Origin of the sequence: Paucibacter sp. B2R-40, assembly GCF_025717555.1 — a bacterium.
Taxonomy (GTDB): domain Bacteria; phylum Pseudomonadota; class Gammaproteobacteria; order Burkholderiales; family Burkholderiaceae_C; genus Paucibacter_A.
This window is the reverse complement of sequence record NZ_JAJIRP010000010.1, coordinates 1-56,490: the sequence shown is the minus strand read 5'-3', so window position 1 is coordinate 56,490 and position 56,490 is coordinate 1. Positions and strand designations below refer to the sequence as shown.

The window sequence follows — 56,490 nt, the reverse complement described above, 5'->3', positions numbered from 1 at the left end:
GCGGCCGACTATAGCGCTCGCTCAAGCGTTCAGCCCGATAAAGCAGAATCTGCCCAAGACTGAAGTTGCCCCGTCGCGGCAAGCAGGGGGTGTAGGAGAGGAGCCGGTATCGGCAAGCCGCCGTTGACCCCTCGCTCACGCTGACATACATTACTGACCAGTTGGTCATTAGTGCATTCCTTTTTTGAGTACAAGCCCCCGTCAACGTCGCAAAGAAGCTCGCCCGCAGGAGTTGCTGGCGGCGGCGTTGACGCTGTTTGTTGAGAAAGGCTTTGCGGCGACCCGCACGGAGGAGGTGGCAGCGCTGGCCGGTGTGTCCAAGGGCACGCTCTACCTGTACTACCCGAGCAAGGACGAATTGTTCAAGGCGGTGGTGCGAGAGAACTTGTCTTCGCGCATCGCCGAGGCGGCCGTCTTGGCGGCTCAGCATCAAGGCTCGGTGGCTGATTTGCTCTGCCATGTGATGGGTGAATGGTGGCGGCAGGTGGGCCTGGGCTCGGCCGGCGGCATCAGCAAGATCATGATGGCCGAGGCGCGCAACTTCCCCGAATTGGCACGCTTTTATGTCGACGAGGTGGTGCTGCCGACGCACCAACTGCTGGGCAGCTTGATCACCCGCGGCATCCAGAGCGGCGAATTTCGCCCGGTGCCGGTGGCCGATACCGTGCATGTCCTGGTCGGGCCGATGTTGCACATGATTCTTTACCAACACTCGCTCGGTGCCTGCAAGCTGCACGGCCCCACAATCGACCCGCCCGCCGTTTTGGCGGTGCAAATGGACTTGATGTTGCGTGGCCTTTTGAGCCCGTCTTCGAAAGCAAAAGATCAATGAGAACTTGGGTGAAGATTTCTTTGGTGGCGGCGGCCGTGGCAGTGCTGGCTGCTGTTGGCCTGCGGCAGATGAAGGCGATGAAAGCCGGCAAAGAGGCGCAGGTCCAAGCTCAAACCAAGCCGCCCATGGGCTTGGCGCTGGCCGATATTGACGTCGTGGAACTCAGGCGCGAGCGCTTCTCGGCCAAACTTGATATCTCCGGCAGCCTGCGGGCCTTCGAGACTGCGGTGGTCAAGGCCAAGGTGGCGGCCGAACTGGCCAGCTTGACGGTGCGTGAAGGCGATGGCGTGCGCGCCGGCCAGGTGCTGGGGCAACTCGATCCGCTTGAATTGGACTTGCGTTTGCGCCAGGCCGAGCAAAACGCGCAGGCCGCCAAGGCCCAACTGGATATTGCCAGGCGCACGCTGGAGAACAACCGCGCCTTGGTCGGGCAGGGTTTCATTTCCAGCACCGCTTTGGACAACGCGGTGGCGGGCATGGCCGGCAGCGAGGCGACCTATCAGGCCGCCCGTTCTGCCGTCGATTTGGCCCGCAAGTCCCGCGCCGACGCGACACTGATTGCGCCCATCAATGGCCAGGTTTCGCAGCGCTTGGCCCAGCCGGGCGAGCGGCTTGCTGTCGACGGCCGGGTGCTGGAAATCGTCAATCTGAGTCAGCTGGAGTTGGAGGCGGCGATTCCGCCCGAGATGGCCACCGACTTGAAAATCGGCGCCAAGGCGCTGCTGCAGGTGGACGGTATGGCGGCTGAAGTGCCTGCCACGGTGGTGCGCATCAACCCGGCCGCACAAGCCGGCTCGCGAGCAGTGCTCGTCTATCTGAAGGTGGCCGGTCAAGCGGGTTTGCGCCACGGCATGTTTGCGCGCGGCAGGCTCTTGCTGGACGAGTATGAGGGCTTGGTGGCGCCTGCATCGACGGTGCGTTTCGACAAGGCCCGGCCCTATGTGATGCAGATCGTGGATGGCAAAGCGCGCGCGCGTGAGGTGGAACTGGGTCGCAGCGGCGAGCTGCGCGGCCAGCCCGCGCTGGCCTTGCGCAGCGGTGTGCCCGAGGGGGCGCTGCTCTTGACCGGCACGGCAGGGCAGGTGGCCGATGGGACGCAGTTGACTTTGCCGCCTCGGCTTCGGGCCAGTAACCGAGCGACGGCGGCTTCGGCGTCTGCGACGACTTCGGCGCCTTGAGCAGGAAGGCTCACCATGTGGTTCACCCGCGTTTCGATCAACAACCCCGTGATGGCCGTGATGGTCATGCTGGCCTTGGTGGTCCTGGGCCTGTTCAGTTATCAACGTCTGTCGGTTGATCAGTTCCCGAATATTGATTTCCCCACGGTGGTGGTGCAGATGGACTATCCCGGCGCCTCGCCGGAGATTGTCGAGAGCGAGGTCACCAAGAAGGTCGAGTCGGCGGTCAATACGGTGGCCGGCATCAGCGCCTTGACCTCGCGTTCTTACGAGGGCGTCTCGGTCGTCATCATCGAGTTCAACCTCGATGTCGATGGCCGCAAGGCCGCCGAGGATGTGCGCGAAAAAGTCGCCTTGATGCGCCCGCTGTTGCGCGATGAGGTGAAGGAGCCGCGCATCTCGCGCTTTGATCCGCAAAGCACGCCGATCTTCAGCGTGGCGGTCTTGGCCGACGATAAAAAGCGTGAAACCCAGGAGCTGACCACCTGGGCGACCCAGGTGCTGCAAAAGCGGCTTGAGAACGTACGCGGGGTTGGCTCGGTGTCCGTCGTCGGCGGCCTGCAGCGTCAGATCCAGTTGCAGCTGCGACCCTCGGACATGGAGGCCCTGGGCGTTGGCGTCGATCAGGTGCTGGCCGCCGTCAAGAGCGAAAACCAGGAATTGCCGCTGGGCACGATCCGCTCGAATGAGCAGGAACGGGTGGTGCAGATCAATGCGCGGCTGAAGGTGCCGGCCGACTTCCGCGACATCGTGGTGGCGCGCAAAGGCAATGTGTCGATCAAGCTCTGGAAGGTCGCCGATGTGATCGACGGGCCGCAGGAAGTGGAAAGCCTGGCGCTCTATAACGGCCAGCGCACCGTGCTGCTGAGCGTGCAAAAAAGCCAGGGTGAAAACACCATCGAAGTGGTGGACGGCTTGATGCGAGCCTTGAAGGAATCGGCCAATGTGACGCCCGAAGGCATACGCACCGAGATCAACCGCGACAACTCGCGCGCGATCCGGGTTTCGGTCGCCAATGTGCAGCGCACCTTGTTCGAAGGCGCGGCGCTGACGATTTTGATCGTCTTCCTGTTCCTCAATTCATGGCGCTCCACCGTCATCACCGGGCTGACCCTGCCGATTGCCTTGATCGGCACCTTCTTGTTCATGTATGCCTTTGGCTTCACGATCAACAACATCACCATGATGGCGCTGAGCCTGTGCGTGGGGCTCTTGATCGACGACGCCATCGTCGTGCGCGAGAACATCGTGCGGCATGTGCAGATGGGTGCGTCGCCGAAGCAGGCGGCTTTGGACGGCACAGAGGAAATCGGCCTGGCGGTGCTGGCCACCACGCTGTCCATCGTGGCGGTGTTCCTGCCGATCGGCTTTATGGGCGGCATCGTTGGCAAGTTTTTCCATGAGTTCGGCATCACCATCGTCGCGGCGGTGCTGATCTCGATGTTCGTCAGCTTCACGCTGGATCCGATGCTGTCCAGCATCTGGCATGACCCGCAGGCGCATGGCGTGCACCGGGGGCCGCCGGTGACGCTGTATGACAAGACGCTGGGCCGCCTGACCTTGCAGGTGGACCGTTTCACCGAATGGTTGTCGAGTGCCTATCAGCGGATATTGGGCTGGTCGCTGCGCCACAAGGGCGCCACTTTAGGGATCGCCTTCGGCAGCTTTTTGTTCAGCTTTGTGCTGCTCGGCGGGGTTGGCAAAGAGTTTGTGCCCAAAGCCGATCTGTCCGAGACGCAGATCAATTTCTACACGCCGGTGGGCTCCGCCTTGGAGGTGACCGAGGCGCGGGCGCGCCAAATCGATGCATTGCTGCGCGAGTTGCCCGAGGTGCGCTACACCGTGACGACGATCAACAGCGGCTTCGCGGCCGGCAAGATTTACGGTGCGATTTATGTGCGCCTGGCCAACCGGGCCGAGCGCAGCCCCAGTGTGGCCGATCTGGCCCAGCCCATGCGGGACAAGCTGGCTGCCGTGCCGGCAATCACCATCACCAATATCGGCCCGACCGATTTGGGCGGCGGCAAAAGCCTGCAGTTTTCGATTCAGGGCACCGACCTGGGCGAGTTGGAGCGGCTGTCCAAGCAGATCCAGGCCGAGATCATCCAGATCCCCGGCCTGGTGGATTTGGACAGTTCCTTGAAAGCGAATCGCCCCTTGATTTCAATCGAAGTCAAACGCGACGCCGCCGCCGACGCGGGGCTCAATGTCAACGCCTTGGCCGGTTCGCTGCGTACTCTATTGGCCGGCACCACGGTCGGCAATTGGCGTGCGCTTGACGGCGAAAACTACGATGTGATCGTGCGGCTGGGCCCAGCTGGCCGCAAGGCCTTGGCCGATCTGCAGCAGCTGCCCATCAATGTGGCCACAGCGGCCGATGGCTCGGCCCGCGTGGTGCGCCTGGCGCAAGTGGCCGAGGTGAGCGAGTCGAGCGGCCCCAGCCAGATCAATCGGCGCGATATGAGCCGCGAGATCACCATCGACGCCAATGCCTTGGGCCGCAGCTCGGGCGAGGTTTCAAGTGATATCAAGGCGGTGCTCGAGCGCACCGCTTTCCCGCCCGGCTACCGCTACACCTTCGGCGGCTCGACCAAGAATATGAACGAGTCTTTCCAATACGCGGTCGGCGCGCTGGCGCTGGCAGTTGTGTTCATCTACATGATTCTGGCCAGCCAGTTCAAGAGCTTTTTGCAGCCGCTGGCTTTGATGAGCTCGCTGCCTTTGACCTTGATCGGTGTGGTGTTGGCGCTGCTGATGTTCCGCTCGACGCTGAATATGTTCAGCATCATCGGCATCGTGATGTTGATGGGGCTGGTGACCAAGAACGCGATTTTGTTGGTCGACTTTGCGATCCGCTCGCGCGCCGGCGAGCATGAGCATGGGGTCGATGTCGAACCGATGGGCCGTGAAGAGGCCTTGCTGCATGCGGCCAAGGTGCGTTTGCGGCCCATTTTGATGACGACGATGGCGATGGTCTTTGGCATGGTGCCCTTGGCGTTTGCGCTCAGCGAAGGCTCGGAGCAACGCGCGCCTATGGGGCAGGCCGTGATTGGCGGCGTGATCACCTCGTCGCTGCTGACCCTGGTGGTGGTGCCGGTGATCTATTGCTATCTGGATGACCTCGGTGCCTGGGTCAAACGCAAGTTTGCAGGCCCTAGAATCCCGGGCTGATGGAATACCGCTTTCCCTGAGGACTAGACATGAATATCGAACAAGCCCGCTTCAATATGATCGAGCAGCAGATCCGGCCCTGGGATGTGCTGGACGCCGGCGTGTTGCAACTATTGGCCGTGGTCAAGCGGGAGGACTTTGTGCCGCCGTCTTGCAAGGGCTTGGCATTTGTGGACGTCGAGATCCCTTTGCCGGGTGGCCAGTGCATGTTGGTGCCGCGCGTGGAAGCGCGCTTGCTGCAGGAGTTGAAAGTGGCCCGGCATGAGAAGGTGCTGGAAGTTGGCGCCGGCAGTGGCTTTATGGCGGCACTCTTGGGTCACCGGGCGCAGCGCGTGATTTCGCTTGAAATCAATCCCGAGTTGGCCGCCTTTGCCGCCGCCAATCTCAAGCGCGCCGGCCTGTCCAATGTGACCGTGCGTGAGCAAGACGGCGCCAATGGCTTTGCAGCCGAAGGCCCATTCGATGTGATCTTGCTGTCCGGTTCGGTCGCCGAAGTACCGGCCGCGCTGCTGGCTCAGCTCAAGCTCGGTGGGCGATTGGCGGCAATTGTCGGCGAAGAGCCGGTGATGCGGGCGCAGCTGATTGAGCGGGTCGGCGAGCAGGACTATCGCACCAGCAATTTGTTCGATACCGTCGCCCCTCGGCTTGAGGGCTTTGCACCGGCCAGCGCTTTCAGTTTCTGAACACCGCGATGCGTGAATTGGGTGCCGACGAGTTGATGGCCCTTTGCGCCAGTGCTCAGCCGCCCTTGTTGCTGGACGTGCGCGAGCCTTGGGAGGCGCAACTGGCCAGCATTGCCCTAGATGGCGTGCGCAGCCAATTGATGCCGATGGGGCAGGTGCCCGCGCGCCTGGGCGAGCTCGATCCGACGCAGCCCGTCGTCTGTTATTGCCATCATGGGGTGAGAAGTCTGCAAGTCGTCGCATTTCTGCTGCGCGCAGGCTTCGATTGCGTCTATAACCTCGCCGGTGGTATTGACGCGTGGTCGCTTGCGACCGATCCGTCAGTGCCGAGATATTGAGTCCGTGCTTTGAATCCCCATTTTGGAGCCCGGCGATTGAGTTTGTTTTTTGCAATCAATAATTGCTAACGAGGAAGTTCATGTCAGACCATCGTGCACCTAATTCGCTCCATTCACTGACCAAGATTGGCCTGGCCTTAGCGGTGACTTTCGGCGCAACTGCAGGCGTGCGGGCGCAAAGCCTGCTGGAGCTATACGACGCGACGCGCGCCTTTGATCCGACCTATTTGTCGGCTCGCGCCCAGGCCGATTCGGCCCAGTACCGGGTCGGCCAGATCGAAGCCTTGGAAAAGCCTACGCTGGGTTTAGGCGGCGCGGCCAAGCATGAGCAGATCGATTTGCCCAAGCGCGACTGGGTGGGGGCCAGCACCTTCCAAGCCGGCCTGACCGGCAGGTATTCGCTCTACAACAAGGGCAATCGCCTCACTGTCGAGCAAGCGCGCCTGGGTCTGGACATCGCGGCGGCCGATCTTGAGAGCGCCGAACAAGACTTGATCGTGCGGCTGGCACAAGCCTATTTCGACGTGCTGGGTGCCGAGGACACCTTGGCTACGACACAAGCGGCCAAGGCCGCATTCGCAGAGCAACTGGCCTCTGCCAAGCGCAATTTCGAGGTCGGCACCACGACCATCACCGACACCCGTGAGGCGCAGGCCAAGTTCGACCTGGCCACCGCATCCGAAATCGCTGCGGACAATGATTTGCGCGTCAAGCGTTTGAGGCTCAACCACGTGGTCGGCAAGCAGGTCACGCCCAAAGCGCTGGCATTGCCGGTGGCCTTGCCGGCGATCGCGCCGGCTTCGGTCGAGCCCTGGGTCGAGCGGGCAGAAGAGCAGCATCCGCAGATCCGCAAGGCCCGTGTCGGTGTTGACTCCTCGGTCTTGGAGACCGGCAAAGCCCGCGCCTCCGATGGCCTGACGGCTGACTTGAGCGCCACCGCAGGCGTGCTCAATGCGCGCGGCAACGGCTCTCAAATTTTGGGCACAACCAATAGCGGCAATATTGCCTTGTCGGTCAACCTGCCTTTGTATACCGGCGGCGCCACGCAAAACCGTATCAAAGAGGCCTTGGTGCTGGAAGAAAAGGCCAGGCAGGACTTGGCCAATGCCCGCCGCAGCGTGTCAGAGGGGACGCGGAGCAACTTCTACGGCGCGCTGTCGCAGGCCGCTCAAGTCAAGGCGCTGGAAGCGGCAGAGTCTTCGACCAAATTGGCCTTGGACGCTACGCAGCTGGGTTTCAAGGTCGGCGTGCGGGTCAATCTGGATGTCTTGAACGCGCAGACGCAGCTCTTCACCACCCAGCGTGACTTGGCCAAGGCGCGCTATGACGCGGTGCTCTTGAATCTGAAGCTGCGCCAGGCGGCCGGCGTCTTGAAGCCGGAAGACGTGGCCGCGACCAATCAGTTGCTGGTGAAATAGGCTCGATCGCCCGCTTGACTCAAACTGACCCGCTACGGCGGGTCTTTTTTTGCTTGCTCGCGTTTGGCGAAGGTGCTTCGCCGGGGGCGAGTTCCAGCGGCGGCACTGGACGCAGCGGCGCATGCTCGCGCAAGACCCGGAGGATGATGGCGGTGGAGGTTTCAGCCAGTTGGCAGTAACGCTGCAACACCTGCTCCAGGTGCGCGACATCGCGCACCGCGATCTCCAAAATCCAGCTGTCCTCGCCGGTCACGTTGTAGGCGCTCAGCACCTCGGGGCTGACCTCCAAGGCCCGCAGCACACGCGCCTCATCGCAGCGCCCGACGCGAATGACGGCGCGAATCGCATAACCCAGCTTGCCGCTGTTGACCATCGCTTGATAGCCGCTGATCACGCCCAGGTCCTCCAGCTTGCGTACCCGCTCGGTGACGGCCGGCTGGCTCAGGTGAACCCGCCGCCCTAACTCGGCCATGCTCAGGCGGGCGTCGGCCTGGAGCTCTGCCAATATCCGGTGATCATGTTGATCAAAGGTGTTTTCCATGAGTTTCAAGGTGGCGGAAGTGAATTCCCGTTGATGTTATTTCAATTTTCATTTTTTGCCTTTGAAGTTGTATTCAAGAGTTTTGCTGTTTTGCCTACGATTGCGGCCATGAATACGGCAATCATGGCTCCCAAACAAGCGGGATTGAGCCCCCGCGTCATGGCCTGTCTGGCTGCTACTTGGCTGGTCTGGGGCTCGACCTATCTGGCGATCAAATATGCCTTGATCAGCTTTCCACCGTTTTTTCAGATGGGCAGCCGGTTCCTGGCGGCCGGCGTGTTGCTGGCGGCCTGGATGCGCTGGCGAGGCACTGCCTGGCCGAGTCCACGCCAATGGCTGAATGCCACCGTGATCGGCGCCTTGATGCTGGGTGGCGGCATGGGTTTCACGGCCACTGCCGAGCAAACAGTGGGCTCGGGCTTGGTGGTGGCGTTCATTGCGGTAATTCCCCTGATGACGGCAGCCTTGAACCTGTGCTGGAAGTTGATCCCGAGCCGGCTCGAGATGCTCGGCATGGGCGTCGGTCTGGTCGGCGTCTTGATGCTGATGCAGGGGCAGGGGTTCAGCGCTTCGCCAGCAGGCTTGCTTGCGATCAGCATTGCCTGCCTGAGCTGGTCCTTGGGTAGCGTGTTATCTCAGCGGGTCTTCCCTTTGGCGCCGGGGGCGATGGGATTTGCCAGCGAGATGCTGGCCGGTGGTGTGGTGTTGATGCTGCTCAGCCTGCTGCGTGGCGAGGCGCTGCAATGGCCGCTTCAGCAGGAAGCCCTGGCAGCTTGGGTCTATCTGGTGGTGTTCGGCTCGCTGATCGGTTTCAATGCCTATATGGTCCTGCTGGCCGAAGCACCCTCAGGCCTTGCAACCAGCTACTCCTTCGTCAATCCGGTCATCGCGATGCTGCTGGGCGTGGCGATTGCGGGCGAGCGCATCAGCGGCTTCGAGTGGGCGGCGGCTGGCGTAGTATTGTTGGGCGTGGTCTTGCTGCTCAAAGGCCGTCGGAGCTGAGGGTTTGGCCAAGAGCGGCGACAATCAGGTCCATGCTCTATTTGCTCTCTCCCGCCAAGTCACTCGACTACGAAACCCCGACGCCGCCGAGCCTGCTGGCGCTTGCCAGCCAACCCCAGTTTGTGCCGCAATCCAGCGAGTTGATCAAGCTGTTGCGCGCCAAGACGCCGGCCGATATTGCCAACATGATGGACTTGTCCGAGGCCTTGACCGAGTTGAACGTGGCGCGCTTTGCGGCTTGGAAACCGAGCTTCAACCACACCAACAGCAAGCCGGCGGTGCTGGCCTTCAATGGCGATGTCTATGAGGGCTTGGCGGCCGCCAACTTGAGTACCGTGCAGTTGCAATGGGCGCAAGAGCATGTGGCGATTTTGTCGGGGCTGTACGGCGTGCTGCGGCCCTTGGATTTGATTCGGCCCTATCGGCTGGAGATGGGTAGCCGCCTGGCCAACCCGGCCGGCGCCAATCTGTACAAGTTCTGGGGCGAGCGCTTGGCCCAGCATCTGAATGCTCGTGCGCGCTCCGCCCAAGTACCGGTGATCGTCAATCTGGCCTCGCAGGAGTATTTTCGCGCCGCCAATCGGCCGGGCCTGCTGCCGCGCGTGATTGAATGCGTGTTTGAGGATTGGAAGAACGGCCAGTACAAAATCATCAGCTTTTTTGCCAAACGCGCACGCGGTCTGATGGCCCGTTACGCCATTACCGAGCGCATTGATACGCCCGCCGGCCTGCATGATTTTGCGGCCGAGGGCTATGCGTTTCAGGCGGCGCTGTCGGAGCCTGGGAGGCTGGTTTTCAGGCGCAAACTGGAGTCATCGAGCCTATGAGTTCGCAGCAAAATCAAGCGATCAGTCCCGAGTTGCGGACCTGGATTCAAGAGCAATTGGCGCTGGGGTTCTCGCGCGAGCAACTGCTGGCGTCAATGGTGAGCAGCGGTTGGCAGCAGCGCTTGGCCTTGCAAGCGCTGGACGAGCCTGTGGTCGGCGCCGATGTGAGCCCGGTACCGGCGCTTGATCTGAGCGGCGGTCAGCCAACGCTGTGGATTGATGGGCGCGAGGTCAAGGTTTTGTTGACCATCAGCCAGCCATGTGTGGTGGTGCTTGGAGGCCTGTTGTCGGACGAAGAGTGCGATGCGATGGTGGCGGCGGCGAGCGCGCGTTTGTCGCGCTCAGAGACGGTTGCGACCACGCCGGGCGGCAGCGAGATCAATCCGGCGCGCACCAGTGACGGCATGTTCTTCGAACGCGGCGAGAGCGACTTGATTCGCCAAATTGAGTCGCGCCTGGCCAAGCTGCTGAATTGGCCGATTGACCGTGGCGAAGGTCTGCAAGTGCTGCGTTACCGCCCCGGCGCCGAGTATTTGCCGCACTATGATTACTTCGACCCGGCGATGGACGGCGCGGCGGACATTTTGAAGCGCGGCGGCCAGCGCGTTGCCACGCTGGTGATGTACCTCAATACCCCACAGGCTGGCGGCGCAACCATTTTCCCGGACATTAAACTCGACGTGTCGCCGATCAAAGGCAATGCGGTCTTCTTCAGCTATGACCGGCCGCACCCTCAAACCCAAAGTCTGCACGGCGGCGCGCCGGTGCGCGAGGGCGAAAAATGGGTGGCCACCAAATGGTTGCGCGCGGGTGTCTTTGTCTAGATTCGAATTTGCTGCCCCTGGTTGGCGCCGCGAGTTGTTGAGTGTTCTTTTGTTTCCGTCATTGAAAGTAGTCCCATGAAGAAAATCATTGTCCTGGCTCTGTGCGGTTTGGTGTCCAGTCTGGCTTTGGCGCAAACGCTGCCAAGTCAGACGGGTGTGATGCAGGCGCAGCGCTCTTCTGTGACCGTCGCGAAGGCCTCGACCGCCGGCCATTCGGCATCGGCCAAAAAATCAAAGACCTCCAAACATGCGGCCAAGAGTGGCAAGCATGCGAAGAAGTCCGGCAAAGTGAAAACCAAGAGCGGCCACGCCAAGGTCAAGGCCAAAGGCGCACACAAAGTTCACTGAAGGCCTTCAGCCCATAACGCTTCAGCGGTTCAGCGGTTCAACGCCTGAGCGGCAATTGGCTTTGCTTCAATTGCCGCAACACAAAGCTGGATTTGCTGTGGCGTATGCCGGGAATTTTGTAGAGCCGCTCGCGCAGCAGGCGCTCGTAATCGCGCGTGTCGGCGACGGCAATGCGGACGTAGTAGTCGTAGTCGCCTGATACCAAGAACGCCTCCAAGACCTCGGGGATTTGCTCCAGCGCCTGGCCAAACTCGAACAACGCTTCGTCCGAATGATTGTCCAGTGTCACCTGCACGATCACCGTGTCCGCCAAGCCGATCTTGGCGGCGTTGACGCGCACCGAGTAGCCCTCGATCACGCCGGCTTCCTCCATCCGTTTGATCCGGCTCCAGCAGGGCGAGCTGGTCAGGCCGACTTTTTGGCTGAGTTCGGCCAGGCTGATGCGCGCATCTTGCTGCAGTGCAGCCAGAATCGAAAAATCGAATTTGTCCAGGTTCATGCTGTTGCATTGTAGATTCGCAGCAAGATTTCCTGAATTTTGACGAATAGGATGAAAATCCGGCAGCCTTTGCTGAGCCGGTTTGGGCAAAGTGTTGATATGGACACCTTGCTTGAAACTCCCCCCTCCGCTCAAGGCTGCACTGCAGCGGCCCAGTCAGTCGCTGACCTCAATGGCGCGCAAACCCTGATTGCGACGCTCTTGCGTCTGGGCGTGGACACCGTCTTCGGCTATCCCGGTGGCGCCGTACTGCCGCTCTACGACGCCTTGCATGCCGAGCCGCGCTTGCGCCATGTTTTGGTGCGTCATGAGCAGGCCGCTGTCCATGCTGCCGAAGGCTATGCGCGCAGCAGCGGTCGCGTCGGCGTGGTCTTCGTGACCTCGGGGCCGGGCATGAGCAACACCACCACTGGCTTGCTGGACGCGCTGTGTGACTCGGTGCCGGTGCTGTGCGTTAGCGGGCAGGTGGCCACCGGCTCGATTGGCACCGACGCGTTTCAGGAATGCGACGCGCTGGCCATCTCCAAACCGGTGACCAAATGGAATGTGCAGATCCGCTCGGCCGCCGAGGTGGCGACGGTGGTGGCCAAAGCCCATGCCTGCGCGGCCGGTGGGCGGCCTGGGCCGGTCTTGGTAGATTTTCCAAAAGACCTGCAGTTGGCCAAGAGCGAGGCGCATGGGCAGGCCGTGCAGGCCGTGCAGGCCGGGCAGGGCGCACCGGTCACTCAAACAATGCACGAGGCTGAGCTTGTGGCGTTCAAGCCTGCGTGCAATATTGAACCCCTTAACCGAGCCATTGCCTTGCTGAGCCAAGCCCGGCGGCCGATCTTCTATGGTGGTGGAGGTCTGATCAATGCCGGCGCTTTGGCTTGTGCGTCCTTCAAACGCTTGGTTCATTTGACCGGAGCGCCTTGCACGCTGACCTTGCTGGGTCTGGGTGCCTTGCCGGCGTCGGATGGGCAATTCCTTGGCATGTTGGGCATGCATGGCACTTTGGAGGCGAATCTGGCCATGCATGAGGCTGACCTGATCGTCTGCGTCGGTGCGCGTTTTGATGACCGCGTGACCGGGCGGCTGGATAGTTTTTGCCCGCATGCGCGGGTGATTCACCTGGATATCGATGCCCGCTCAATCGGCAAGGTGGTGCAAACCGAGGTCGGCTTGCTGGGCGACTGCACGGACAGCTTGCTGGCCCTGGAGCGACTGTGGGCCGAACGGGACTGCCGCGCGGTGGACTTGAGCGATTGGTGGCTGCGCATTGGGCGCTGGCGGGCCGAGCGTTCGCTGAGTTTTGAGGACGCGGGCGAGGGTCAGATCTTGCCGCAGGCCTTGATGAGGCAGTTGCAACTGGCACTCACGGATACAGACGCGGTGGTCTCCACCGATGTAGGACAGCATCAGATGTGGGCCGCGCAGCATCTCAAGTTTGAGCGCCCGGGGCGTTGGTTGACATCGGGCGGGGCCGGCACCATGGGCTACGGCCTGCCGGCCGCCATCGGCGCGCAGATCGCGCACCCGGACAAATTGGTCGTCTGCGTCAGCGGCGACGCTTCGGTGCTGATGAATATCCAGGAGTTGTCCACTGCCGTTCAGCACCGTACAGCGGTGAAGCTGGTGCTGTGCAATAACGGCCGCATGGGCATGGTGCGGCAATGGCAGGAACTGATCCATGGCGGGCGTTACAGCCATAGCTATAACGAGGCCTTGCCGGACTTTGTCGCCTTGGCCAAGGCCTTCGGTTGGCGAGCGGCGCGGGTCGAGCGGCGCGAGGATCTCGATGCCGCTTTGCATCAATGCCTGCGGTCGGACGAGCCGTTCTTCCTCGACGTGGTGGTAGCGGCCGAGGAAAACTGCTTTCCGATGATCCCGGCCGGCGCCGGCCATCATGAAGTCTGGCTGGGCAAGGACCGGGCTTATCAAGCCAGCGAGGACTGAAAAAAAAGCAAAAAGGCACCCGAGGGTGCCTTTTTGAACGAGCCGGTCGAGAGCAGCGTTTAGACGCGCTTGCGGTACTCGTGCGTGCGTGTGTCGATTTCGATCTTGTCGCCTTGGGCAACGAAGATGGGCACCGGGATTTCGAAGCCGGTGGCCAACTTGGCAGGCTTCAAGACCTTGCCTGATGTGTCGCCCTTGACGGCTGGCTCGGTCCAAACGACTTCGCGCACCACCGAGGTCGGCACTTCAACCGAAATGGCCTTGCCGTCGTAGAACACCACTTCGACGGGCATCGAATCTTCCAGATACTGGATCGCGTCGCCCATGTTCTCGGCCTCGACCTCGAACTGGTTGTATTCCTCGTCCATGAACACATACATCGGGTCAGCGAAGTAGGTGTAGGTGCAGTCCTTCTTTTCCAGCATCACTTGGTCGAGCTTGTCGTCGGCCTTGAACACGACTTCGGTGCCCGAGCTGTTCAGCAGGCTTTTGAGCTTCATGCGCACAGTGGCTGCATTGCGGCCGCCGCGGCTGTACTCGGTCTTCAGCACGACCATGGGGTCCTTGCCGTGCATGATCACGTTACCGGCGCGAAATTCTTGTGCAATCTTCATGAGTGTTCCGATGTTTGGGAGGAAGTTTTAGAGGCAACCTTACGATTGAAATGCTGGTCTGAGGGCTGGGCCTTCAGGCCGGAGCAGACATTCAATGCAGAGGGTCTGTCCAAATCAACTTGGTTCAAGGTGTCTCGGTGCATGCCCACACCATCAGCAGCCCTCAATGGACGCGAACGGCGCAGCAAAGCCGCTGATTTTAGCTTGATTTGCGCGTCAAGCCGAGAAGCTGGCTGACCAAGTCGGTTTGAGACGTCAAATCTTCACGCCACCGGAGGGCATGTGCGCAGCCTGCGACTTGGCCTAACAGGCCAACTTGCCAGTCTTGCAGGCCGTTCCAGCCGCGCCAAAGAGCGCGGGTTTGCTGGGCGAACTGCGCGTCGCTGCCGGCCAGATACCGGTCCATGAAAGCCTCCAGCTTGGCCGCGTGGGCGCCGTCGTCCTGAAAATAGATTTGCCACACGAAGGGTTTGCCGGCCCATTGGGCGCGCACAAAGGAGTCCTCGCCGCGTACAAAGTTCAAGTCGCAAGTCCAGAGCAGGCGGTCATAGCCGTCCTGACTCAGATAGGGCAGGGCCTGCCAGCGCAAGCCGGCCGTCGGTAAGGCTTGGCTGGCTTGCAATTCAAGCATTTGGGTTCGTGCGGCCCCGGGGCAGACCAAGAGCAAGGTGGGCTCGCTGGCCAGATCCGCCAGCAGCTGCGGCAAGGCGGTGTTTGCATAGGCAAACAGGCTGACGATGCGTTCATTGGGCCGCCGCTCCACGCCCTGGCTCGCCATCCAAGCATCTGCGTCAAAGTCAGCTTGTTCGGCCAGCAGGCCAGGCTCGCGCAGCAGACCGCCGGTGCGCGCGCTGAAGCCGGGGTAGAAAAACTGCTTGTGCAGGCCGCGGCCGGGCCCGCTGAATTGCGGTGAGCTCAGGCCATGGCTGCGTTCGACATACGGCTCGGCGCTCAGGTATTCGAGGTTGATCCACAGCGGCGGTTTGGCGCGCTCCGCCATGCGGCGAACAAAGGCTTCGGGTAGGTCGCAGCCGAAGGTCTCGATGACCACGTCGCCGGCCTCCTTTGCGCTCGAACTTTGCTCCCAAGGCAGCACGTTGATGCCGGGCGGTATGCCGCCAGCGGCCATCCATTGCAGGGCGCTGGCATCGTCCAGCCAAAGCCTGACCGACTGAGCGCGCGCGGCCAAGTCGCGTGCCAGCCGCCAGCTGACGCCGATGTCGCCGTAGTTGTCGATGACGCGGCAGAAAATGTCCCAGTGCTGTCCCATTGGGGAATTATCGGCTGCGGCACAATCGCGCCCCATGCAAGCCCCCGATCCCATCCAGCCTGAATTGACGCAGTCCGACCTTGAAAAGGCGAGCGCCGCCGAACTCGGCGCCCAGCAGCAGGCCCAGTGGACGGCCGAGCGCAAACTGGTCGAGGCGGCCGAAGCGCAGCAGGTCAGCATCGCGGAGCAGGCCGCGAGCGATGGGCGCGCGCGGCTGCTGCTGGAGGTGGCGGCCTTGCCGGGTTTGCCGGGCGTCTACCGCTACTTCGATGTGCAGAATCAGGTGCTTTATGTTGGCAAGGCCAAGCACCTGAAAAAACGCGTTTCCAGCTACTTCCAGAAGGACCACGGCGGCACCCGCATCGGCTTGATGGTCGGCCGTATTGCAAGGCTCGAAACGACGGTGGTGCGCACCGAGTCGGAAGCCTTGCTGCTGGAAAACAATCTGATCAAGACCTTGAACCCCAAGTTCAATATCTTGTTCCGGGATGACAAAAGCTACCCCTATCTGAAGCTCAGTGCGCATGAGTTCCCTCGGCTCAGCTATTACCGCGGCGCGGTCGACCGGCGCCATCGCTATTTCGGCCCCTTCCCGAGTGCTTGGGCGGTCAAGGAGTCGATTCAGCTGATTCAAAAGGTCTTCAAGCTGCGCACCTGCGAAGACACCGTCTTCAACAACCGTAGCCGGCCATGCCTGCTGTATCAAATCCGCCGCTGCTCGGGGCCTTGCGTGCCTGATCTGACCAGTGGGGCCGAAGGTGGGGACTACGCCCGCAACGTCAGCAATGCCGAACGCTTCTTATTGGGCGAAACCGAAGAAGTGATGGACGGCTTGCAGGCCCAGATGATGGCTTTTGCCGAACGCTTGCAGTTTGAGTCTGCGGCCGAGGTACGCAATCAGATCTCGGCTTTGGCGCGGGTGTTGCAGCAGCAGTCGGTGGATGAGAACAGCGCCACCGGGCGTGACCGCGATGTCGATATCTTGGCGGCCAAGGTCCACGGCGGCCGGGCTTGCGTGAATCTGGCCATGGTGCGCGGTGGACGCCATCTTGGCGACCGGGCCTTTTTTCCGAAGCATGTCGAAGAAGCTACCGCCGTTTTGCTGTCCGATGAAGAACAGGCCGAGAGCGTATCGGCCGAACGCTTGGTGCTGGAGGCCTTTATGGCCCAGCATTATCTGGACGCTCATGTGCCGTCTTTGATCATCGTGAGCGAAGCGGTCGATGAGTCGCTCTGCGCGATCTTGAGTGAGCAGGCCGGCTACAAGGTGACGACGCAGGCGCAGCCCAGGGCGCAGCGACGGATCTGGCAGGAGATGTGCATCAAGGGCGCGGAATTGGCGCTCGCCCGTTTGCTCTCGGAAGAGGGCTCGCAGCAGGCGCGCACGAGCGCTTTGGTGGAGGCCTTGGACCTGCCGGCGCAGGAACTGGAGAATTTCCGCATCGAGTGCTTCGACATCAGTCACACTGCGGGCGAGGCCACGGTGGCGTCCTGCGTCGTGTTTGAAGGGCATCAAATGCAGAGCTCTCAATACCGGCGCTACAACATCGACGGCATTACCGGCGGCGATGACTATGCGGCGATGCGTCAGGTCTTGACGAGGCGCTACAGCAAAATGGCCGAGGCAGCGCAGATGGGTAATGCGCGCTTGCCGGATCTGGTGTTGGTGGACGGCGGGCGCGGCCAGGTGTCTATGGCGCGCGAGGTGTTCGAGGAGCTGGGCTTGGATCTGAGCCTGATCGTAGGCGTGGAGAAGGGAGAGGGTCGCAAAGTGGGGCTCGAAGAGCTGGTGTTTGCCGATGGCCGGACCAAGGTCTATCTGGGGCGAGATTCGGCGGCGCTGATGTTGGTGGCGCAGATTCGCGACGAGGCGCATCGGTTTGCCATCACCGGCATGCGCGCCAAGCGCGCAGCAGTGCGCACGGGTGGCTCACGCTTGGAAGATATAGACGGCATTGGTCCGAAGAAGCGCGCACAGTTGCTGCAAAGATTTGGCGGCGTGCGGGGTGTGACCGAGGCCAGCGTGGACGAAATTGCCACCGTCAAGGGCATTTCGAAGGAATTGGCAGAGGAAATCTATCGTGTCTTGCATTGATAAACCCAACTTCACTCCGCCTGCAACCGGGGCTTGGGGCGCCTGGGCTGGCCGAAGTGGGGCGTTGGCACGGCCGTTGATGGCAAGCGCCGGCCTCGGCTTGATCGTGCTGATGGCGGGTTGCTCGGACAGCCCGCGCGCCCTCGGTTCTGCGACATCAGCGGCCAGTGCCAACGCGCCGGCAAATACAGCTGCCGAGCCGACTTCAACGCCCGCAGGTCCCGGCTCGCGAGCGCCGAACACCGCCCAAAAGCCGGCGGTTTCCTTGGCGCCTCCGAAGCCGCCGCGCAACCATGATGAACTGCGCCTGCAGGCGGCGCATCGCTTGGTGGAGGCCAATCCTCAGCACAGCTACATCGGCAAAGTGCCGGAAATTTTGCTGGCGATCCCGGTCCTCGAAGTCACTTTGAACCGTGACGGTTCGATCAAGCGCATCGTGGTGCTGCGCAAGCCGCATGAAGAGCCAGACACCATACAGCTGGCAATAGACGCGCTGCACCGTGCCGCACCCTATGGCGACCTGTCGCGCCTGCCTTCGCCGTGGAAATTCACCGAGACTTTTTTGTTCAACGATGAGCGGCGTTTCAAGCCCCGGACGCTGGACTGAGGGCAGGACTGCCCCGCTTGCGACATTCACGCCACATTGTTCTTGAGCGGGCGCTGGTGCCCCCACTTTGACGTGCACAATCGCCGCATGTTCCTGACATTGCCAACACTCTTTACTTGGGCTCGCATCGTAGCCATACCCTTGATCGTCGGGGTGTTCTACCTGGACTTGACGCCCCCGACCCAAAACCTGTTCGCAACGGTTTTGTTTGTGCTGGTGGCGCTGACCGATTGGCTTGATGGCTATCTGGCGCGCAAGCTCAACCAGACTTCGGCCTTCGGGGCTTTTTTGGACCCCGTCGCGGACAAAATTCTGGTGTGTGCGGCTTTGCTGGTCCTGCTTGAACTAGGCCGTGTGAACGCGCTGGTGGCCTTGGTCATCATTGGCCGGGAATTGGCGATTTCGGCACTGCGCGAGTGGATGGCGCAGATCGGTGCCTCGGGCAGTGTGGCGGTTCATATGGTGGGTAAATTGAAGACCACCGTGCAAATGATTGCCATTCCATTTCTGCTCTTTGATGGCACCTTGTTTGGCTTGCTGCATACCCGACCATGGGGCACAGGGATGATGTATGTGGCCGTTGTGCTGACCATTTGGTCGATGGTTTATTACCTCAAAAAGGCGCTGCCGGAGATCAGGGCAAAGGCGCGCTAGAAAGTTAGGAGGCTTTGCAGTCGCTTGGCTTGATGCTGCGCGACTGCAAGCTTTTGTATCAGGGCTTTCACTTGCCACGAGCTGGTTCAAAAAGCGCATAGAATGCGCTTCCCCGCGAAATTTGAACGAGCCGGCGATAGCTGCTCGGGGGTTGTTGATTGCGTGAGTGCCCAAGCTTTTTGAGAGGTGAGTAAGTGAATAAGTCCGAACTGATCGAGCACATCGCCACTCAGGCTGATATTTCCAAAGCTGCGGCAGGCCGTGCTCTGGAAGCGCTGATCGGTGGTGTCAAGACCACGCTCAAGAAGAACGGCTCGGTTTCTCTGGTAGGCTTCGGTACCTTCACGGTGACCAAGCGAGCAGCGCGCGCCGGTCGTAACCCTCGTACCGGCGATGCGATCAAGATCAAGTCGGCCAAGGTGCCAAAGTTTCGCCCGGGCAAGGCGCTCAAAGACGCGGTTAACTGAACGCGTAGATTTACTGAATTCCGGTTTTCCGGGTGCTTAGCTCAGTTGGTAGAGCATCGCCTTTACACGGCGCAGGTCGGCGGTTCGAGCCCGTCAGCACCCACCAAAAAAGCCCCTGGCTCAGATCAAATCTGGGTGTGGGCTGTGGCTGAAGTGCCATCCCCCACAAAGGCGAACCCCGGTTCGCCTTTGTCGTGTCTGCAGTCTGCATGTTTGAGGTTTTGATCGATGTTTGAATTTGTCCGTAAGCACACGCGCTTGTTTCAGTTCATCTTGCTGATTCTGATCTTGCCGTCCTTCGCTCTGGTGGGCATGCAGGGCTATACCAGTTTCATGGATGGCTCAAATTCGGGCGTAGCGACCGTCAACGGCCGCAAGATCACGCAAGCTGAGGCCGATGCCGCGCACCGTGACCAGGTGGAACGCATGCGCCGTCAAATGCCGAACTTGGACGCCAAACTGCTGGACTCGCCGGAAGTGCGGCGCGAGTCATTGGACGGTCTGGTGCGTGAGCGTGTGATGCAAGCCGCAGCGGAGAAGCAGCACCTGGTGGTGTCCGACGAGCGCTTGCAGTCTTTGTTCTTGAACGATCCTCAGTTCGCCTTCTTGCGCAATGCCGACGGCTCCATCAACAAGAGCCTGATCGCAGCCCAAGGCATGAGCTCGCAAATGTTCGTGGAGCGCTTGCGGCAAGACCTGACCCTGCGTCAAGTTTCGGCCGGCGTGGCCGGCTTGACTGTGTCTGCCGAGGCCAACGCCACGGTCGCCTTTGACGCCTTGCTGCAGCAGCGTGAAGTGCAGTTGCAGCGCTTTGATGCCAAGGACTTTGCCGCGCGCATCGAGCCCACGGATGCCCAGATTGAGGCCTTCTACAAGGACCCGGCCAATGCCGCGCAGTTCCAGTTGGCCGAGAGCGCGCAGATCCAATATCTGGTTTTGGACCTGGAAGCTTTGAAGGCCGGCGTCAGCGTCAACGAAGAAGACTTGCGCAAATATTTTGAGGAAAACGCCGCGCGTTTTTCTGTCGCCGAAGAGCGCCGGGCCAGCCATATCTTGATCAAGTCTGAAAAGGGTGCAGCTGCCGCCGATCGCGCCAAGGCCAAGGCACAGGCCGAAGAACTGTTGTCGCAAGTGCGCAAGACGCCCGCGTCATTCGCTGAAGTTGCAAAGAAGAACTCGCAGGATGAAGGCTCCGCGCCCAACGGCGGAGATCTTGATTTTTTCGGCCGTGGCGCGATGGTCAAGCCGTTTGAAGATGCTGCCTACGCTTTGAAAAAGGGTGAGATCAGCAATATTGTGGAATCTGACTTTGGCTTTCATGTCATTCAACTGACCGGCGTTCGCGGCGGCGACAAGAAGAGCTTTGAGTCCGTGCGCAGCGATATCGAGGCTGATGTGCGCAAGCAGTTGGCACAAAAGCGTTTCTCCGAAGCGGCCGAGCAGTTCAGCAATATGGTTTATGAGCAGTCCGACAGCCTGCAGCCGGCTGCAGACAAGTTCAAATTGGCACTTTCGACGGCAACCGTGCAGCGCAATCCAGCGCCCGGCGCGACTGGTCCATTGGCCTCGGCCAAATTGCTGGATGCAGTATTCGGCAATGAAGCCTTGCGTAATAAGCGCAATACCGAGGCGGTGGAAACGGGCTCGAATCAGCTGGCTGCGGCCCGCGTTGTCCAACACAACCCCTCGCATCTGCAGCCGCTTGCCGATGTCAAGGTTCAGGTGCGGGCACAATTGGTGCGTAAGTTGGCAATCGCCGAAGCGGTCAAGGCCGGAGAAGCCAGGCTGGCAACGCTGAAGAAAGATGGCGACTTGGCCGGGCTGAGTGCTCCTGTGCTTGTTTCGCGGGCGATGCCGCGAGATTTGCCGCGCAAGGTCTTGGACGGCATTTTGGCCGTCGACACGAGCAAGCTGCCGACTTTTGTGGGTGTGGATGCAGGTGAGGGCGTGTTTGTCGTCGCCAGTCTGAACAAGGTCTTGCCTCGCGACCCGGCTGTGGTGGATGCCAAGCGAGCCGCGCAGCAATATGCCCAGGCCTGGAATGCCGCCGAGTCCGAGGCCTTTTTCGAAGCGATGAAGACACGCTTCAAGGTCAATGTGAAGGCGGCTGCACCGGCAGCTTCGAGCGCAACTCGCTAAGCCTATTTGCCGCAGCAAGCGCCTTGGCCGGACAGTGACCCTTTGGCAATTGTTGATGCAAAATGAAATTTAACAGAACGCTTGCTTTTACTGCGGAAAGCGTTCTATAATCTTAAGCTCTGCGGTGGTTGTAGCTCAGTTGGTAGAGTCCAGGATTGTGATTCCTGTTGTCGTGGGTTCGAGCCCCATCAGCCACCCCAAAATTATCTTTGTGAGATAAGCACAAAGCAAAAAGCCACCCTAGCGGTGGCTTTTTTGTTTTTGCGAGTGTGCGCGCCTTGCTATCGCTTCTGGCGCGCCGTCTTCGTCAGAGACAGGCGCAGGATTACCAAATCGAGAACGGGTGCTTGGTCAATTGCGAGTTGAAATAACGCGCGTCTTCGGTGACTTCGGCGCCAGCCCAAGGCGGCAGCTCGAACCGCTGATCGGCCGAACTCAGCTCGATCTCGGCCACCACCAGCCCGGCGTTGTCGCCAAGGAACTCGTCGACCTCCCAGACCATGCCTGCATAGGGGACAAGGCGGCGAACTTTCTCGACGCGCGGACCATCGCACAAGGCTAGCATTTGCTGTGCATCGGCCAAGGGGATGGGGTATTCAAACTCGGCGCGGCTGGCGCCGACGCTCCGACCTTTGATGGTCAACCAAGCTTGTTCGCCCTTGATTCGTACCCGCACCGTGCGGGCTGGGTCACGGCTCAAATAGCCTTGGCTGATGTACTCGCCGACCCCGAGCAATTTCCAATCATCGCCAATGACGAGAAATTTTCGCTCGATTTCGATGCCCATATAGCAAACTTCAATGGATGTTCAGACGCGCGCCATCGCCGCCGCGCATTCGTTGACCAAGGATGGACCTTGGTAGATCAGGCCGGTATAAAGCTGCACCACATCGGCGCCAGCTTGCAGCTTGGCGCGAGCATCTGCGCCACTCAACACGCCACCGACACCAATGATGGGGTAGTTGTTGCCCAAGGCGGCCCGCAACAGCCGGATCACTCGGTTGCTGGCCTCGAACACAGGCCTGCCAGACAGGCCACCTGCTTCGTCGGCATGTGCCAAGCCCTTGACGGCCTCGCGTGCAATCGTGGTGTTGGTGGCAATGACGCCGTCGATGCCGTTGTTTTGCAAGGTCTGCGCGATCACCGCGACCTGAGCTTCGTCAAGATCGGGCGCAATCTTGACGAACATCGGCACATGCCGCTTGGCCGCTGCTTCAAGCTTGAGCTTCTTCTCTTGCAGGCAGGAGAGCAGGGCGTCGAGTGCTGCATCGCTTTGCAATGCCCGCAGGTTCTTGGTGTTAGGGCTGGAGATGTTGACGGTGATGTAGTCGGCATGTGGGAATACGCCTTCCAGCCCAATCAAATAGTCGTCGGCCGCGTTCTCGATCGGTGTTGCCGCGTTTTTACCGATGTTCAGGCCAATCAAACCGCCAGCGGCACGAAAGCTGTGCGCACGCTGCACATTGCTCAAAAAGCTGGCCAAGCCTTCGTTGTTGAAACCGAGGCGGTTGATCAAAGCCTGCGCCTGTGGCAAGCGAAACATGCGCGGCTTGTCGTTGCCGGGCTGACCTTTGGGCGTGACGGTGCCAACTTCGATGAAGCCGAATCCCATCGCCCCTAGGCCGTCGATGCAGCGACCGTTTTTGTCCAGTCCGGCGGCCAAGCCGATGCGGTTGGGGAATTTCAGTCCGGCCAAAACCAGGGGATCTTGCACGCGGGCTTGGGACCACAGGCATTGCGCCGGTGTGTTCTGCAGCTTGGCGATGGCGCCGAGGGTAAGTTCATGAGCTTGCTCGGGGTCGAGACCAAACAGGAAGGGGCGGGTGAGGGCATAGGGGATCAAAGGCATGGCTGGAATTGTCGCATCGCATCGCCTTGGCGGCGCTTGAATCGCGGCGTAGATAATCTGCTCAACTCAAGGAAGCCAACAATGAACTCTCTAGACAACCCAAGCCAGGACCGTGAAGTGGGTTCGCGCGATGAGACTCGCGACACCACGCGCACCGATGACACCCGTATTGGCGCCGTACGGCCGCTGATCTCTCCGGCATTGCTGCTGGATGAGTTGCCGCTTCCCGATGCTTCGCTGGAGTTGGTCGAGAAAGCGCGTCAAGACATCGGAGCCATCTTGCATGGGCGCGACGACCGCTTGTTGGTGGTCGTGGGGCCTTGCTCCATCCACGATCATGATCAAGCGATGGATTACGCTCGCTTGCTCAAGGTGCTGTATGAGGAGCTCAAGCAAGACTTGTTGATCGTGATGCGGGTCTATTTTGAAAAGCCACGCACGACGGTGGGCTGGAAGGGCTATATCAATGACCCGCGCCTGGACGGCAGCTTCCACATGAATGAAGGCTTGCGCTTGGCGCGCCGCTTGCTGCTGGACGTGACGGCGCTGGGCCTGCCGGCCGGCACGGAGTTTTTGGACCTGCTGTCGCCGCAATACATCAGCGACTTGATCGCCTGGGGAGCAATTGGCGCACGCACGACCGAGAGCCAGAGCCACAGGCAATTGGCCTCGGGCCTGAGCTGCCCGGTCGGCTTCAAGAACGGCACCGACGGCGGCATCAAGGTGGCTTCGGATGCGGTGTTGGCAGCGTCGGCAGCGCACGCCTTCATAGGCATGACCAAGATGGGCGCGGCGGCAATTTTCGAGACCCGCGGCAATCAAGACTGCCACATCATTTTGCGTGGCGGCAAGGCGCCGAACTACGACGCAGCATCGGTGGCGGCAGCCTGTGAGGCGATGCGCGGCGCGGGCCTGCGCGAGCAGGTGATGGTGGACTTCTCGCATGCCAATTCGAGCAAGAAGTACGAGCGGCAGATCGATGTCGGCCAAGATGTCGCGCAGCAGATCGCAGGCGGCGATGCACGCATCACCGGCGTGATGATCGAGTCGCATCTGCAGGCCGGCCGGCAAGACCTGGCCCCGGGCCAAAGCAAGGCCGATTTGAAGCCGGGCGTGTCGATCACCGATGCTTGCCTGGGCTGGACGCAGACCGAACCGCTATTGCGCGACTTGGCGGCGGCGGTGCGCAAGCGGCGCAGCCGGTAATTTGTTGCGGCGAGTCTGGCTGTTGGCGCCGGCCCATTGCGCTTGGCGCCTTTGGCCTGCGCCTCGTCGCATCAAGCTGTTGGGGGGCGGGTGGGGTCCTTAGAGTGCAGTCACTTTCACTGTTCTCAACCAAGGATTCCGGATGAATACTCGCAAATGCATGTCGGCCACGTGGACAGCCTTCTCAGGCTTGGCCTGTGTGTTGGCTTTGGCAGCACCGGCGCGTGCGCTTGATTTGGAGGTCGAAGTCACTGGGCTGACGCAGACCGAAGGCCGGGTGATGGTCGGCGTGTTTACCGACGCCGGCACATGGTTGAAGAAGGCCGTCACCGGTGGGTCGGTCGAGGCTGGCCTGCAAAAAGAGGGCCGTGTGTTGATCAAGCTGCAAGATCTGCCCGAGGGCAGCTTGGCTTTGAGCGTCTTTCATGATGTCAACGGCAATGGCAAGTTGGACAGCAATGCCATGGGCATGCCCAAAGAGCCCTACGGTTTTTCGAACAACGCGGCCGGCATGTTTGGCCCGCCCAAGTTTGAAAAAGCGCAGTTTGAAGCCAAAGCCGGTGCGCGCGTGACCGTGCAGTTGAACTGATAGACGCGGCGGGCTAGCATCATGCAAAGACGCAGTCTTATCAAGGCAGGCGCGGCCTGCTTGGCCGGCATCGGCAATCTCAGCTTTCTACAAGAAGCAATCGCATTGGGGGTCATCGCCCCGGAATTCTCAAGGACGGCGCCCGAGTTGGCGCCCTTGCAAGGCTTCACCGGCAGCGAGGCTTTTGACGCGCGAGACCTGCGCGTCGAAGGCCGTTTGCCGGCCGGCTTGCGGGGTGTCTACTACCGCAATGGCCCCGGCTTGATGGCGCGTGGCGGGGAGCGCTACAAACACTGGTTCGATGGCGATGGCCTGGTGCAGGCCTGGACATTTGGCGGCGACGGTGTGCAGCACAAGGCGCGCTTTGTGCAGACCAAAAAGTTCCGTGCCGAAACCAAAGCGGGGCGATTCTTGTTGCCCGCTTTTGGTACCAGCTTCGCTGATCAGGCCTCGCGATTGGCCGTCCGCGCTGCTGATGACGTCAACACCGCCAATACCAGTGTGATGAAGATGGCCGACGGCCGCCTCTACGCGCTATGGGAGGGCGGTAGCGCTTACGAGCTTGACGCGGCGAGTTTGAGTGCCAAAGGGCCACGCGCATGGTCGGACGAACTGGCCGGCATGCCGTTTTCGGCCCACCCCAAAGTCGAGGCCGACGGCACGGTGTGGAACTTCGGCACCCAGTCTGGGCAGATGGTGGTGTATCAGATTTCGCCCCAGGGTCAGGTCTTGCGCAGCGAGGTCTTTGCGGCCCCCGGCCCGTGTGCCATGGTGCATGATTTTGCGGTCTCGCAGCGCTATTTGGTGTTTTTGCTGTCACCGATCGGCATGGACATGGCCGCCCTGCGCGCTGGCGATAGCATGCTGGACTCCATGCGCTGGCTCGGGCAAGAATCGACGCTTGTGCTGGTCATCGACAAGGCTGATTTCACCCGCCGTTGGGTGCTGGAAACGCCGGCAGCCATGGTGTTTCACTTCGGCAATGCCTGGGACGATGGCGCGCAGATTCACTTGGACTATGTCGAGGCGCCGCCCTTGCCGGGCGTCAATGAAAAGCTGCGTCAGATCATGGCGGGGGTGCGTCCTGCGCAGCAGACACATCTGACATCATCGCCGCGCTTCATGCGCATCCGCCTGGGCTCAGAAGGCGCTGGAGCTTCGGGCTTGAGCCGCGGGCACATCGAGTTGCAGTCGCGAGACGAATCGGTCGAGTTCCCGGTGGTGGACCCGCGCGTGGTTGCGCAGCGCTACCGCCATGTCTACTACCCGACCGCCATTGATGTTGGCGAACGTTGGGGTTTCAATGGTTTGATGCATCTGGACATCGAGACCGGCCGGCGCGAACGCTTCTCCTTTGGCAACGATGTCGTGGTGGAGGAGCATGTCTTGGTGCCCAAGCCAGGCAGCAGCAAGGAGGGCGAGGGCTGGCTGCTGGGTTTGGGCTATGACTGCAAGGTGAGGCGCTCATTTGCTTCGGTGTTTGACGCGCAAGCGCTCAGTGCCGGGCCGCTGGCACGCGTATGGTTGCCGTACTGGGTCACTTACGGCTTTCACGGCAAGTTTTACGCGGTCTGAGCCCGCCATTGCGCGAAGCACTCAGAGTTTGCTCGTGTCCAGGCTGGCCACCTGTTCCTCGGCCCCTGCACCAGGCTGGCTTTGTGCCGGCCCGGCCGATTGCCTGAACTGCACGGCCGCATCGGCCGGTCGGTCTGCCGTCTCCAGCGCGCCACTGCCGATGCCCAGCACGGTCAAAACCGCCAGCATCGAGATCCAGGCTTGCGGATCGCGACCCAAGTGCAACAGGGTTTTCAGTGGGCTTGCTTGTTTGTTCGTGCGTGTCATGGTCATCACTCCCGGCTAATTCGTCGAAGTGATTTAACTGTATATCTGAACAGCTGTAAATGCAACCAGTTGTTTCGCGGGTTTGCCGCACCAGAGCCGTCATGCTCTGGCCCGGGCATGGCCGATAATCCCGGCTCTGCTCTGTGAGCTTCAGTTTTCAAAACAGCATGACCCAAGACGAACTCAAAACCCTGGTCGGCCAGGCGGCGCTTCACTATGTCGAGGCCGGCAGCATCGTCGGTGTAGGTACCGGCTCGACCGTAGATAAATTCATTGACGCGCTGGCTGCCAGCGGCATCCGGGTCGCCGGTGCGGTGTCCAGCTCGGTGCGCTCGACCGAACGCATGAAGGGCCTGGGCATCCCGGTGCTGGACGCGGCCGAGGTGCAGCGTCTGGGTGTGTATATCGACGGCGCCGACGAGATCGACCATGGCGGTCACATGATCAAGGGTGGCGGCGCGGCGCTGACGCGCGAGAAGATCGTGGCCGATTTGGCCGAACGTTTTGTCTGTATCGCCGATGAATCCAAGCTGGTGCGGGTGTTGGGCAAATTCCCGTTGCCGGTGGAAGTCATCCCGATGGCCGCCGCGCAGATCGCACGCCGCTTCGCGGCAATGGGCGGCGCGGCCACGCTGCGGGCCGGCGTCGTGACCGACAACGGCTGCCACATCTTGGATGTGACCGGCCTGCAGATCACCGAGCCGCGCGCCTTCGAGGCCGATGTCAACCAGTGGCCTGGCGTGGTGACGGTCGGGGTGTTCGCACGTAACCGGGCCAATGTCTGCTTGCTGGGGACCAGCCAGGGCGTCAAGACTTTGACTTTCGACTGATTCTTGCGCGGCTTGTTGCGGCCTTTGGCGGCCTGCTGAGACCGCCTTGCGTCGCTCATGCGGCTCGCCTAGATGGGCAGCATCAGCTCAAACCGGGTGCCGCCGTGTCCACTCAAACCTGGGGCGGGGCTGCTCACATTGATTTGCCCGCCCATCAGGTCTACGACCAAGCTGTGCAGCATGGTCAGGCCCAGGCCAGCGCCATCTTGACCGAGGCGCGTTGAGAAAAAAGGCTCAAACACACGCGGCAAATGGTCTGGCGGTATGCCGCAGCCATCGTCCTGCCACTGCAAGGCCAATTGCTGTCCGTCGATGTGCACGGTCAGCCACATATTGCCGTCCCTGCGGCCGGCCAGACCGTGGCGAAGGCTGTTTTCAAACAGCTGTTGCAGCACTTGAAAGAGCGCGTGCGGATGGCCATGCAGTGTCAAGGCATCAGGCAGTTCAAGTCGGAGCTTTGCACCACTTTGTTGCAGTTGATTGTTCCAGTTAGCTCTGAGGCTCTCGACCACTGTCACCAAGTCAAAGTCACTGCGGGCCTCTGGGCTGCTGGGTTGATCCAAGGCCTTGAAACGTTGCACCAGATCACCGACTCGCTCCAGCGCCCGGTCCATCAAGGCACCGCCTTCGCTCAGCCCAGCCAATAACTGTTGCAACTGGCTGCGCTTCAAACTGCCTTGGGCCGTCTGGTCTGCTAACTCTTGGCTGCGTTCTTGGATGGCGCTGGCGGCCATGCGCGCATTGCCCAGTGGCGTGTTCATTTCATGTGCCATGCCCGCCACCATGCGGCTCAAAGCGAGTTGCTTTTCCTGCTGCATCAAGGCACGCATCGCTTGACCTAGCTCGTCCGTGCGTTGGCGCACGCGCTGCTCCAATTCATCATGCGCTTGCTGCAAGGCGGTCTCGGCCGCAGCGCGCACGCTAGCCTCGGCCTGCACCTTGGCCAGCGCCAAGCTGAGCTCTTGGTTGCGTTGGGCCAGTGAGAGCTCAAGCTCAGTGCCGTGCTGGGTCAGTTGTTCGTTTTCCTGCAGCAGCCTTGGCCGCTCGATCACCGCGTTGACCGTTTCTCCCAAGGCGCGCGCCAACTCACGTTTGCGGCTGCGCTCTTGTTTGAGTTGCATCAGGCTGGCGCGCAATGCCTGGTCCAGATAGCCCCAGCGTTCGCCGAATACACGCATGGCCTGCAAGGTGGCGTCGCGGTGGCCGCTGCTGTGTGGCGGTCCGTTGGTCAGCTCGCCATCCAGTGCGAGCAAGGCGTGCCAGGCTTGCTCGCGGCTGCCTTCATGGCATTGCAAAAGCACTCTGCTGACCCGCTCCCAGAGCTGCCATGATGCTTGCATGGGCTGGCCCTGGCATTGCTCATGCAGCAGGCCCAGATGCCTGTGGCAGTCCGCCGACCGGCCCAAGGTGGCGTTGACGACGGCCAAGTTCAAATGCGCCACCAATTCGGCATAGGCCAGGCCATGTTGCTGCGTGAACAGCAGACCCTGCTGATGTGTGGTCAGGCATTCCTGCCAATAGACCTTGGCCAGCAAGGCATCGCTTTCCTCATTGGCCAGGTAATAGGCCGCCGAGGCCTTGTTATTGAGCAGCAATTGGTGCATGGCGGGCGACAGCGCGGCGCCTTCTTGCAATAGATCGGTGCTGGCCTGGCGCAATTCGGCGTACATCTCCGCCATGAACAGTACCGGGCAGCGACTGACCTGCATCAGCATCGCCAGCGCCGGGTGGCCGCTGCGCTGGTAAAGCTCGCCCGCCATGGCGACGCTTTCGAGTGCGGCATGATGCAGCTTCAGGCGGGTCTGCACCCATTGGATAGCGCGCCAAGCGGCCGCTTGGGCCAGTAGGGCCCCACGCGCTTGACCCATGCCAAGCAACTCGCGGGCCTTGAGCAGCAATTCATTCGGGTTTGCATCGGCCTGCATCGACATCGCCATGATCTGCAAGCACTCAAGCTCAATCGCCTGCTCGCCGTTCAAGCTTGCAGCGCGTATGGCTTGTAGATGATGGGCGAAATGAGCTTGCTCGAAACCGGTGAGATAGGCCCGGGCATGCTGCAAGCTGATGTCTACATCGAGACGATCAATTGCTTCAAGCGCTTCAAGCGCTTCGGGCCGTGCTGCCGAAGCCGGATCGGACATGGTCGAAGCCTAGGTTGGCCTTGTTAGCCTAGATGGTCCCTCGTCACATATTAAACCGAACTTTGGGTGCCATGGGCTGTGCCAATGGATTTGCCTACGCGGCGGCCCCGCAGGGCAAATCGTGCCGGATCTATTGCATCGAGCAGGCTGGCCTCAATGGGGATCGGCGCACCGCTCACTTGGGCTGCCAGCACCTGCGCGCACATGGCTGCCCAGCCGATGCCGCGTGAGCCGAAGCCCGAGCAAACGGCCAGGCCCGCCTCACGCGCAGTGAAACGCAGTTGCTCTGCCAGGATGGGCTGGCCCTGGCTGTCCAGTTGGGGCAGGCCGCCAACCAAGGGCATGCGGTCGGGTGTGGCCAGGCGCCAGCCAACGCGCCCGCCGCTGACCTGCAACTTGGCCGCCGCGGCCTCGTCGAGATTCGCCAGCTGCGCGTATTGAGCCAAGTTGCGCAGATGGTCCTCGGCCAGCAAGTCGGGCCGCGGGTCACCGTCCTGATTGGTCGCGCCGCACCACAGGCCGCCGGCTTGATCGGCGATCGCATAGCCCAGGCCGGCCACCGGCAGGGACGGTCTCCCGTCGGCTTGCGCAATATGGCTGAGCTGGCCGCGCTGCATCATCAAGGGCAGACCCGGGGCCAGGTCTTGCAGCAAGGCCTGGCCCTGCTGCCCGCCGGCCAGGATCAATAGCTGTGCCTCGCCGAGCAAGCGGCCAGCATCGGACCAGGCCGACCATGTCTGTTCACCGTCAGCGCGGCGGCTCACGCGCGCGACCTTGTAGCCGTACAGTTGCTGCGCACCACTGGCCCGCAGCAGGGCCGCAATATAAGCAGCAGGCGCCAGCGCGCCACCGCCCGGGTAAAACCAGGCCGGCCGGCCCAGGCGCAGTCCGCTGCGTGCCTCGGCCTCTGTTTGGCTCAGCGCCTGCACATAGTCTGGCGGCAGGCCCAGCCGAGCGATCAGCGCTTGCATTTGGGTCCAGTAGCGCGCGGTCTCGATCCGCAACAGGCCTTGCTGATGCCAAGGCAGCGCCGGCAAACGCCGCAAGACTCTTTCGGTTTCCAGCGCACAGGCGCGGTTGAAACGTGCATGCAGGCCGTCGTCTGGATTCAAGGTGCCGTGGTACAGACCGCCCGGATTGCCCGACGCGCCCATGGCCGGTCCGGCTTGGGCATCGATGACCGTGCTCAGGATGCCGCGCTCGGCCAGCGCCCAGGCGCAGGCGGCACCGGCCAAGCCGGCACCAATGATTAGCGCGTGGCGGGCTTGGGGCGCCAGGGCCTGGCGCCCGACAGGTTTTTGCGCCGCATGTCTTGGCGTGAAACGGGCCACACACATGCCGCCTTTGTTGGCAAAGCCACGTTGGCGCGAGGTGCTAAAGCCCGCCGCCGTCAAACCCTCACGCAGCTGCGGCGCCACACTCCAGGACGCGGCCGTGGCGCCGGGCGCCGCGTGGCGCGCTATGCCTTTGAGCAAATGCTTGTCCCACATGGCGGGGTTCTGCTTTGGGTTGAAGCCATCGAGGTAGAACGCGTCAACCTCGGCCACCAATTCACGCAGCCAGGCTTGCGCGTCGCCCAGACACAGCAGCAGCTGGACACGCCCGCCGGCGAACACCAGTCTGTGCAAATTCGGCGTCAGCGGCGGCCAGGCTTGGCAAAGCTGGGCCGCCAACTCGGGCAGTGCAGAGTTCAGATGGGCTTGCTTGAGGTCTTTCAGGGTCAGCGGGTGCTTCTCGATGCTGATGAAGCTCAGCGTTTGGCAGCGCTCAGGGTCTTGTTCCCATGCATGCCAAGTGGCTAGAAAGTTATTGCCCAGGCCGAAGCCGGTTTCCAGAATGACGAATTCTCGCCTTCCCGCCCAGCGCGCCGGCAAGTCATTCGCCCCCAAAAAGACATGCCGGGCCTGTTCAAGTGCCCCGGCGCGGCTGTGATACACATCTCCGAAAGCCGGCGCCATGGGCGCGGCCGGGTCGGAAAAGTCAATCTGAGCGAGTGAGATGGGAGGCTGGGTCTTCATGGCTGGGCCGGCAGTATGACCCATAGCAAGGCGGTGGCCAGCGCCAATGAAGTGGCCAGCACTGCGCCGACGATGAAGGCAAAGCGGTGCCCGCCGGTCAGCCAGGCGGTGATGGTCCTGGTCACGCTATTGCTGGCGATGGCGATCAGCACACCCTGGCACATCAAGCTGGTGTCGATCTTGCCTGCATGGGCCAAGCCGGCCAGCGAGGCCACCGGCGCATGCGCGTCGGCCAGGCCGGCCAAGGCGACGGCCGCCATCATGCCGGCGCTGCCAAACTGCTGTTCGGCCCAGCTGACCAAGACCGCAACGCCGCTGAGCAGCAAGGCGATCAGCGCGGCCTCCTTCAGCCGCAGCGGTCCGCCGGTCTGCGGTGCTGCCGGGCCAGCAACCGAGCTTCGGCGCGCCTGCCTGGCCAGCAACAGGCCCAGGCCACCGGATACCAGCATGCCGGCCGCTCCCAGCGGTAAAAACTGCAGCGCCGCTTGCGGCGCCATCGCCAGCAGCATCAGGCAGGCTTGCAGCCAGGTGGCGGCGGTGGACATCACAGCGCCTGAGGCGCAGGCCAATTGCAGCTGTGGCTGGCTCTTGGCGCGCTGACCCATGGTGGCGATGGTGGCCGTGCTGGACACCAGGCCAGACAGCAGACCCGACAGCGCCAAACCGGTCTGGGCCCCGAGCAATCGCAGCGCCACATAACCGACAGCTTGCAGACCCAGCAGTAATAGCAGCAAGCCCATCAGTGAGTGCGCCTTCATGCCGGCCAGCCAAGGCAGCGGCTCGGTCGGCATCAGGGGCAGCACCACCAAGCCCAGCGCGGCCAGCAGCAAGCCGTCATGCAGCTCATCTTCGCGCAACACGCGTGTGGCGAAACGGTGCAAGCCGGTGCGCGCACTCAGCAAGGCGGTCAGGGCGACGGCGGCCGGTGCGCCCAAGAGCGGCGCCTGCACGCACAGCACGCCGATCAAATAGGTGGCCAGCATGGCCATCTCGGTGGTCAGACCCGGGTCTTGCTCACTGCTGCGGAAGTAAGCCATCGCCGCCAGCACCGTGATCGCCAATGCGCCCACCGCGACCAAGCCCGGCACTGCCAAACCATGGGCCAGCGCGCCGGCAAGGGCAGCGATGGTGAAGGTGCGCAGCCCCGCCGGTTCAAGACTTCGCCCGCCTTTATGGCCGCGGCCTTTGTGACGCTCGCGCTCCAGCCCGATCAGCAAGCCGCTGCCCAATGCGGCCAACAGCCCCATGGCGAAGGTGGCCTGATCGCCGAAGGCTTGCTCCAGAGCATTCACAAGGCGACGGTCTCTCCATGCTGCGGGACTCTCACCGGCCAACCCAGTTCATCCTGAATGCGGCTGCGCAACGCGTCGCTGGCGGCGGGCTCGCCGTGCACGACAAAGACTTGGCTGGGCGCTTTTTTGAAGCCGCGCATCCAGGCCATCAGGCCGTCCGCATCGGCGTGGCCGGAGAAGCCCTCCAGGTGGCTGATTTCGGCGTTCACAGCGATGTATTTGCCGTGCAGCTTGATCTCGCGATCACCTTCAACCATCTTGGCGCCGCGGCTGCCCGACACTTGAAAGCCCGGGAAGGCGATGTGGTGGCGGGCTTGCGGCGCCAGGGTTTCGATGTAGTTCAACACCCGCCCGCCGGTGGCCATGCCGCTGGCCGAGATGACGATGGCCGGGCGCGCACGCGCCGAGGCCAACTGGCTCGCCAATTTTAAAGAGTCGGCGCCCTTGGTGACCAGCTTCACGCCGTCAAACAAGCCGGCGGCGTCGGACGCGCCAATGCGCAGCAGCTTTTTGTGTTTGATCGTCAACTCGGTGGCCTGCAGCGCCATCGGGCTGTCTAGATAGATCGGCACATCCTGAGCCAGCTCGCCGGTCTCACGCAGGCGCTGCAGCACCAAGAGCAGCGCCTGCGCGCGACCTACCGCGAAACTGGGCAGCAACACCGTGCCACCGCGCTTGAAGGTGCTGCGCAGGATTTGCGCCAGCCGCGCCTGCACGTCCTCGGCGGGGTGCAGGCGATTGCCGTAGGTGGATTCGATCAGAAGGATGTCGGCTTCTTCGACGCGCTGCGGTGCGGGCATCAAGAGATCGTTGTGGCGACCGACATCACCGGAGTAAACCAAGGTCTTGCCCTGGGCACTAACGCTGATCGCACAAGCACCCAGCAGATGGCCGACCGGGGTGAAGCGAATTTCTGCTTGGTCGGCGCCGCTGCCCAGTTTGAGGCGCCCATCACGCGGCAGGCCGACAAAGTGTGTCAAGGCCTTCTTGGTGTCGTTGACGGTGTAAAGCGGCAGCGCCTTGGCATGTTTGCTCGTGCCCTGGCGGTTGGCGCGGCGGGCGTCTTCTTCTTGCAGATGGGCGCTGTCCAGCAGCAAGACCTCGCACAGATCACGGGTCGCACCGGTGGAGAAAACCTGTCCCTTGAAGCCTTGGCCGCGCAGCGCCGGGATATAGCCGCTGTGATCCAGATGAGCGTGCGAGAGCAAGACCGCGTCAATGCTGGCTGCCGCCACGCCCAGCCCGGCCCAATTGCGCTCACGCAGTTGTTTGAAACCTTGAAACAGACCGCAGTCCAAGAGCAGACGCTGCCCGCCCAAGTCCAGCAGATGGCGTGAGCCGGTCACGCAATCGGCCGCGCCGAGGAAGCTGAGTTTCATGTGGCGCCCAATGATTGAAGTTCATCGGATTCAAGCAGATGCACTGCCGGGCCGTCTTGACCTAGGGCAAGTATCAATGCGCGGGCGAGTACTTCGGCGCGAATGGGCCGCCATTTGCTCGGGATCAGCGAGTAAAAGGGCTTGCTCAAGCGCAAGGCCCAGGCTTCGCCACTGCGCCTGGCTTGGCCCAGCTTTTCTCGTTCGCCGGCCAACAGCGAAGGCCTGGCGATCACCAAATGCTCGAACTGCAGCGCGATCAAGGCTTGCTCCATGTCGCCTTTGACCCGGTTGTAGAAAACGGCCGATGCCGGGTCGGCGCCAAGTGCCGACACCACCGCGCAACGGCTCGCTCCGGCCGCCCGCGCCGCGCGGGCCACATTCAGCACCGCGTCAAAGTCGACCGCTCGAAAGGCGGCTTGCGAGCCGGCCACGGCCATCGTGCTGCCCAAGCAGATATAGACAGCGTCTGGGTGGTCCAAGTCGCACGCAGCAAGATCTGCTCGGGTGAAATCGACCTGATGCAGTTGCAGCCTGGGGCTGCTCGGTAAATCCTTGGCCGGGTGGCGCAACAAAGCATGAAGCTGGATGGGTTCATGCAGCAACTGCGTCAACAAGGCCCGCCCTACCAAGCCGGTGGCGCCGGCCAGCCAGACCTGTTGCTTGATGTGGCTCATGGCAAGTCCCTGCGGGACGCAGGACTTAGGCAAATCGGCTCCGGATTGATTGCCCCCGGCGGGGTGCCTGTGCTGCGGGGGGCTCCGCAAAAGTCTTCGGTCACCAAGGGCGTTGAGGGCACAGTGTCAATCGCAGCGCGCCAGCGCAAATCCAAGGCATCGGCGTTCTTCAGCATGGGCAGCATTGCACTGACTTCGTTCATGCTCGACTTGGCCTGACTACCATCGCGCAGCCTAATTCGGCCTTCAAGCAAATTCCCGTAGATGGTCGCAGTGGCCTGCCCGCCGCGAACGTCGATGCCTGCGGTATTGATCAGCGTGTTGTGGGCAACAAGGATCGAGCTTGCTCGGTTGACGTCAATGCCAAAGTCATTGCAGTGGGCTATGACGTTATTGATGGCCAAGCCGGCGGTATGTTCAGATTGGCAAAGCTGGTCCCGGCAGGCTGCCTTGTCGGTTGTTCCGCCGCCAAAGGACAGGCCGACGCGAACCCCCGGCTGGGAGATCTCGCGCGGCGTGCAGACGATCAAATTGCGCTCGATGCGACCGCCATGCCCACCTCCCTTCATGAACACGCCATAGGAGATTTGGTTGCCGCCAGACTTGGCGAAATTGCTGATGATGTTGTCGGCCACGCGCCACTTGCTGGCTGCGACAAGGTCGAGCGGTGTGACCGGCAGGCCGGTGTCCCGCGTACGGCTATTGGTCAAGGTATTGAATTGCACGAGGCCGTGGTCCGGCCAATTGCCGCCTTCACCATTCACCTTGATATGCGCATTGAAGTCTTCGATCAGATTGTTTCGCAGTACGACGCTGCTGGCTTTGCCGACGATATGAAAGGCATGTTCGCAGTCACCGGCAGGTTCGCAGACACCGCGAATATGCAGGTTTTCAAACACCCAAAATGGGTGACTGACCTTGAATCCTTCAACGGTGTTGAAGTCGATGCGGACCGAACCTGGTTTGTCCGCCCGCAATGTGATTGGCAGATCTCGTTCGCCGCCAAAGCCTGTCCTGATCTTGGATTTGATCAGGTAGCGGCCAGGTTCAATCAAAATAGTTTGCCCTGCCCGAGCGCTCAGTACTGCTTGCGCGAGAGCTTCGGATGTAGCCACCCGAATGCTTGCCGCACTGAGGTATGTGCCGTCTGGACTGCTCGCCAGCAATTCGGGGATGGGTTGGCCGTTGGCCAGGTACTGCACAGGCCCATGGCTATGGCTTTGCTGTCCTTTGCCTTTCGCCGGCAACTGGATGTCGGGAACCGAGCGCTCAACGCGCGTTTCGACATATCGCAAAGGTCCAAGCAAAAGAGCTTCGAGCTTGTCGTGCCCAATCAGGCGCAATCTGGCATAACGAATCAACTCGCCGGGCGTGCGTTCCTTGTATTCGTCCCTGAGCTTTTCAAATTCGAACTGCCGCAGCAATAAATAGGCCATCAACAGTACGACCGCAATGACGATCGCAGCCAGCCACAGGAGCAGCTTTCTCGGAGAGAGTTTCATCACATATCTTCACAAGGCCAGCAAATCCGGGATTGTGAAGCGTCAAGGACCTGCCTGCCGCAGTTTTCATGCGAGCTGTCGCGCCAAGGTGTCAATACTGCCAAGACTGAGGGTTATGACGCTTGATTGTTGGGCTCAAAAATGAAAAAAGCCCGGTTGTTTCCAACTGGGCTTTTACTTTGCTTGCTACCGAGGCAGCAAGGGCGCTGAATGCTTAACGCTTGGGCTGGGTCGAGCGGCCGCTGAAGTTGCCGCCACGGCCACCACCGCCGCCGCCACCGCTACCGGCAGGCCGGCCACCGCCGCCCGCGCCACTTGGGCGGCCGCCGCCCCCGCCGCCCCCGCCGCCTGGGCGCTGCCCTTGCGGCGCGGCTTGACGCGGTGCGCCGCCATCACGCGAACCATGTGGGGCATGTCCGCCGGCACCGCGCGGTGCCGATGAACGGCCACCGCCGCCGCCGCCACCGCCACCCGGGCGGCCGCCGCGACCACCGCCGCCGCCGCTGGTCGAGCGGCTGCCATTCGGGTTCAGAATCATTCGACCCAGCACGATCGGCTCGGCGCGTTCACTTGGATCTGGCGCGAAGCCGGGCACGATTTCCTTCGGGATCTCGCGCTTGATCAGCTTTTCGATCTCGCGCAGGAAGCCGTTTTCGTCCACGCAAACCAGCGACACCGCTTCGCCCAGAGCACCGGCGCGGCCGGTACGGCCGATGCGGTGCACATAGTCTTCCGACACATTGGGCAACTCGAAGTTGACCACGTGGGGGAGTTGATCGATGTCGATACCGCGCGCGGCGATGTCGGTGGCCACCAGCACTTGCAGGTCACCGGTCTTGAACTCGGCCAGCGCCTTGGTGCGGGCACCCTGGCTCTTGTTGCCGTGAATGGCCATGGCGCTGATGCCTTGGTCATTCAGATAGTCGGTCAAGCGGTTGGCGCCATGCTTCATGCGGGTGAAGACCAGCACTTGCTGCCAATTGCCGGTCTTGATCAGGTGAGCCAGCAACTCCTTCTTGCGCTCGCGGCCGACGGGGTGAACCTTCTGTGCGATAGATTCATTGGTCTGGTTGCGACGCGCTACTTCGATCAACGCGGGGGCATTCAGCAGGCGGTCGGCCAGGTTCTTGATGTCATCGCTGAAGGTGGCGCTGAACAGGAGTGACTGTTTCTTGGTCGGCAGCAGGGCCAAAACCTTCTTGATGTCGTGCACAAAACCCATGTCCAACATGCGGTCGGCTTCGTCCAGCACCAGCATCTGCACCTGGCTCAGATCCAGCGTGCCTTGCTGCGCGTGGTCGAGCAGGCGGCCGGGCGTGGCGACCAGGATGTCGACGCCGTCGCGCAGGCGGTTGATCTGCGGCTGCATGCCGACGCCGCCGAACATCACCATGCTCTTCAGCGGCAGGTATTTGCCATAGGTCTTGACGCTTTCCTCGACCTGGGCCGCGAGTTCGCGGGTCGGGGTCAGGACGAGTGCACGGATCGCGGGCTTGCCACGCTTGTTGGTGACGGGCTCGCCGATGCTCAGGCGGTGCAGCATGGGCAGGGTGAAGCCGGCGGTCTTGCCGGTGCCGGTCTGGGCGCCTGCAAGCAGGTCGCCGCCCTGCATGACGGCCGGAATGGCCTGGGCTTGGATGGGAGTAGGGGTGGTATAGCCGGCGTCGGCGATGGCCTTCAGCAAAGGCAGGGCAAGGCCCAGAGATTCAAAGCTCATTGATTTTTTGGTGAGCGCGCATCAAAGGTTGCTGGGCCGCGCTGCAGGGTATGCAACGCCAGTCTTCGAGCCTGCGATAGGAGGCGCACAAGATGACAAAAAAAGAAAACGCCGCGGAAGACTGGTAGCCGCGGCGTTGGGCTGCAGTATAGCTGGCCCTCAGGGAAACCCCGTATCAAAGCGGCTTTTGCTGTCGCCGTGTGTGAACTTGTGACGCTCGCTGTGAAGGCCGTGGGCGCGAAGCTGCGACAATCGAGCACTTCGCGTGCGCCAGCGGCTTTTCGGCGCGCCGCACGAGCAATTCAACAAAACTCCAGGACAGGAACTCCCCGCTATGGCGCAATACGTCTTTTCCATGAACCGCGTCAACAAGACGGTTCCCCCAAAACGCCACATCCTCAAGGACATCTCGCTCTCCTTCTTCCCCGGCGCCAAGATCGGCGTGCTGGGCGTGAACGGCTCGGGCAAGTCGACCATCCTGAAGATCATGGCCGGGGTGGATAAGGAGTACGACGGCGAAGCAATCGCGATGCCCGGCATCAAGATCGGCTATCTGGAGCAGGAGCCGCGCCTGAACGAAACGCAGACCGTGCGCGAAGCAGTCGAAGAAGGCATCGGCGGCGTTTTGGCCGCCAAGAAGCGCCTTGACGAGGTCTATGCGGCTTACGCCGACGAAGACGCCGACTTTGACGCGCTGGCCGCTGAGCAGGGCGAGTTGGAGTCCATCATCGCCGCCGCCGGTTCGGAAAATACCGATCTGCAGCTGGAGTTGGCCGCCGATGCGCTGAATCTGCCGCCTTGGGATGCGGTCATTGGCGTGCTGTCCGGCGGTGAGAAGCGCCGCGTGGCGCTGTGCCGCTTGCTGTTGAGCAAGCCCGACATGCTCTTGCTTGACGAGCCAACCAACCACTTGGACGCCGAATCGGTCGAGTGGCTGGAGCAGTTCCTGCAGCGCTTCCCCGGCACCGTGGTGGCGATCACCCATGATCGCTACTTTCTGGACAACGCCGCCGAGTGGATCTTGGAGCTGGATCGCGGCCACGGCATTCCTTGGAAGGGCAACTATTCCGACTGGCTGGACCAGAAGGAAAAGCGCCTGGAAGGCGAGCAGAAGTCTGAAGACGCTCGCATGAAGGCGATGAAGGAAGAGCTGAAATGGGTGCGCTCCAATGCCAAGGGTCGTCAGGCCAAGAGCAAGGCGCGTCTGGCTCGCTTCGAGGAATTGAGTGACGTCGAATACCAACAGCGCAATGTGACGAACGAAATCTTCATCCCGGTGGCCGAGCGCCTGGGCAATGAAGTGATTGAGTTCGAGAACGTGAGCAAGAGCTTCGGCGATCGGGTCTTGATCGACAACCTGAGCTTCAAGGTGCCGGCCGGCGCGATTGTCGGCATCATCGGCCCGAACGGCGCCGGTAAATCGACGCTGTTCCGCATGTTGCAGGGCACCGAGACGCCGGACAGCGGCACCGTCAAAATCGGCAAGACCGCGCGCATGGCCTTTGTCGACCAGAGCCGCCAAAGCCTGGACGCCGAGAAGACCGTCTGGCAAGACGTGTCCGGCGGCCTGGATAACATCACGGTCGGCAAGTTCGTGATGCCCAGCCGAGCCTATCTGGGGCGCTTCAACTTCAAGGGCAATGATCAGCAAAAACTGGTCGGCAGCCTGTCGGGTGGTGAGCGTGGCCGCCTGCATTTGGCCAAGACGCTGGCACAGGGCGGAAACGTCTTGATGCTGGACGAACCGTCGAACGACTTGGACGTTGAAACTCTGCGTGCGCTGGAAGAAGCGCTGCTGGAGTTTGCAGGTAGCGCGATGGTGATTTCGCATGATCGCTGGTTCCTGGACCGCATCTGTACCCACATCCTGGCCTGCGAAGGCAACTCGCAGTGGTTCTTCTTCGACGGCAACTTCCACGAGTACGAAGCCGACAAGAAGAAGCGTTTGGGCGAAGAGGGCGCGCGGCCCAAGCGCATGCGCTTCAAGCCGATCAAGTAATCAGCTGGCGCGCCAGTCGAGCATTGAGAAGGGGCCATTGGCCCCTTTTTTCATGGGCTTCACAGATCTTTACCGCCTAGGCATGGATCGCTTACGTCGCTGACAGAAGATCACTTCATCGCTTCTCAACCCCTCGGGAGTATTGAAATGAACCTCAGCAACACCAGCAAATTGATCCGCACCGGCAAGACCTTGATGCTCGCATCGGTTTTGGTTCTGAGCAGCCTTGGCTCCTTGAATGCGCAGGCCATGGGACCAATGGGTGGCTTGGGTGGCATGGGCGGCGGCCGCCCCGGCATGGGCGGGCCAGGCGCTGGCGACATGATGTCGGGTGGCCATATCGAGCACATGCTCGATATGGTGGACGCGAGCGATGCTCAGCGTGCTCAGATCAAGCAAATCATGGACGCAGCCAAGCAAGACATCAAATCCCAACACAGTGGCGGGCGCAACCTGCATGAACAAGGCCTGGCTCTGTTCAGCGCGCCAAATATCGACGCGGCCGCCGTCGAGGCCTTGCGTGTGCAGATGTCGGCCCAGCATGAGTTGGTCAGCAAGCGCATGAGCCAGGCGATGGTGGACGTGGCCCGGGTGCTGACGCCTGAGCAGCGCGCCAAGCTGGCTGAGCGCATGAAGAAGATGCAGGCCAGGATGCAAGCGGCTCGCGGCGAGCATCAACATGCTGCTGGCAAAGGCAACTGAGCGCTTTGATCGGGACCATGTCGCATATGCTTAGCGTCTCCCATAGACCAGAAGGTCGAAGCCTGTTTGCTCGCAAACTGGGCCAAGGCCCTCTGCACAGACTCATGACGCACAGAATTTTGGTGATTGATGACGATGCCCGCTTGACCGGCATGTTGAGTGACTACCTTGGCGCTGCCGGTTTCGAGGTGCTGGTGGCCGGCTCACTGAGTGCCGGGCGGGAAGCCCTGGCAGGTTCTCCGTTTGACCTCGCCGTGTTGGATCTGATGCTGCCCGATGGTGATGGGCTGGACTTCTGTCGCGAACTGCGCGCCGACCCCCACACGCGCCGCTTGCCGGTGCTGATGTTGTCGGCACGCGGCGAGTCCATGGACCGCATCCTGGGTCTGGAGCTGGGCGCCGATGACTATCTGGCCAAGCCCTTCGAGCCGCGCGAGCTGCAGGCGCGCATCAAGGCCTTGCTGCGGCGCTTGGAGCCTGAGGCGGGCGAGGCCGATGTCTTGCGCTTCGGTCGACTGGAGATTGACCTGGCATCCCGCATGGCGCGCCTGGACGGACAGCCCTTGGACTTCACCGGTCACCAGTTCGACTTGTTGGTCGTGCTGGCGCAAAGCCCCGGGCGGGTGCTGTCGCGCGATCTGATCATGGACTCCTTGAAGGGCCATCCGCTGGACGCCTTCGATCGTTCGATCGATGTGCATATCTCGCGCATCCGCGCCTTGATCGAAGATGACCCGAAAGCACCCAGGCGTGTGCTGACCGTGCGGGGGGCCGGTTATGTGTTTGCTCGCAAACAAGACGCTGACCCAAACTGAGCGCAGCCTGAGTTCAAGCGCCGGATGAAATCACTCTATCTCCGCATCTACCTGACCTTGGTGGTCTTGCTGCTGGCGTTCGCCTTCGGCTCGACCTGGTTGTTTCAGCAACATCTGGACAAGGAGCGCGGCAGCTTTGAGTCGGTCGCCAATGAACGGATGACGGCGATGGCGGAGTTGCTGTCGCTGGCCCTGCCCACTGCCGATGCGCCGACCGAGCAGCAGGCTGAGGTTTTGGAAGACTGGGGGCAGCGCCTGCGTATGCCGGTGGCGCTCAATGACGCGCAAGGTCGGCGGATCGCAGCCTCCGAGCAGTTCCAACGTCGCCTGGAGGAAGACAGCGCAACGCCGTCCATCCACTTGCCGCTGAAGGATGGGCGCAGTCTGGAGTTGATGCGCATCATGCGCATGCCGCCGGGCTTGTTGCATGTTCCGGGATCTGGGGGGCACTCACTCGGGCAAGCGGGGGGCAGGCGGCAAGGCATGGGGCCAGGGGCTGGGCCCGGTTTTGGGCCTGGCGGCGGTCGCCCCGAGCCCCCGGCGGGCTTTTCTCCGCTGTTTGGCCCGCGGCCCAATGGCCAAGCCTTGCTGGCCTTGTTGCTGCTCTTGTTTCTGGGGGTGGCGATTGGCGCTTATCCGGTGATTCGCCGTCTGACGCGCCGGTTGGAAGCCTTGCGGGCTGGGGTTGAACAATTCGGCGCGGGCAATTTGTCTCATCGTGTGGACGCCGAGGGCCGGGATGAGGTGGCCATTTTGGCGACCAGTTTCAACCGCACTGCAGGCCAAATCGAGACCTTGCTGCGTTCGCAAAAATCCCTGCTGGCCAATGCCAGTCATGAGTTGCGTTCGCCCTTGGCGCGCTTGAAGATGGCGTTCTCGATGCTGAGCGAGCCCGATATTGGCGCGGCTCAACGCGCGCGCCTCAGTGATGAAATCCACACCAATATTTCTGAATTGGACTCCTTGGTCGAGGAGGTTTTGTTGGCCAGTCGCTTGGAATCCGCGAGCCCGGTGATGGAGCACGAGCGGGTGGATCTGTTGGGTCTGGCGGCCGAGGAGTCGGCCCGTATCGGCGCCGAGTTCGAGCCCGCCGAAGGCTTGCGCAACTTGGTGGTACGAGGCGAAGACAGGTTGTTAAGGCGCGCCTTGCGAAATCTGCTGGAAAACGCCCGGCGTTATGGCGGCACTCAGGTCTTGCTGCAACTGGGGCGCAGCCCGACAGGGGCGGCCGAGCTGCGGGTGTGCGACCGCGGCCCCGGCGTGCCGCAGGCCATGCGGGAGCGGATCTTTGAGGCCTTCTTTCGGCTGCCGGGTCATGCCGAACAGGCCGGCGGGGTTGGGCTGGGTTTGAATTTGGTCAAGCAAATCGCTCAAGCTCATGGCGGCACGGTGCGTTGCGAACCCCGCGAAGGTGGCGGCAGCAGCTTTGTGCTGAATTTCCCGGACGCCGGGGCTTAGTTAGGGTCGCTGCTGGCCTTGCTGAGGATGGTCCAGGCCCTTGAACTCTCGGGCGCGTTCGGCATAACGGTTGAATCGCCAGGCGGTGGCTTCGATCGAAATGCGTCGCCAGGTGACGCGCTTCTCGGCCGGCGTCATCGCCGGCCAATGCTGCACTTCGTCAAAGGTGCGGCCGCATCCTTTGCACAGTGCGTCACCCTGGCTGGTGGAGCAGATCGCAATGCAGGGCGCGTCGGGTGTGCTCTCGTACCAAGTTAGCCAAGCGGCTTTTGCTTCTACCGGCATGCCCTCTTCGGCGCATTCGGTCTCCCTGTAATAGACCAGCAGGCCGTAGACCTCCGCCAAGGCGCGCACTTCGGCGCAAGCAAGCAGCCCGTCGGGCGAGGGTGCACGCTCACGCCACCAATTGATGGCCGCTTCGATATCGGTGATGTGAATGCCGGCCAAACTTTCTACCCCTTGGTCGTCGTGTACGCCGCCCGATCCTCCAAGGGGATCGCGGTCCGGCTTGGGGCGGCTTGGCGCTCGGCTCGCCGGCGCTGAAGGACAGCGGGTCTCATCAGTAGCTCAGGCCGATGGCGGAACGCACTTCGCGCAGCGTCTTGCGCGCCACCGCACGCGCCCGCTCGGTGCCGACCTCCACAATCCATTGCACCTGCTTGGGGTTGGACAGGTATTCATTGGCGCGCTCGCGCCAGGGTGCCTGCTCCTTCTGAATTGCTTCGATCAAGGGCTGCTTGCAGTCCAGGCAGCCGATGCCGGCTGAGCGGCAGCCCTGATCCGCCCAAGTCAGCACTTCCGCGCTTGAATAGAGCTGGTGCAAGGGCCAGACCGGGCAGCGTGTCGGGTCGCCGGCATCGGCGCGGCGCACACGTTGCGGGTCGGTCGGCATGGTACGGATTTTCTCCTCGACCACTTCGGGCGCGTCACGCATGGCAATGGCATTGCCATTGCTCTTGCTCATCTTTTGCCCGTCGAGGCCGCTCAGGCGGGCGGTGTCGGTGAGCAACTCCTGCGGTTCGGGCAGGATGGGCTGCTCGGGGCTGTAGATGCGGTTGAAGCGCCGGGCCACTTCGCGCGTCACTTCGACGTGGGCGGTCTGGTCCTCGCCGACCGGCACAAACGCCGCTTTGTAGATCAAGATGTCGGCCGCTTGCAGCAGTGGGTAACCCAAGAAACCATAGGTTGCGAGCTCACGGTTCTTGTCGACCTGATCCTTGTAGCTGGGGATGCGCTCCAGCCAGCTCGACGGCGTGCTCATCGCCAGCAACGTGAACAATTCGGCATGCTCGGGCATGCGGCTTTGGATGAAGAGTGTGGCCTGTTCGGGGTCGATGCCGGCGGCCAGCCAATCCACCACCATGTCGTAGACATTGCGCTCGATGCTGTTGCGATTGCTGCGGTCCTGGTATTGGGTCGTCAGCGCGTGCCAATCGGCCACGAAGAAGAAGCAGTCATAGCTGGCTTGCAGGCGCACCCAATTCTTCAGCGCACCGTGGTAATGCCCGAGATGCAGGGCGCCGGTGGGGCGCATGCCGGACAGCACACGCTGGCGGGGTAGGACTTCTTGGGGGTGGTCGGGGCTCATGGCGGGGCGTATAGCAGGGCTCGGCGGGTGGACCGGCATTGTAGGCAGCTAGACTATTGCGCATGAAAAGCATTGTGATTTTGATCTCCGGGCGCGGCTCCAATATGGAGGCGATCGTGCGCGCCTGTGCGAGTGAGGTGTGGCCCGCCCGCATCGCGGCCGTCATCAGCAACCGCCCGGGTGCAGCGGGTCTGGACTTTGCCGCACGGCACGGCATTGCAACGCTTGTGCTTGATCACAAGGGTTTTGCCAGTCGTGAAGCCTTTGACGCCGAGTTGCAGCGTGTGATTGACGGCTTTAGCCCGGATCTGCTGGTGCTGGCCGGCTTTATGCGCATCCTGACACCGAGCTTTACCGCGCATTACGCTGAGCGCATGCTGAATATCCATCCGTCTTTGCTGCCGGCCTTCACCGGCTTGCATACCCATGCCAGAGCGTTGGAGATGGGCTGCAAATTTGTCGGGGCGACGGTGCATTTCGTCACCGCCGACCTCGATCACGGCGCCATCGTCGCGCAGGCGGTGGTGCCGGTGATCGCCGGGGATGATGAGTCCAGCTTGTCGGCAAGAGTGCTCAAACTGGAGCACCGCATGTACCCGCGCGCGGTGCGCTGGTTTGTGGAGGGCAAGCTTGCCATCGTTGACGGGGTGGTGCGGCAATCGGACGGCGAGGCCCAAGCTTTCAGCTGATCGATCCGACAAACTATTGCGCCTCAGCTGCGTCCGCTTTGTGTCGCAATGGCAGTGAAACGCTGGACCATTTGGCCCTCGTGTAGCAGCGCCTCGAAGAACATCGCATGCGGCCTGACCCACAGGCCACTGGCGTTGTAGAGCGGCCGGTAAATCACCAGCGGCTCCAGCGTCTCGCTGTGCCGGGCGACGCCGATCACCTCGTACTCGCCGCCTTTGTAGTGGCGAAAGCGTCCAATCGGGGTGGCGGGCAGGGGCGGCAGGTCTGAGGTCATCTTGAGCTAGTTTGTGACGTGTTGTCACGGTGCGGGATAATCGGGCAATGCATCCTAATGCCCTTATCGATATGAGCTGCGAGCTTTTGCGCGCCGTGCTCCAACTGGACACTCCCGCTGACAGCGTTGTGTCTGCCTTTTTCCGTAAACACAAGGGCCTCGGCCAGCGTGAACGCCATGCCTTGGCGGAGACCGCCTACACGGTCTTGCGGCAGCGCCCGTTGCTGCAGCATTTGGCGCAGTCTGGCAGCGGCCCGACCGAACGTCGGCTGACGCTGCTGGCCTGGCAGGGTAATGCCGCCTTCTTGCGTGGCGGTTTGAATCAAACCGAGTTGCAATGGTTGGAACAAGTGCAGGCCCTGGATAAATCCAGCCTGGCGCCTAAGCTGCGCCACAACTTGCCCGAGTGGCTGGCTCAGCCGCTGCTGGAGCGACTCGGCGAGGAACAGTTCTGGCAATTGGCCGCCAGCATGAATGAGCAGGCGCCGCTGGATCTGCGTGTTAACACCTTGAAGGCCAAGCGCGAGGAGGCGCAAGCCGTATTGGCCGCCGCAGGTATAGAGGCCGAGCCGACGCCGTTCTCGCCCTTGGGGCTGCGCATCCATGGTAAGCCGGCGCTCAGCAAGCTGGATTTGTTCAATAGCGGTGGCATCGAAGTCCAAGACGAGGGCAGCCAGTTGCTGGCTTTGTTGCTTGACGCCAAGCGCGGCGAAATGGTGGTCGACTTCTGTGCCGGCGCCGGTGGCAAGACCTTGGCGCTCGGCGCGGCGATGCGCAATACCGGGCGACTCTATGCCTTCGATACTTCGGGGCACAGGCTTGCCGCGATGAAGCCGCGCTTGGCCCGTAGCGGCCTGTCGAACGTTTATCCCGCACAAATCGCGCATGAACGCGAAGATCGCATCAAGCGCTTGGCCGGAAAGATCGATCGCGTCCTGGTCGATGCGCCTTGCTCGGGGCTGGGAACTTTGCGTCGCAACCCTGATTTGAAGTGGCGCCAGTCGCTGTTCGGGATCAAAGAGTTGCAAGCCAAGCAGACCGCCATCTTGGCCGGTGCCGCGCGCTTGCTGAAGCCGGGCGGCCGCTTGGTCTATGCCACTTGCAGCTTGTTGAACGATGAGAATGAAGTGATTGCCGAAGCTTTCGGCGCCGCCCACCCTCAGTTCAAGCCCCTGCCGGCCAATGAAGCCTTGGAGCGCGCCCATGTGGAGCATGCCGATCGCTTGGTCGAGCATGGATATTTGCGGCTTTGGCCCCATCTGCATCAGACGGATGGCTTCTTCGCTGCGGTTTGGGAGCGGCAGTAGCCAAGAGTTTGGTGGCCATGTCGGACTTAATGCCGCGGGAATTTAGAGTGGCTCGCCTACAATCGGGGCACTTACGTCCATTTTGCTGCTCCGCTCGGGGCAGGGTTAGGAACTAATGAACTTCTTGATGACGATCCATGATGCCTTGGTGCAGTGGTTAGCCAACGGCTTGTTAGACGCTTCTGCATGGCAGATCGTGGCATACACCTTGGTAATCACGCACTTCACGATTTTGGGCGTGACGATCTTTTTGCACCGTGCGCAGGCGCACCGGGCTCTGGATCTGGGGCCGATTCCTTCGCATTTCTTCCGGCTTTGCCTGTGGTTGACCACCGGCATGGTGACCAAGGAATTTGTCGCCGTGCACCGCAAGCACCACGCCAAATGCGAGACCGAAGAAGATCCGCACAGTCCGCAGACGCGTGGCCTGAAAGCCTTGCTGCTGACCGGCGTCGAGCTCTACCGGGCCGAGGCAAAGAATCCAGAGACGATTGCAAAATACGGCACTGGGACGCCCAACGACTGGATCGAGCGCAACCTGTACACGCGCTTCAGCTGGCAGGGTGTCGGTCTGATGTTGATCATCAACCTGGCGCTGTTTGGCGCGATTGGCGCCACGGTCTGGGCGATTCAGATGGTGTGGATTCCCGTATGGGCCACCGGCGTGATCAATGGTTTGGGCCACTGGTGGGGTTACCGCAATTTTGAGGCGCCGGATGCGTCGACCAATGTCTCGCCCTGGGGCATTCTGATTGGTGGCGAGGAGTTGCACAACAATCACCATACCTATCCGACCTCGGCCAAGTTCTCGGTCAAGAAATATGAATTCGATATCGGCTGGGGCTATATCCGCGCGTTCGAGATGCTGGGTTGGGCCAAGGTTCGCAAGACTGCGCCCAAGCTGCGCCTGGGTGAAATCAAGCCGGCCGACAAAGACACACTGGAAGCCGTCATCGCCAACCGCTATGAGGTGATGGCCAGTTACGGCCGCGGCTTGAAAGCGGCTTGCGCGGCCGAATTGGCCAAGATGAAGGCGCAAGGGCAGGAGCGCAGTGCGCAGTGGGCGCAGTTCCAGTCAGCCAGCCGCTGGTTGCATCGGGACGAGGCGCGTATCCCGGTTTCCATGTTGGAGCAGATCGCCAGCCTGCGCGCAGCGAGCCCCTCGCTCGACAAGCTGGTCACGATGCGCGAAGAGTTGCGTCAACTCTGGACCCGTACCAATGTGTCGGCCGAGCAACTGGTCAGTGATTTGCAGGCCTGGTGCCGTCGTGCCGAGGAGAGCGGCATTGCTGAGCTGCGTAACTTCTCGATGAGCCTGCGAACAGCGCGCGCGCAGTAGTAGGTCGCTGGGCACTTGGCGTTCACGTGGGCGCCCGTGACTAGGCAGCCTTGAATACCGAAAGAGACGCCCAGGTGACGTCTCTTTTTTTGCCTGAGTGATCCTGGATTGGTGCAAATTGCGCCGGCGACTGTAGTGACTTTGGGTCTGTACATAGCCCAATCATCTGGGCTATTCCGAATCAATGTTGGCCAGTTGGAGCGTAAAAAAACCCCGGCAGCTTGAGCTGGCGGGGTTTTCTATATCTGACTGCGAGGTCAGGGCTGACTTATCTCAGCTTGGTTTCTTTGTACAGAACATGCTTGCGAGCCTTGGGGTCGAATTTCATGAATTCGAGCTTACCGGTCGTAGTCTTCTTGTTCTTGTCAGTCGTGTAGAAGTGACCCGTACCTGCGGTCGACTCCAGCTTGATTTTTTCGCGTGCGCCTTTGGCCATGATTGTGCTCCTTGATACTCAGTGCTAGATCAGAGCTCGCCTTTGGCGCGCAGATCGGCGACGACTTGGTCGATACCGACCTTGTCGATCAAACGCAATGCAGCATTGCTGATGCGCAGACGGATCCAACGATTCTCTGTTTCCAGGAAGAAGCGGCGGTACTGCAGATTCGGCAAGAACCGACGTTTGGTTTTGTTGTTGGCATGGGAAACATTGTTCCCAACCATGGGCTTCTTGCCCGTGACTTGACAGACGCGTGCCATGACGCTTCTCCGGTTTGAGTTGTTGACCGGCCAATCCCGCTCGGATACTTGCCGTGCAAGTGCAAGGGGTGACCTCATAACCGCTTTATGCTTTGCTAAACCCTATCTCCTCGTTTCAACATGTGTTGACAAGTTGAAGAAAGTCTTCGGGCGCGGTCTATCCAGCAAGCAAGCCTAAGAGTATAGCAGAAAACGGCTTCTCTGGCCCATTTCGCCCCAGCGAAGCCGCGAGGGGCAGGGCGCGTTGCCCACGGGCTACATGCGCAAGGCCTTCCGGCCCCCGTTGAGCTACGCTCAGCTTTGCTCTTGTTCCAAGAAGCGTTGTGCGTCCAAGGCAGCCATGCAGCCAGTGCCGGCGCTGGTAATCGCTTGACGATAGATGTGATCCTGCACGTCACCGGCTGCAAACACGCCCGGTACGCTGGTCATGGTCGCGAAACCGTTGGAGCCGCTGCGGGTCAGGATGTAGCCGTCCTTCATCTCCAACTGGTCCTTGAAAATATCGGTGTTTGGCGAATGGCCAATGGCAATGAAGCAGCCGTGCAGGGTCAGGTCTTGCGTACTGCCGTCTTTGGTGCTCTTGATGCGCACGCCGGTCACGCCACTTTGCTCCCCCAACACTTCGTCCAGGGTGTTCCAAAGATGCAGCACCACATTGCCGCTGGCCGCCTTGGCCATCAGCTTGTCGACCAGGATGGGTTCGGCCTTGAACTTGTCGCGGCGGTGGATGACGTGCACCTTGGCAGCAATGTTTGACAAATACAGTGCTTCTTCTACGGCGGTATTGCCGCCACCGACCACGCAAACTTCTTGGCCGCGATAGAAAAAACCGTCGCATGTGGCGCAACCGCTGACACCGCGGCCCATAAAGGCCTCCTCGGACGGCAGTCCCAGATACTTGGCCGAAGCGCCGGTTGCGATGATCAAGGCGTCACAGCTATAACTATTGCTGTCGCCCTTGAGCTTGAAGGGACGCTGCGACAAATCAACCTCATTGATATGGTCGAACACCATTTGCGTCTCAAAGCGTTCGGCGTGCTTTTGAAAGCGCTCCATCAGTTCGGGACCTTGCACGCCCAGCACATCGGCCGGCCAGTTGTCGACCTCGGTGGTCGTCATCAACTGGCCGCCTTGCGCCATGCCGGTCAGCAGCGTGGGCTTCAAATTGGCGCGCGCCGCATAAATGGCAGCGGTGTAGCCGGCCGGGCCTGAGCCCAAAATCAGCAGCGAATGGTGTTGGGTAGCTTGGTTCATGACAGTTATATGAGGTTGCGGGCCGTGCAGACAAGAAGACTAGACGGTTTTATCCGGCTTTGACCTGATTTGAATGCTTGCGCGAGTGTGCACAATTTGCGCATTCTAGGCATGGCCACGCAATCGAGAGGGTCAGCCGGTTTCAATCCTTAGTCAATGGAGGCTGTTTATGGCGATGCTGTCAAATCTGGACCTGATCCGCAGGGTGCCCTTGTTCTCGCTGCTCACCACCGATCAGGCGCAGTCCATCGCGGACAGTGTTGTCAAACGGCGTTTCAAGCGTGGCGAGTTGATCGTCGAGCAAAACACCAAGTCCAATGCCTTGTTTATTTTGTTGAACGGGCGTGCGCGGGTGCTCACTGCCGATACACGAGGTCGCGAGGTGATTCTTGCGGTCTTGCAGCCGGGTCACTATGTGGGCGAGATGAGTTTGATCGACCATGAGCCACATTCGGCCACGGTACGCGCCGAAGTTCAAACGGATATGTTGGTGCTGGGGCGCAATGAGTTTGCGCGCTGCTTGCCCGATAGCAGCAGCTTGTCCTATGCAATTTTGCGTGGCTTGGTGGCGCGTTTGCGCAATGCTGATCGGCAAATCGAATCTTTGGCCTTGCTTGACGTCTACGGCCGTGTGGCCCGCACCTTGCTCGATATGTCCGAGGAGGAGAAGGGTTTGAAGATCATCCGCGGCAAGGTCTCGCGCCAGGATATGGCCAAGGTTGTCGGCGCCTCGCGGGAGATGGTCAGCCGCGTGATGAAGGATCTGGAAGAGCGCGGCGTGATCGAAACGCTTGAAAACGGCTCAGTGGTCATCAAGCAGCGCTTTCCCGACTGATCTCGCTTGAGTCGGTCCCGGCGTTGTACGCAGCGTTGGCACTGACTCGGGTCAAAGCTGAGGCCTGGGAGCGTCTAGCGCTTAGGCTACAACGGCGACATTGGTTTTTGGCAAAGCTCATGCGCGAGAGTGCGTGTCACTTAGGCCACAATGGCGACATGAGTTTTCCCTTGGGTTCCCTGCTGCGCGGCGACGAGGCCGGCGCCAGCGATAAAGTCTATAAACGCCAAGGCAAAAAGGCCGCGCCTGCCGCGCCGGTGAAGCAAAACCTTTTGCGCACACCGGTGTGGCTGTTGCTCGGCGGCTTGCTGTGGTGTTTGGTGGTGATGGCCTTGCTGTCTTACGACCGCCACGATGCCGCATTTTCGATCTCTGGCAGCCGCGAGTTGTACGCCAACCGGTTCGGCGCTCTGGGTGCTTGGATCGCCGATTTGCTGCTTTTCAGCTTCGGATTCTCGGCTTGGTGGCTGCTGCTCGTCAGCCTGCGCGCTTGGCTAAGCAGCCTTGCTGGGCTTTTGCGCACGCAGGCGGAACCCGCGCCGCCCGAAGCGCGGTCCGCTGGATTCGTGCTGCTGGGCCTTGTGCTGTTGATGTCCGCCAGTTGTTCACTGGAGTGGACGCGCCTGTATCTGTGGGAGTCACGCTTGCCCGGTGCTGCCGGCGGTGTGCTGGGATATGCGCTCGGCCCCTGGAGCATGCGAGCGCTGGGCTTTGCGGGTTCAGGTCTGCTCAGCATTGCCTTGCTTTTGATTGGCTCCAGCTTGGCCTTGAATTTTTCTTGGCTGCGTCTGGCCGAACAAGCGGGCCGGTGGCTGGACGAGTTGCGTGAGCGCTATTTGCAGCGCCGCGAACAAGCCGAGGACCAGCGTGTCGGTGAGCAGGCGGTGCAAGAGCGTGAACAAGACTTGGTGGTGGAAGTGGAGCGCCAAGTGGTGGCCGAACATGTGCCCATCGTGATCGAGGCGCCGGTGTTTGAGGTGCCCAAGTCCACGCGCGTAGCCAAAGAGCGTCAGAGCGCCTTGTTTGTCGACGCCAGCGACACCAAGCTGCCGCAGGTTGATTTGTTGGACGCCGCGACGGTGCGGGTTGAATCGGTGACGCCAGAGTCGCTGGAGATGACTTCACGCATGATCGAAAAGAAGCTGCGCGACTTTGGGGTCGAGGTGCGGGTGGTGGCGGCTTCGCCCGGCCCCGTCATCACGCGCTACGAGATTGAGCCCGCTACCGGCGTCAAGGGCTCGCAAATCGTGGGCCTGGCCAAGGATCTGTCGCGCAGCTTGAGCCTGGTGTCTATCCGCGTCGTTGAGGTGATCCCCGGCAAGAACTATATGGCGCTGGAACTGCCCAATGCGCGCCGCCAGACCATTCGTCTTTCAGAAATTCTCGGCTCGCAAGTCTATGCTGACGCGACTTCTCAGCTGACCATGGGTTTGGGCAAAGACATCGTCGGCCTGCCCGTGGTGGCCGACTTGGCCAAGATGCCGCACTGCCTGGTGGCCGGCACCACCGGTTCGGGCAAATCGGTTGGCATCAATGCGATGATTTTGTCGCTGCTCTACAAGGCCGAGGCGCGCGACGTGCGCTTGATTCTGATTGACCCCAAGATGCTGGAAATGAGTGTCTATGAGGGCATTCCGCATCTGCTGGCGCCCGTCGTGACGGACATGAAGCAGGCGTCCAATGCACTCAATTGGTGTGTCGGCGAGATGGAGCGGCGCTACAAGCTGATGAGCAAGATGGGCGTGCGCAATCTGGCCGGCTACAACAAGAAAATCGACGATGCCCATGAGCGCGGCGAGAGCATTGGCAACCCCTTCAGCTTGACGCCCGAGGCGCCCGAGCCTCTGGAGCGACTGCCTTTTATCGTCGTCGTGATTGATGAGCTGGCCGATTTGATGATGGTGGTCGGCAAGAAGATTGAAGAGCTGATTGCCCGTCTGGCGCAGAAGGCCCGTGCTGCCGGTATCCACTTGATTCTGGCCACCCAGCGCCCCAGCGTTGATGTGATCACCGGCCTGATCAAGGCGAATATACCAACCCGCTTGTCCTTCCAGGTCAGCTCCAAGATCGACAGTCGCACCATTCTGGACCAGATGGGTGCCGAGGCTTTGCTGGGCATGGGCGATATGCTCTATATGCCCTCGGGCACCGGCCTGCCTATCCGCGTGCATGGCGCCTTTGTCAGCGACGACGAGGTGCACCGGGTGGTCGAATACCTTAAATCCAAGGGCGAACCCAATTACATCGAAGGCATTCTCGAAGGCGGCGTGCTCGAAGGCGAGGGCGGTGAGAGCGGGGTGCCCGGAGCCGGCGAGGGTGAAGCCGATGCGATGTATGACCAGGCCGTGGCTATCGTCTTGCAGCATCGGCGTGCCTCGATCTCGCTGGTGCAGCGCCATCTGCGCATTGGTTATAACCGGGCGGCCCGCCTGTTGGAGCAGATGGAGAAGTCAGGCCTGGTGTCCAGTATGGGCAGCAACGGCAACCGTGATTTGCTTTTGCCCAAGCGAGAAGAATGATGCGATTAAGAAAAGGCTTAGTTGTGCTGCTGCTGAGCATGAGTGCTCAAGCCCACGCCGATGCGTTGAACGCCTTGAAAGACTTCGTACGCGAAGTCAAAAGCGGCAGCGCGCAGTTCAGTCAGACGGTGACCTCACCCGATGGCGGCCGCACCAAGACCACCAGCGGCAGCTTCGAGTTTCAGCGCCCCAACCAATTTCGCTTTGCTTACCTGCCGCCGTCCGAGCAGTTGATCGTTGCTGATGGCAAAAAGGTCTGGATGTATGACCCGGGTCTCAAACAGGCCAGCTCTCACCCGATGACGCAGGCCCTGGGGGCAACGCCAGCGGCTCTGCTTGCCGGCGGCAATCTTGAGCGCGACTTCACGCTCAAGGCGCTGCCGTCCAAGGCCGGGCTCGATTGGGTGCAAGCGATCCCCAAGCAGGCCGACAGTGGCTTCCAGTCGCTCAAGGTCGGCTTCAAGGGACGCGAGTTGGCAGCCTTGGAAATTGTCGATGGCTTCGGTCAGAGTTCGCGCCTTGATTTCACTGCCCTTGCTTTGAACCCGGTTCTGGCGGCGGATAGATTTCGCTTCACATTGCCGGTCGGCGCCGATCTGTTGGAGCAATAAAAGGTTCGGCCATGACTGAATCCTTGTTTGCCGAGTCGCCAGCGACGAGTCCGTCGCCGCACATCAGTCAACCGCTGGCCGAACGCCTGCGGCCCGCTCATCTGGATGATGTGATCGGCCAGCGTCAATTGCTCGGCCCGGGCATGCCGCTGCGTGTTGCTTTCGAGTCGGGGCGCCTGCACTCGATGATTTTGTGGGGTCCGCCCGGAGTTGGGAAAACCACTTTAGCGCGCTTGATGACGCAGGCTTTTGACGCCCAGTTCATCACCATCTCGGCTGTGCTCGGCGGTGTCAAGGAGATCCGCGAGGCGGTCGAGCGGGCGCAGGCGGTGGCGGCGCAGGGCCGGCGCACCGTCGTCTTTGTCGACGAGGTGCATCGCTTCAACAAGTCCCAGCAAGACGCGTTCTTGCCTCATGTCGAATCGGGCCTGTTCACCTTTATCGGGGCGACAACCGAGAACCCGTCCTTCGAGGTTAACTCGGCGCTGCTCTCGCGCGCCAGCGTACATGTCCTGAAGTCCTTGGATGAGGCCGAGTTGTTGAGCCTGATTGAACGGGCTGTTCAAGTGCTGGCCTGTCCGCCGTTCACGCCCGCTGCGGCCAAGCGTCTTGCCGCTTATGCGGACGGCGATGCCAGGCGCCTGCTCAACGCCGTCGACGCAGCTGCGGCCTTGGCGCCGCGAGGCGCGACTGACATTGACGAGCCCATGCTGGAGCGCGCCTTGGGCGAGCAGTTACGCCGTTATGACAAGGGCGGCGAGCAGTTCTACGACGTGATCTCGGCCCTGCATAAATCGGTGCGCGGCTCTGACCCCGATGCGGCGCTTTATTGGTTTGCCCGTATGTTGGACGGCGGCGTCGATGTTCGATATATCGCGCGCCGCCTGATTCGAATGGCCAGCGAAGACATCGGGCTGGCCGACCCGCGCGCGCTACGCATCTGCCTTGATGCGGCCGAGACCTATGAGCGCTTGGGCTCGCCCGAGGGCGAGTTGACATTGGCGCAAGCGGTGGTGTTCTTGGCTGTAGCGCCCAAGTCGAATGCGGTCTACAGCGCCTACAAGGCCGTGCGTGCATTGATCAAGACGGATGGCAGTCGGCCGGTGCCGCTGCATCTGCGCAACGCTCCAACCCGTTTGATGACCGATTTGGGCTACGGGCGTGACTACCGCTATGCACATGACGAGCCGGGCGGCTTTGCGGCCGGGGTCAGTTATCTGCCTGAGGGTCTTGAGGAACAGCGCTTTTACGAGCCCGTTGGGCGCGGATTGGAGCTGCGAATTGCCGAGCGCTTGACCGAGTTGCGGCGCTTGAATGCAGCCCACCAGTTCTCCCAAGAATGAGCACGATTTTGCTTGTTAGCGATACGGGTAAACACCCGCGATTCTGCGGCCTTACGCACTCCTACAATCCCGCTCAGCCTGCAGGATTTGATGGCCGATCAAGGCCCGCCGACTTTGCGGCGGGCTTTTTTATTTGCTTATCTTTGAGCCCATTGAAATAGGCGTCCGGCACCTCGTTGCCGGCTCGCCAAACCGGAGACGTCTATGGAAACTTTTTTCCAGCAAATCATCAATGGTCTGGTGCTGGGCAGTATGTATGCCTTGGTGGCCTTGGGCTACACCATGGTTTACGGCATCATCAACCTGATCAATTTCGCCCACGGCGAGATCTTGATGGTAGGTGCGCTGGTCAGCTGGACCGTGGTCAGCGCGCTTGCCGATTCAGGCATGCCGGGCTGGTCGATGATGCTGATCGGCTTGGCCTGCGCCGTCGTCGTCTGCACCTCGCTGAACTTCCTGGTCGAGAAGATTGCCTACCGGCCGCTGCGCAACGCGCCGCGCCTGGCACCCTTGATCACCGCGATGGGCATGTCGCTTCTGCTGCAAACGCTCGCGATGATCATCTGGAAGCCGAAC

Annotated in this window: 52 protein-coding genes and 2 tRNA genes; 34 read left to right on the top strand and 20 right to left on the bottom strand. The window is 61.3% G+C overall.

Going from position 1 to position 56,490, the window contains the following annotated elements:
- The first annotated feature begins 184 nt into the window (after positions 1–184).
- From LNV09_RS19215 to LNV09_RS19190, 6 genes are all read left to right on the top strand, one after another.
- Positions 185–832 (top strand): TetR/AcrR family transcriptional regulator, encoded by a 648-nt coding sequence (locus tag LNV09_RS19215; RefSeq protein ID WP_263558687.1) that lies wholly within the window; start codon positions 185–187, stop codon positions 830–832.
- A gap of 8 nt (positions 833–840) precedes the next feature.
- Positions 841–2,010 carry an efflux RND transporter periplasmic adaptor subunit gene (locus tag LNV09_RS19210; protein WP_263558686.1) on the top strand — a complete coding sequence of 390 codons (1,170 nt, stop codon included), beginning with the start codon at positions 841–843 and terminating at the stop codon, positions 2,008–2,010.
- A gap of 15 nt (positions 2,011–2,025) precedes the next feature.
- Positions 2,026–5,181 (top strand): efflux RND transporter permease subunit, encoded by a 3,156-nt coding sequence (locus tag LNV09_RS19205; protein ID WP_263558685.1) that lies wholly within the window; start codon positions 2,026–2,028, stop codon positions 5,179–5,181.
- 29 nt (positions 5,182–5,210) lie between these two features.
- Positions 5,211–5,864, top strand: coding sequence for a protein-L-isoaspartate O-methyltransferase family protein (locus tag LNV09_RS19200; protein ID WP_263558684.1), 654 nt, complete (start codon positions 5,211–5,213; stop codon positions 5,862–5,864).
- 8 nt (positions 5,865–5,872) lie between these two features.
- Entirely contained in the window at positions 5,873–6,202 is a 330-nt protein-coding gene (locus tag LNV09_RS19195) for a rhodanese-like domain-containing protein (RefSeq protein ID WP_263558683.1), read from the top strand.
- 80 nt (positions 6,203–6,282) lie between these two features.
- Complete coding sequence (locus LNV09_RS19190; protein WP_263558682.1) at positions 6,283–7,620, top strand: TolC family outer membrane protein; 1,338 nt, start codon at positions 6,283–6,285, stop codon at positions 7,618–7,620.
- Between the two features lie 19 nt (positions 7,621–7,639).
- Here the strand turns inward: LNV09_RS19190 and LNV09_RS19185 are convergent, their stop codons facing one another.
- Positions 7,640–8,161, bottom strand: a complete 522-nt coding sequence (locus LNV09_RS19185) for an Lrp/AsnC family transcriptional regulator (RefSeq protein WP_263558822.1) — start codon at positions 8,159–8,161, stop codon at positions 7,640–7,642.
- A 108-nt stretch (positions 8,162–8,269) separates the two neighbouring features.
- Here LNV09_RS19185 and LNV09_RS19180 point away from each other — a divergent pair, with 108 nt between their 5' ends.
- From LNV09_RS19180 to LNV09_RS19165, 4 genes are all read left to right on the top strand, one after another.
- Positions 8,270–9,163: an EamA family transporter gene (locus LNV09_RS19180; protein ID WP_263558681.1), complete on the top strand. Its 894-nt coding sequence runs from the start codon at positions 8,270–8,272 to the stop codon at positions 9,161–9,163.
- A 32-nt stretch (positions 9,164–9,195) separates the two neighbouring features.
- On the top strand, positions 9,196–9,990 hold the full coding sequence (yaaA, locus tag LNV09_RS19175) for a peroxide stress protein YaaA (RefSeq protein WP_263558680.1): 795 nt from the start codon (positions 9,196–9,198) through the stop codon (positions 9,988–9,990).
- Entirely contained in the window at positions 9,987–10,814 is an 828-nt protein-coding gene (locus LNV09_RS19170) for a 2OG-Fe(II) oxygenase (protein WP_263558679.1), read from the top strand. The genes yaaA and LNV09_RS19170 overlap by 4 nt, the downstream gene beginning before the upstream one ends.
- Positions 10,815–10,889: 75 nt before the next feature.
- Positions 10,890–11,162, top strand: coding sequence for a hypothetical protein (locus tag LNV09_RS19165; RefSeq protein ID WP_263558678.1), 273 nt, complete (start codon positions 10,890–10,892; stop codon positions 11,160–11,162).
- 37 nt (positions 11,163–11,199) lie between these two features.
- Here LNV09_RS19165 and LNV09_RS19160 read toward each other — a convergent pair whose 3' ends face one another.
- Entirely contained in the window at positions 11,200–11,661 is a 462-nt protein-coding gene (locus LNV09_RS19160; RefSeq protein ID WP_263532232.1) for an Lrp/AsnC family transcriptional regulator, read from the bottom strand.
- A 99-nt stretch (positions 11,662–11,760) separates the two neighbouring features.
- On the opposite strand from LNV09_RS19160, the gene ilvB reads away from it, so the two are divergent.
- Positions 11,761–13,596 (top strand): biosynthetic-type acetolactate synthase large subunit, encoded by a 1,836-nt coding sequence (ilvB, locus tag LNV09_RS19155; protein ID WP_263558677.1) that lies wholly within the window; start codon positions 11,761–11,763, stop codon positions 13,594–13,596.
- Between the two features lie 59 nt (positions 13,597–13,655).
- Here ilvB and efp read toward each other — a convergent pair whose 3' ends face one another.
- Both efp and earP read right to left on the bottom strand, forming a co-directional pair.
- The gene (gene efp / locus LNV09_RS19150; protein ID WP_263558676.1) at positions 13,656–14,210 is read right to left on the bottom strand and encodes an elongation factor P; all 555 of its coding nucleotides are present in this window, start codon (positions 14,208–14,210) and stop codon (positions 13,656–13,658) included.
- Positions 14,211–14,409: 199 nt separating this feature from the next.
- Complete coding sequence (gene earP, locus LNV09_RS19145) at positions 14,410–15,480, bottom strand: elongation factor P maturation arginine rhamnosyltransferase EarP (protein ID WP_263558675.1); 1,071 nt, start codon at positions 15,478–15,480, stop codon at positions 14,410–14,412.
- A gap of 34 nt (positions 15,481–15,514) precedes the next feature.
- Between earP and uvrC the strand changes: the two genes are divergently transcribed.
- The 7 genes from uvrC (at position 15,515) to LNV09_RS19110 (ending at position 21,642) form a co-directional block, all read left to right on the top strand.
- On the top strand, positions 15,515–17,575 hold the full coding sequence (gene uvrC, locus LNV09_RS19140; protein ID WP_263558674.1) for an excinuclease ABC subunit UvrC: 2,061 nt from the start codon (positions 15,515–15,517) through the stop codon (positions 17,573–17,575).
- Between the two features lie 79 nt (positions 17,576–17,654).
- On the top strand, positions 17,655–18,182 hold the full coding sequence (locus LNV09_RS19135) for a hypothetical protein (RefSeq protein WP_263558673.1): 528 nt from the start codon (positions 17,655–17,657) through the stop codon (positions 18,180–18,182).
- An 87-nt stretch (positions 18,183–18,269) separates the two neighbouring features.
- On the top strand, positions 18,270–18,836 hold the full coding sequence (pgsA, locus tag LNV09_RS19130) for a CDP-diacylglycerol--glycerol-3-phosphate 3-phosphatidyltransferase (RefSeq protein ID WP_263558672.1): 567 nt from the start codon (positions 18,270–18,272) through the stop codon (positions 18,834–18,836).
- Between the two features lie 194 nt (positions 18,837–19,030).
- Positions 19,031–19,303 (top strand): HU family DNA-binding protein, encoded by a 273-nt coding sequence (locus LNV09_RS19125; RefSeq protein ID WP_263558671.1) that lies wholly within the window; start codon positions 19,031–19,033, stop codon positions 19,301–19,303.
- Between the two features lie 30 nt (positions 19,304–19,333).
- Positions 19,334–19,409 (top strand) — tRNA-Val (locus tag LNV09_RS19120).
- 122 nt (positions 19,410–19,531) lie between these two features.
- Positions 19,532–21,442 (top strand): SurA N-terminal domain-containing protein, encoded by a 1,911-nt coding sequence (locus tag LNV09_RS19115; protein WP_263558670.1) that lies wholly within the window; start codon positions 19,532–19,534, stop codon positions 21,440–21,442.
- Between the two features lie 124 nt (positions 21,443–21,566).
- Positions 21,567–21,642, top strand: a tRNA-His gene (locus tag LNV09_RS19110).
- A 125-nt stretch (positions 21,643–21,767) separates the two neighbouring features.
- On the opposite strand, the gene LNV09_RS19105 is transcribed toward LNV09_RS19110, so the two are convergent.
- Positions 21,768–22,229 (bottom strand): CYTH domain-containing protein, encoded by a 462-nt coding sequence (locus tag LNV09_RS19105; RefSeq protein ID WP_263558669.1) that lies wholly within the window; start codon positions 22,227–22,229, stop codon positions 21,768–21,770.
- 21 nt (positions 22,230–22,250) lie between these two features.
- Positions 22,251–23,291, bottom strand: a complete 1,041-nt coding sequence (locus LNV09_RS19100; RefSeq protein WP_263558668.1) for a quinone-dependent dihydroorotate dehydrogenase — start codon at positions 23,289–23,291, stop codon at positions 22,251–22,253.
- Positions 23,292–23,372: 81 nt separating this feature from the next.
- On the opposite strand from LNV09_RS19100, the gene LNV09_RS19095 reads away from it, so the two are divergent.
- The 3 genes from LNV09_RS19095 (at position 23,373) to LNV09_RS19085 (ending at position 26,661) form a co-directional block, all read left to right on the top strand.
- On the top strand, positions 23,373–24,497 hold the full coding sequence (locus LNV09_RS19095) for a 3-deoxy-7-phosphoheptulonate synthase (protein WP_263558667.1): 1,125 nt from the start codon (positions 23,373–23,375) through the stop codon (positions 24,495–24,497).
- A 142-nt stretch (positions 24,498–24,639) separates the two neighbouring features.
- A complete protein-coding gene (locus LNV09_RS19090; RefSeq protein ID WP_263558666.1) occupies positions 24,640–25,086 on the top strand; it encodes a DUF2141 domain-containing protein in 447 nt (148 codons plus the stop codon).
- 21 nt (positions 25,087–25,107) lie between these two features.
- Positions 25,108–26,661, top strand: coding sequence for a carotenoid oxygenase family protein (locus LNV09_RS19085; RefSeq protein ID WP_263558665.1), 1,554 nt, complete (start codon positions 25,108–25,110; stop codon positions 26,659–26,661).
- A 21-nt stretch (positions 26,662–26,682) separates the two neighbouring features.
- Here the strand turns inward: LNV09_RS19085 and LNV09_RS19080 are convergent, their stop codons facing one another.
- Positions 26,683–26,928 (bottom strand): hypothetical protein, encoded by a 246-nt coding sequence (locus LNV09_RS19080; RefSeq protein ID WP_263558664.1) that lies wholly within the window; start codon positions 26,926–26,928, stop codon positions 26,683–26,685.
- Between the two features lie 167 nt (positions 26,929–27,095).
- On the opposite strand from LNV09_RS19080, the gene rpiA reads away from it, so the two are divergent.
- Positions 27,096–27,758, top strand: coding sequence for a ribose-5-phosphate isomerase RpiA (gene rpiA, locus LNV09_RS19075; RefSeq protein WP_263558663.1), 663 nt, complete (start codon positions 27,096–27,098; stop codon positions 27,756–27,758).
- Between the two features lie 68 nt (positions 27,759–27,826).
- Here the strand turns inward: rpiA and LNV09_RS19070 are convergent, their stop codons facing one another.
- From LNV09_RS19070 to LNV09_RS19040, 7 genes are all read right to left on the bottom strand, one after another.
- Positions 27,827–29,899 (bottom strand): sensor histidine kinase, encoded by a 2,073-nt coding sequence (locus LNV09_RS19070; protein WP_263558662.1) that lies wholly within the window; start codon positions 29,897–29,899, stop codon positions 27,827–27,829.
- A gap of 50 nt (positions 29,900–29,949) precedes the next feature.
- Positions 29,950–31,917 carry a bifunctional tRNA (5-methylaminomethyl-2-thiouridine)(34)-methyltransferase MnmC2/FAD-dependent 5-carboxymethylaminomethyl-2-thiouridine(34) oxidoreductase MnmC1 gene (mnmC, locus tag LNV09_RS19065; RefSeq protein WP_263558661.1) on the bottom strand — a complete coding sequence of 656 codons (1,968 nt, stop codon included), beginning with the start codon at positions 31,915–31,917 and terminating at the stop codon, positions 29,950–29,952.
- Positions 31,914–33,209: an MgtC/SapB family protein gene (locus tag LNV09_RS19060; protein WP_263558660.1), complete on the bottom strand. Its 1,296-nt coding sequence runs from the start codon at positions 33,207–33,209 to the stop codon at positions 31,914–31,916. Before LNV09_RS19060 ends, mnmC begins: the two co-directional genes overlap by 4 nt.
- Positions 33,206–34,588: an MBL fold metallo-hydrolase RNA specificity domain-containing protein gene (locus tag LNV09_RS19055; protein WP_263558659.1), complete on the bottom strand. Its 1,383-nt coding sequence runs from the start codon at positions 34,586–34,588 to the stop codon at positions 33,206–33,208. The genes LNV09_RS19060 and LNV09_RS19055 overlap by 4 nt, the downstream gene beginning before the upstream one ends.
- Positions 34,585–35,262: an NAD(P)H-binding protein gene (locus LNV09_RS19050; RefSeq protein WP_263558658.1), complete on the bottom strand. Its 678-nt coding sequence runs from the start codon at positions 35,260–35,262 to the stop codon at positions 34,585–34,587. The genes LNV09_RS19055 and LNV09_RS19050 overlap by 4 nt, the downstream gene beginning before the upstream one ends.
- The gene (locus LNV09_RS19045) at positions 35,259–36,764 is read right to left on the bottom strand and encodes a polysaccharide lyase domain-containing protein (RefSeq protein ID WP_263558657.1); all 1,506 of its coding nucleotides are present in this window, start codon (positions 36,762–36,764) and stop codon (positions 35,259–35,261) included. Before LNV09_RS19045 ends, LNV09_RS19050 begins: the two co-directional genes overlap by 4 nt.
- Before the next feature lie 214 nt (positions 36,765–36,978).
- A complete protein-coding gene (locus LNV09_RS19040; protein WP_263558656.1) occupies positions 36,979–38,481 on the bottom strand; it encodes a DEAD/DEAH box helicase in 1,503 nt (500 codons plus the stop codon).
- A 334-nt stretch (positions 38,482–38,815) separates the two neighbouring features.
- Between LNV09_RS19040 and ettA the strand changes: the two genes are divergently transcribed.
- From ettA to LNV09_RS19020, 4 genes are all read left to right on the top strand, one after another.
- A complete protein-coding gene (gene ettA / locus LNV09_RS19035) occupies positions 38,816–40,480 on the top strand; it encodes an energy-dependent translational throttle protein EttA (RefSeq protein WP_263558655.1) in 1,665 nt (554 codons plus the stop codon).
- Between the two features lie 147 nt (positions 40,481–40,627).
- On the top strand, positions 40,628–41,182 hold the full coding sequence (locus LNV09_RS19030; RefSeq protein WP_263558654.1) for a Spy/CpxP family protein refolding chaperone: 555 nt from the start codon (positions 40,628–40,630) through the stop codon (positions 41,180–41,182).
- A gap of 104 nt (positions 41,183–41,286) precedes the next feature.
- Positions 41,287–41,997 (top strand): response regulator, encoded by a 711-nt coding sequence (locus LNV09_RS19025; RefSeq protein WP_263558653.1) that lies wholly within the window; start codon positions 41,287–41,289, stop codon positions 41,995–41,997.
- Positions 41,998–42,021: 24 nt separating this feature from the next.
- Complete coding sequence (locus LNV09_RS19020) at positions 42,022–43,455, top strand: sensor histidine kinase (protein ID WP_263558652.1); 1,434 nt, start codon at positions 42,022–42,024, stop codon at positions 43,453–43,455.
- On the opposite strand, the gene LNV09_RS19015 is transcribed toward LNV09_RS19020, so the two are convergent.
- Both LNV09_RS19015 and trpS read right to left on the bottom strand, forming a co-directional pair.
- A complete protein-coding gene (locus tag LNV09_RS19015) occupies positions 43,456–43,902 on the bottom strand; it encodes a DUF3717 domain-containing protein (RefSeq protein WP_263558651.1) in 447 nt (148 codons plus the stop codon).
- A 112-nt stretch (positions 43,903–44,014) separates the two neighbouring features.
- Complete coding sequence (trpS, locus tag LNV09_RS19010) at positions 44,015–45,043, bottom strand: tryptophan--tRNA ligase (RefSeq protein WP_263558650.1); 1,029 nt, start codon at positions 45,041–45,043, stop codon at positions 44,015–44,017.
- 62 nt (positions 45,044–45,105) lie between these two features.
- Here trpS and purN point away from each other — a divergent pair, with 62 nt between their 5' ends.
- Positions 45,106–45,732, top strand: a complete 627-nt coding sequence (gene purN, locus LNV09_RS19005; protein ID WP_263558649.1) for a phosphoribosylglycinamide formyltransferase — start codon at positions 45,106–45,108, stop codon at positions 45,730–45,732.
- Positions 45,733–45,755: 23 nt separating this feature from the next.
- On the opposite strand, the gene LNV09_RS19000 is transcribed toward purN, so the two are convergent.
- Entirely contained in the window at positions 45,756–46,007 is a 252-nt protein-coding gene (locus LNV09_RS19000; RefSeq protein ID WP_263558648.1) for a DUF1653 domain-containing protein, read from the bottom strand.
- A gap of 47 nt (positions 46,008–46,054) precedes the next feature.
- Here LNV09_RS19000 and LNV09_RS18995 point away from each other — a divergent pair, with 47 nt between their 5' ends.
- Both LNV09_RS18995 and LNV09_RS18990 read left to right on the top strand, forming a co-directional pair.
- Positions 46,055–47,314 (top strand): RsmB/NOP family class I SAM-dependent RNA methyltransferase, encoded by a 1,260-nt coding sequence (locus LNV09_RS18995; protein ID WP_263558647.1) that lies wholly within the window; start codon positions 46,055–46,057, stop codon positions 47,312–47,314.
- Between the two features lie 127 nt (positions 47,315–47,441).
- Positions 47,442–48,653 carry a DesA family fatty acid desaturase gene (locus LNV09_RS18990; RefSeq protein ID WP_263558646.1) on the top strand — a complete coding sequence of 404 codons (1,212 nt, stop codon included), beginning with the start codon at positions 47,442–47,444 and terminating at the stop codon, positions 48,651–48,653.
- Between the two features lie 268 nt (positions 48,654–48,921).
- Here the strand turns inward: LNV09_RS18990 and rpmG are convergent, their stop codons facing one another.
- From rpmG to trxB, 3 genes are all read right to left on the bottom strand, one after another.
- On the bottom strand, positions 48,922–49,089 hold the full coding sequence (gene rpmG / locus LNV09_RS18985) for a 50S ribosomal protein L33 (RefSeq protein ID WP_263532261.1): 168 nt from the start codon (positions 49,087–49,089) through the stop codon (positions 48,922–48,924).
- 29 nt (positions 49,090–49,118) lie between these two features.
- Positions 49,119–49,352, bottom strand: coding sequence for a 50S ribosomal protein L28 (gene rpmB / locus LNV09_RS18980; protein ID WP_263532262.1), 234 nt, complete (start codon positions 49,350–49,352; stop codon positions 49,119–49,121).
- Positions 49,353–49,646: 294 nt separating this feature from the next.
- Complete coding sequence (gene trxB / locus LNV09_RS18975; RefSeq protein WP_263558645.1) at positions 49,647–50,606, bottom strand: thioredoxin-disulfide reductase; 960 nt, start codon at positions 50,604–50,606, stop codon at positions 49,647–49,649.
- Between the two features lie 169 nt (positions 50,607–50,775).
- Between trxB and LNV09_RS18970 the strand changes: the two genes are divergently transcribed.
- From LNV09_RS18970 to LNV09_RS18950, 5 genes are all read left to right on the top strand, one after another.
- Entirely contained in the window at positions 50,776–51,441 is a 666-nt protein-coding gene (locus LNV09_RS18970) for a Crp/Fnr family transcriptional regulator (RefSeq protein ID WP_263532264.1), read from the top strand.
- A gap of 158 nt (positions 51,442–51,599) precedes the next feature.
- On the top strand, positions 51,600–53,960 hold the full coding sequence (locus LNV09_RS18965) for a DNA translocase FtsK (protein ID WP_263558644.1): 2,361 nt from the start codon (positions 51,600–51,602) through the stop codon (positions 53,958–53,960).
- On the top strand, positions 53,960–54,571 hold the full coding sequence (gene lolA / locus LNV09_RS18960; RefSeq protein ID WP_505190997.1) for an outer membrane lipoprotein periplasmic chaperone LolA: 612 nt from the start codon (positions 53,960–53,962) through the stop codon (positions 54,569–54,571). The genes LNV09_RS18965 and lolA overlap by 1 nt, the downstream gene beginning before the upstream one ends.
- A gap of 11 nt (positions 54,572–54,582) precedes the next feature.
- A complete protein-coding gene (locus LNV09_RS18955) occupies positions 54,583–55,914 on the top strand; it encodes a replication-associated recombination protein A (protein ID WP_263558642.1) in 1,332 nt (443 codons plus the stop codon).
- Between the two features lie 204 nt (positions 55,915–56,118).
- A partial coding sequence (locus LNV09_RS18950) for a branched-chain amino acid ABC transporter permease (RefSeq protein WP_263558641.1) occupies positions 56,119–56,490 on the top strand: 372 nt, incomplete at its 3' end.

Coding starts and splice junctions, on each gene's coding strand:
- LNV09_RS19205 (WP_263558685.1), top strand. CDS start 2,026: ATGTGGTTCACCCGCGTTTCGATCAACAACCCCGTGATGGCCGTGATG.
- LNV09_RS19200 (WP_263558684.1), top strand. CDS start 5,211: ATGAATATCGAACAAGCCCGCTTCAATATGATCGAGCAGCAGATCCGG.
- LNV09_RS19195 (WP_263558683.1), top strand. CDS start 5,873: ATGCGTGAATTGGGTGCCGACGAGTTGATGGCCCTTTGCGCCAGTGCT.
- LNV09_RS19190 (WP_263558682.1), top strand. CDS start 6,283: ATGTCAGACCATCGTGCACCTAATTCGCTCCATTCACTGACCAAGATT.
- LNV09_RS19185 (WP_263558822.1), bottom strand. CDS start 8,161: ATGGAAAACACCTTTGATCAACATGATCACCGGATATTGGCAGAGCTC.
- LNV09_RS19180 (WP_263558681.1), top strand. CDS start 8,270: ATGAATACGGCAATCATGGCTCCCAAACAAGCGGGATTGAGCCCCCGC.
- yaaA (WP_263558680.1), top strand. CDS start 9,196: ATGCTCTATTTGCTCTCTCCCGCCAAGTCACTCGACTACGAAACCCCG.
- LNV09_RS19170 (WP_263558679.1), top strand. CDS start 9,987: ATGAGTTCGCAGCAAAATCAAGCGATCAGTCCCGAGTTGCGGACCTGG.
- LNV09_RS19165 (WP_263558678.1), top strand. CDS start 10,890: ATGAAGAAAATCATTGTCCTGGCTCTGTGCGGTTTGGTGTCCAGTCTG.
- LNV09_RS19160 (WP_263532232.1), bottom strand. CDS start 11,661: ATGAACCTGGACAAATTCGATTTTTCGATTCTGGCTGCACTGCAGCAA.
- ilvB (WP_263558677.1), top strand. CDS start 11,761: ATGGACACCTTGCTTGAAACTCCCCCCTCCGCTCAAGGCTGCACTGCA.
- efp (WP_263558676.1), bottom strand. CDS start 14,210: ATGAAGATTGCACAAGAATTTCGCGCCGGTAACGTGATCATGCACGGC.
- earP (WP_263558675.1), bottom strand. CDS start 15,480: ATGGGACAGCACTGGGACATTTTCTGCCGCGTCATCGACAACTACGGC.
- uvrC (WP_263558674.1), top strand. CDS start 15,515: ATGCAAGCCCCCGATCCCATCCAGCCTGAATTGACGCAGTCCGACCTT.
- LNV09_RS19135 (WP_263558673.1), top strand. CDS start 17,655: ATGGCAAGCGCCGGCCTCGGCTTGATCGTGCTGATGGCGGGTTGCTCG.
- pgsA (WP_263558672.1), top strand. CDS start 18,270: ATGTTCCTGACATTGCCAACACTCTTTACTTGGGCTCGCATCGTAGCC.
- LNV09_RS19115 (WP_263558670.1), top strand. CDS start 19,532: ATGTTTGAATTTGTCCGTAAGCACACGCGCTTGTTTCAGTTCATCTTG.
- LNV09_RS19105 (WP_263558669.1), bottom strand. CDS start 22,229: ATGGGCATCGAAATCGAGCGAAAATTTCTCGTCATTGGCGATGATTGG.
- LNV09_RS19100 (WP_263558668.1), bottom strand. CDS start 23,291: ATGCCTTTGATCCCCTATGCCCTCACCCGCCCCTTCCTGTTTGGTCTC.
- LNV09_RS19095 (WP_263558667.1), top strand. CDS start 23,373: ATGAACTCTCTAGACAACCCAAGCCAGGACCGTGAAGTGGGTTCGCGC.
- LNV09_RS19090 (WP_263558666.1), top strand. CDS start 24,640: ATGAATACTCGCAAATGCATGTCGGCCACGTGGACAGCCTTCTCAGGC.
- LNV09_RS19085 (WP_263558665.1), top strand. CDS start 25,108: ATGCAAAGACGCAGTCTTATCAAGGCAGGCGCGGCCTGCTTGGCCGGC.
- LNV09_RS19080 (WP_263558664.1), bottom strand. CDS start 26,928: ATGACACGCACGAACAAACAAGCAAGCCCACTGAAAACCCTGTTGCAC.
- rpiA (WP_263558663.1), top strand. CDS start 27,096: ATGACCCAAGACGAACTCAAAACCCTGGTCGGCCAGGCGGCGCTTCAC.
- LNV09_RS19070 (WP_263558662.1), bottom strand. CDS start 29,899: ATGTCCGATCCGGCTTCGGCAGCACGGCCCGAAGCGCTTGAAGCGCTT.
- mnmC (WP_263558661.1), bottom strand. CDS start 31,917: ATGAAGACCCAGCCTCCCATCTCACTCGCTCAGATTGACTTTTCCGAC.
- LNV09_RS19055 (WP_263558659.1), bottom strand. CDS start 34,588: ATGAAACTCAGCTTCCTCGGCGCGGCCGATTGCGTGACCGGCTCACGC.
- LNV09_RS19050 (WP_263558658.1), bottom strand. CDS start 35,262: ATGAGCCACATCAAGCAACAGGTCTGGCTGGCCGGCGCCACCGGCTTG.
- LNV09_RS19045 (WP_263558657.1), bottom strand. CDS start 36,764: ATGAAACTCTCTCCGAGAAAGCTGCTCCTGTGGCTGGCTGCGATCGTC.
- LNV09_RS19040 (WP_263558656.1), bottom strand. CDS start 38,481: ATGAGCTTTGAATCTCTGGGCCTTGCCCTGCCTTTGCTGAAGGCCATC.
- ettA (WP_263558655.1), top strand. CDS start 38,816: ATGGCGCAATACGTCTTTTCCATGAACCGCGTCAACAAGACGGTTCCC.
- LNV09_RS19030 (WP_263558654.1), top strand. CDS start 40,628: ATGAACCTCAGCAACACCAGCAAATTGATCCGCACCGGCAAGACCTTG.
- LNV09_RS19025 (WP_263558653.1), top strand. CDS start 41,287: ATGACGCACAGAATTTTGGTGATTGATGACGATGCCCGCTTGACCGGC.
- LNV09_RS19020 (WP_263558652.1), top strand. CDS start 42,022: ATGAAATCACTCTATCTCCGCATCTACCTGACCTTGGTGGTCTTGCTG.
- trpS (WP_263558650.1), bottom strand. CDS start 45,043: ATGAGCCCCGACCACCCCCAAGAAGTCCTACCCCGCCAGCGTGTGCTG.
- purN (WP_263558649.1), top strand. CDS start 45,106: ATGAAAAGCATTGTGATTTTGATCTCCGGGCGCGGCTCCAATATGGAG.
- LNV09_RS19000 (WP_263558648.1), bottom strand. CDS start 46,007: ATGACCTCAGACCTGCCGCCCCTGCCCGCCACCCCGATTGGACGCTTT.
- LNV09_RS18995 (WP_263558647.1), top strand. CDS start 46,055: ATGCATCCTAATGCCCTTATCGATATGAGCTGCGAGCTTTTGCGCGCC.
- LNV09_RS18990 (WP_263558646.1), top strand. CDS start 47,442: ATGACGATCCATGATGCCTTGGTGCAGTGGTTAGCCAACGGCTTGTTA.
- rpmG (WP_263532261.1), bottom strand. CDS start 49,089: ATGGCCAAAGGCGCACGCGAAAAAATCAAGCTGGAGTCGACCGCAGGT.
- rpmB (WP_263532262.1), bottom strand. CDS start 49,352: ATGGCACGCGTCTGTCAAGTCACGGGCAAGAAGCCCATGGTTGGGAAC.
- trxB (WP_263558645.1), bottom strand. CDS start 50,606: ATGAACCAAGCTACCCAACACCATTCGCTGCTGATTTTGGGCTCAGGC.
- LNV09_RS18970 (WP_263532264.1), top strand. CDS start 50,776: ATGGCGATGCTGTCAAATCTGGACCTGATCCGCAGGGTGCCCTTGTTC.
- LNV09_RS18965 (WP_263558644.1), top strand. CDS start 51,600: ATGAGTTTTCCCTTGGGTTCCCTGCTGCGCGGCGACGAGGCCGGCGCC.
- lolA (WP_505190997.1), top strand. CDS start 53,960: ATGCGATTAAGAAAAGGCTTAGTTGTGCTGCTGCTGAGCATGAGTGCT.
- LNV09_RS18955 (WP_263558642.1), top strand. CDS start 54,583: ATGACTGAATCCTTGTTTGCCGAGTCGCCAGCGACGAGTCCGTCGCCG.